Genomic DNA, 55,515 nt, shown 5'->3' on the forward strand with positions numbered 1-55,515 from the left:
CGACCAGTAGCACGCCGTTCGCGGGCCGCCGCAGCGATTCGAAGCGGCGCATCTTCAGCGCGAACGCGACCAGATACGCGACCACGACGAATGCGAACGTGCGGTGCGTCCAGTGGATCGCGACCAGCGCGTCCTGCGTGATCGCGTCGCCGTCCTTCGTCATCCCGAGCGCACGCCACAGGTGGAAGCCGTGCTGGAAGTCCATCGGCGGGATCCACTGGCCGTTGCAGGTCGGGAAATCGGTGCAGGCGAGCACCGCGTAGTTGGTGCTCACCCAGCCGCCGAGCGCGATCTGCACGACCAGCAGCACGAGCGCCGCGAGCGCGGCCGCGCGATAACGGCCGGCTTCCGGCTCGTACGACGGCAGCGGCGTCTGCCGCGCCGCGAGCCAGCCGAGCGTGCCGAGCAGCGTGAGGCCGAGCAGCAGGTGGATCGTGACGATCACCGGCTGCAGCTTCATCGTGACCGTCCACGCGCCGAATGCACCCTGCACGAGGATCAGCAGCAGCAGGCTCGTCGGCCACCACGGCGACACGTGCAGCGGGCGGCGGCGCAGCCTCGCGGACCACGCGATCACGACCTGCGCGATGATCAGCACGCCGATCGCCATCGCGAAATAGCGGTGGATCATCTCGATCCACGCCTTGGTCATGCTGACCGGGCCCGTCGGCATCGCCTGGTGCGCGGCCGTGATCGCGGCATGCGCGATGAACGGCGACGACGTGCCGTAGCAGCCCGGCCAGTCAGGGCAGCCGAGCCCCGAGTCGGTCAGCCGCGTGAAGCCGCCGAACATCACGAGGTCGAGCGTCAGGAAGGTGGTGATCCACACCAGCTTGCGAAACTTGTTGTCGTCGGCCTTCACCCACACGTACGACAGCGGCAGCAGCGCGATGCACAGGCCGATCAGGCCGAGTTGCAGTAGATACGACATCGGTTCCTTGCCTCTCGTGTTGCCTTAGCCGATGCTCGACCACTTCAGCAGCTTCGTCACGTCCGACTTGATCTTGCTGGGGTTCGGATCCTTCGGGAAGCGCATCATCAGGTTGCCGTTCGGGTCGACCATGTAGAGGTGGTCGCTGTCCTTCGTGCCGGCATCGGCCGGCAGCCATGCGGCCACCGCGGCCGGATCGGCGACGAGCCGGCGCGTGTCGGGATAGGCATCCAGCACCTTCTGCGGCATCGCGCCCGCATCGCTGCGCAGCCACACCATCGTGATCCGGTGCCGCTCGCCTGCCTGCGTGACGCGGATCTGGCGCATGAAATAGAGCTTCTGCGCGCATGCGTCGTCACACGCGCTGCGGTCGGTCATCACGAACAGCCACACGCCGCGCAACGACGACAGCGGCACGGTCTTGCCGGTTTCGTCGGTCACCTGCAGATCCGCGGGGATCGGACGCTGCGGCTCGATCAGCGTGCCGTAGTTCGTCGAGCCGCCCTTCGGCTTGATCACGTAATAGGTGAAGTACGACGCGATCATCGGCGCCGCGCACACGAGACCCAGCAGCACGAGCATCCAGCGGCCGCGCTTGCGGGCCGCCGGCGACATCGGCGCAGCGGCCGGACCCTGACGGGAAGATTGCATGGACAAATCAGACCTCTCGAAACGAACCCGCGGCGCAGCCGCCGCGTCCTGGCATGGCGCTCACGCACCGGCCGACTTCTTCGCCGCACGCCGCGCGGCGTACAGGCCGAAGCCGAGCGCGGCCGCCGCCATCGCCCACCACTGAAACATGTAACCGTAATTGCGCTCGACGCCGGTCGTCGCCGCCGGCCAGTCCCGCACGAGCTTGTCGCCGTCGTCGCTCGTCTGCTGGATCACGAACGGCTGCAGCGGCAGCCCCGTTTCCTTCGCATACGCGGCGACGTCCAGGTTCTGCCGGATTCTCTGGTGCGCCGCCGACCCGCCTTCGCCGAGCTCGAACGCTCGCGACGCGTCGGCACGTGCGATACCCACGATCTCGACATCGCCCGCGGGCGTCGCGAACGGTTCGATCGCCGTGCGATCGGCGATATTGCGCGGCAGCCAGCCGCGGTTCACGAGCACGACGCCGCCGCCCGTGAGTTTAAACGGCATCACGACGTAAAAACCCGGCTGGTCGTTATACGGCCGATTGTCGAGGAACACCGCCTGTTCAGGCAGGAATCGGCCCTTCGCCCGCACGCGGTGAAACTCGATCGACGCGAGCGGCATCGGCTGCGCGCCGACGTCGACGGGCGCCGCCTGCTCGTAGCGCTCGATGCTCGCCTGCAGCGCTTCCTTCTGGTGCGCGCGGTCGCGCTGCCAGAAACCGAGACGGATCGTGACCGCGACGACGGCGAGAATCAGCAGCGCAGGCAGCCAGCGAATCTTCATCATGCGGCCCGCCCGGCACGTGCCGGAACGCGAGGTGCGATAATTATCCTCTTCCTTTCGAATTGCCGTCGTCCGGTTCGTGTCATGCACATACTCGTTCCCATCGCCTTCGTCCTCATCATTGCCAGCATGGGCTCGGCGCTCTACTTCATGATGCACGACCGCGGCCACACGAAACGCATGGTCTGGTCGCTCGCCACCCGCGTCGGGCTGTCGGTCTCGCTGTTCCTGCTCATCCTGATCGCGAACGGGATGGGCTGGATCCATTCGACCGGGCTGCCGATCGGGCGTTGATCGATCTGCCGTCGCGGCCGCTGTGACATTTCGCCGCATGGCCGCGCCACCAAGCAAAAGCGCCGCCAGACTGAGTCGCGGCGGCGCCAGGGTGGTGTCGCTCGCAGCGTCGCTGCCGCGCCCACGACACCAATGAAAACGGCCCGCGCGTTGCTGCGCGGGCCGTTTGTTCCATTTACAGCCAGTAGACGACGACGTACAGGCCGAGCCAGACGACGTCGACGAAGTGCCAGTACCACGCGGCGCCTTCGAATGCGAAGTGGTGATCGGGCTTGAAGTGGCCGCGGATCATCCGCACCAGCACCACCGCGAGCATCGTGCCGCCGAGGAACACGTGGAAGCCGTGGAAGCCCGTCAGCAGGAAGAACGTCGAGCCGTACACGCCCGAGTTCAGCGTCAGGTTCAGTTCGTTGTACGCGTGGTAGTACTCGAAGCCCTGCAGGAACAGGAAGCAGATACCGAACACGAGCGTCGCGGCCAGCCATGCGATCGCCTTCTTGCGATGGTCGTCACGCAGCGCGTGGTGCGAGATCGTCAGCGTCACGCCCGACGACAGCAGGAACGCGGTGTTCAGCGTCGGGATCGGCCACGGGCCCATCGTCTTGAAGTGGCCGGCGAGTGCTGCCGGGCCTTCGTTCGGCCACACCGCCGAGAAATCCGGCCAGATCAGCTTGTAGTCGAGGCTGCCGAGCTGGTGCAGCGCGATTTCACGGGCATAGAACAGTGCGCCGAAGAACGCGCCGAAGAACATGACTTCCGAGAAGATGAACCAGCTCATGCTCCAGCGGTACGACTTGTCGACGTTCTTGCCGTAATGACCGCCTTCCGACTCGGCGATCGCATCGCCGAACCAGTGATACAGCGTGAAGAGCAACCAAAGCAGGCCGAGCAGCGCCGTAAACGGCGCCCATTCGTGACCGTTGATCCACAGCGCTGTCGATCCGAGCATGACCAGCAGGCCGATGGCCGCGCTGATCGGATGCTGCGACGGATGCGGCACGAAATAGTACGGGGTCTGGTTTTGACCGCTCATGCTTGATTCTCCACTTCAGTCCAATTTGTGTACCGGAAACCGCTCCGGCTTTATTTCTTGCGCGGCGTGACCGCCACCGCTCTTTCCCGCACGCGGCGCCGTGGCGCCGCGCACTGCATTCTTTCGTGGCCGCGCGCCTCAGCCCACCACGGCACGCACGATCAGGATCAGTACGCCGATGAACATGCCGGCCGCCAGCAACGCGACGATCAGCACGTGCAGCGGATTCAGCTGCGTCGCGTCGGCCTCCAGGTCGCGCCGCTTGCGCACCCCGAAGAACGACCACAGCACGGCCTTCAGCGCCTGACCGAACGACCCGCCCCGCTTGACCTCCGTCATCGCCCCGCCTCCGTCGTCATGCATCCGGCTTCGCCGCGCCCTGCGCCGCGGTCTTGCCCGGCGCCGGCGTGGCCGGCGTATTCAGCTCGAAGAACGTGTACGACAGCGTGATCGTCTTCACGTCCTTCGGCAGTTTCGGATCGATCACGAACACCACCGGCATCTTGCGCGACTCGTTCGCGGCCAGCGTCTGCTGCGTAAAGCAAAAGCACTCGATCTTCTTGAAGAACTCCGTCGCCTGCTTCGGCGCGTAGCTCGGAATCGCCTGTGCAACGACCGGCCTGCCCTGCCCGTTCGTCACGTCGTACACGATCGTCGTCAGCTCACCCGGATGCACGTCGAGGCTGTTGTGCTCCGGCTTGAAACCGAGCGGGCCCCGAGCATTCGCATCGAACTCGACCGACACCGTGCGGCTGGTGTCGACCTGCGAATTCTTCACCTCGCGCTCGCTCACATCGCGCTGCACCAGGTTGTTGATGCCGGTGATCTGGCAGATCGCCCGGTACATCGGGATCAGCGCGAAGCCGAAACCGAACATCAGCCCGGCCACGACGAAGAGCTTCACCAGCATCGAACGATTGAACGCGCGATCGACGGCGCCCTCTTCCGGCTTCGACATACGACAACTTCCTCGCTACTGCGTCTGTTGCTGCATCAGTGAGTGGACAGCCACCACTGCTTGATCACGACACCCACAAAAAAAACGGCGGCGATGACGAGCAGGATGAGGCCGAGCCGCTTGTTGCCCGCGCGGATCTGCTCGGGCGTTCGTCTTTGTTGTGGATTCCGGTTCATCTGAAACCTGCTGTAGAACGTTCCGCCTCGCCCGCCTGCGGCGGCGGGCATTGGCGGAACATCCGGTGAAACGAATTACTCGACGGTCGGCGGTTGCTCGAACGTATGGAAGGGGGCCGGGCTCGGCACCGTCCACTCGAGGCCCGTCGCGCCGTCCCACGGCTTGTCCGACGCCTTTTCCAGCTCGCCGCCGCCACGATAGGCCGGCAGCGCGACCGCGAACAGGAAGTACACCTGCGCGAGGCCGAAGCCGAATGCGCCGATCGTCGCGACCTGGTTGAAGTCCGTGAACTGCGCCGGGTAGTCCGCATAACGACGCGGCATGCCGGCGAGACCGACGAAGTGCATCGGGAAGAACGTCAGGTTGAAGAAGATCATCGACGCCCAGAAGTGGATCTTGCCGCGCGTCTCGTTGTACATCCAGCCCGTCCACTTCGGCGCCCAGTAGTACCAGCCCGAGAACAGCGCGAACAGCGAGCCGGCCACCAGCACGTAGTGGAAGTGCGCCACCACGAAGTAGGTGCCGTGATACTGGATGTCGAGCGGCGCCATCGCGAGCATCAGGCCCGTGAGGCCGCCGAACGTGAACACGAACAGGAAGCCGATCGCGAACAGCATCGGGGTTTCGAAGGTCATCGAGCCGCGCCACATCGTCGCGAGCCAGTTGAACACCTTCACGCCCGTCGGCACCGCGATCAGCATCGTCGCGTACATGAAGAACAGCTGGCCGGTGACCGGCATGCCCGTGGCGAACATGTGGTGCGCCCAGACCATGAACGACAGGATCGCGATCGAAGCCGTCGCGTACACCATCGAGCTATAGCCGAACAGCGTCTTGCGTGCGAACGCCGGGATCACCTGCGACACGATCCCGAACGCCGGCAGAATCATGATGTACACCTCGGGGTGGCCGAAGAACCAGAAGATGTGCTGGTACATCACCGGGTCGCCGCCGCCTGCTGCGTTGAAGAACGACGTGCCGAAGTGACGGTCGAACAGCACCATCGTGATCGCGCCTGCCAGAACCGGCATCACCGCGATCAGCAGGTACGCCGTGATCAGCCACGTCCATGCGAACATCGGCATCTTCATCAGCGTCATGCCCGGTGCGCGCATGTTCAGGATCGTCACGACGATGTTGATCCCGCCCATGATCGACGACGCACCCATGATGTGCACCGCGAAGATCGCGAAGTCCATGCCCGGGCCCATCTGCGTCGACAGCGGCGCGTAGAGCGTCCAGCCGGCGGCCGTCGCGCCGCCCGGCGCGAAGAACGAACCGACCAGCAGCACCGCCGCGACCGGCAGCAGCCAGAAGCTGAAGTTGTTCATCCGCGCGAACGCCATGTCGGACGCGCCGATCTGCAGCGGAATCATCCAGTTCGCGAAGCCGACGAACGCCGGCATGATCGCGCCGAACACCATGATCAGGCCGTGCATCGTCGTGAGTTCGTTGAAGAACTCCGGACGCATGATCTGCAGGCCCGGCTCGAACAGCTCGGCCCGGATGCCGAGGGCCATCACGCCGCCCGACAGGAACATGATGAACGAGAACAGCAGGTACAGCGTACCGATGTCCTTGTGGTTGGTGGCGAACAGCCAGCGCCGCCAGCCGTGCGGCATTTCGTGCGCGTGGTCGTCGTGCGCGTGGTCCGCGGCTACGTCGTGCCCGATGCTAGACATGAGAATCTCCTAATGCGAATACGTCGACTAACTCAGCGACACGTCAAGCCGCCGGGCCGATCTCGACACGCCGGGCTTCCTTCGCGTCCGCCCCGCCCGTGATCGTTTCCGGCTTTTTGAGAATAATGTGGTCTTCCGCCACGCCTGCTGCCTTCAGCGCGTCGCGCACGGCTTGCGCGCGATGCTTCGCCAGTTCGGCGTTCGCGTCGGCCGAGCCCGTCTTGTCGGTGAAGCCCGACAGCGCGAGCTTCGCGTCCGGATGTGCCTTCGCATAGTCGGCCGCGGCGGCGATCGCCGCTTTCGCGTCGGCCGGCAGCACGCTCTTGCCCGTCTCGAAGTAGATCGTCGACAGCGCGGCCGATGCCGCTGCCGCCGCCGGCTGTTCAGCGGCGCCCGACGCGGCTTGCGCCGGTGCCGAAGCCGCTTCTGCCGGTGCCGCTGCCGCGCCCGCCGCGTCTTCCGGCATCTTGCCGTTACGCGCGTCGGCCACTTGCTTCGGCTGCAGCAGGTCGTTCTTGTGGTTGCCCCACGAATTGCGCTCGTACGTGATGACCGAAGCGATGTCGAGATCCGACAGCGATGCCCACGACGGCATCGCGCCCTTGCCGTGCAGCACGCGCTCGACGTGGCCGGCGATCGGGCCGTTCACGATCGGGCTGCCGTCCATGGCCGGGAATGCGCCGAGGCCCTTGCCGCTCACCTGGTGGCAGGCCGCGCAGTTCGCCTTGTAGACTTCCTCGCCGTGCGCGACGAGTTCGGCCATCGTGTAGACCTTGTTCGGATCGACGGCGGCGCTGGCCAGCTTGGCCTTCTGCGCGGTGACCCACTTCGCGTAGTCTTCGTCCGACAGGACTTCGACGACGACCGGCATGTATGCGTGTTCCTTGCCGCACAGCTCGGTACAGAAACCGCGGAACGTACCGACCTTGTCGGCCTTGAACCACGTGTCGCGCACGAAGCCGGGGATCGCATCCTGCTTCACGCCGAACGCGGGCACGTACCACGAGTGGACGACGTCGTTCGCGGTCGTGATGATGCGGATCTTCTTGTTGACCGGCACGACGAGCGGGTTGTCGACTTCCTGCAGGTAGGTGTCGGTGATCGGCTTCTTGCCCATCACTTCGTCACGCGGGGTGCTGAGCGTCGACAGGAAGCCGATGCCCTCGCCCGGGCCCTTCACGTAGTCGTAGCCCCACTTCCACTGGTAGCCGGTGACCTTGATCGTGAGATCGGCGTTGGTCGTGTCCTTCATCGCGACGACGGCCTTCGTCGCCGGCAGCGCCATCAGCACGACGATGACGAACGGCACGATCGTCCAGATGATCTCGACGGTCGTGCTTTCATGGAAATTGGCGGCCTTGTGGCCCTTGGATTTGCGGTGCGCGAAGATCGAATAGAACATCACGCCGAACACGCCGACGAAGATCACCGTACACAGGATCAGCATCATCGTGTGGAGATCGTAGAGCTCCTCGGCGATTTTCGTGACCGGCGGCTGAAAGTTGATCTCGTTGACGCGGGGGCCGCCCGGGCTATCACCGACCGCCAGGGCGGCACCGGCAAAGAGCAATCCGCTGCATGCCAGCACGCCCGTGAGGGCTCGCTTGATTGTTTTCATAGCATCCTTACCCAAAATTTCCATTCAAACCCTCCCCCGTCGCAAGCCTCCGGCCCGTTTCCGGCCAGTGCCCGCGCCTCGTCAGCCGCAGCGCCTGAGCGATGCGCGCAGTTCGTCGGCGAACTGCGCACGCTTGTACTGCGCGAGATGCTGCCCGATTACGACGGTCTGCCCGCGCGATACCAGCCGAATCGGATCGCGTGGCGTCGCACCCGGCTCGACCCGCACCCAGCGCGGGTTGAATTCGATCTGCGTGAGCCGCTCCGCATCCATCCGCTCGATCACGAGCCGGTGCGGATACAGCCTGATGCGTTCGTAATCGACCGCATGGCGAGCATAGATCGCAAATGCGACACCCACCGCCAGCAACTCGATTCCGGTGAAGGGCATGACGAGCCAGGCCCCCCGCCACATCAGCAATGTCGCGATCACCAGCGAGAAGCCCGCGAGCGACGCGTAAAACAGCACGAACTGGCGCGGCGACGCCGAACAGTTGCGTTTCATCAGCCAGTCTTCGAGGACGGGTTCCGCATCCGCCGCATCAGTCGAAACACACGCTGCTTCCATCGCCGCCTCACGCGAATGGCATGCGATGCATGCCTGCATCGGACTCGTCGCCCCGTATTGCGGGGACCCCGGGACGACAAGCTGACGCATTATAGGCGGGTTCAATGGCATCCACAAGCAAGCGGCTATCGCCCCGCAAGCCAAGCGCGACAAGCTTTCCGGCCATTTCAGGCGCCAATTCGACCCCGCTTTGCGCCGCTAATTTCAGACATAACAAAACCCCTCTTTACCGCTCTACCGATTCTTCGGACGGCCCTTTCCGATGTCCTCGATGCGCACGATCCCGTGCCCCTCGGCGGTCGTGCGCGGCACGGCCTTCCACGCGTGGCCGTAGATCACTTCGAACGTCAGGGCGATCGTGCCGTCCGCGCGCCGGCGCGCCTCCAGCGCGTCGCCGAGCGCCGCGCGAAAGCGCCGCGTCGCGCGCTGCGGCGCCTCGCGCTCGAACGGATAGGCACCCCAGCGGCGCACGTCGGCCAGCAGGGAGTCGGGGGTCTTGTAGGTGACGGTCAGCACTTCCTGATCCATCACGGGAATCTCGAAGCCGCTCTCGACGAGCATGTCGCCGAGGTCGTGCATGTCGACGAATTCGATCACGCGGCGGGCGGCGCGATGCCGAGCGCCGCCTCGGCGTCCGCGCAGGCCGCGCGCAGTTCGCGCAGCGTGTCGGGGCCGAGCGTGCTGAACATCAGCAGGCCGTTCACGCGCAGCACGCGCTGCCATTCGGGCAGCACCGTGTCCGGACGCGAATGCCAGTGGAGCGCGAGATTCGACCAGATCAGGTCGAACGCGCCGCCCGGGAACGGCAGCGCGGAAAAATCGGCCTGGGCGACGCGGGGGCCGCGCTGGCCCAGCGCGCGGCCGAGCGAGGCCGGCAGCCAGCGGCGCCAGCTCGTCTGCTCGACCTCGCGCTGACCGGCTCGCGCAAGCATCGCGCCGGACAGGTCGACGCCGAATACGGGCGCCTCCGGAAAGCGCGCGCGCAGCGCCGGCAGGTCGTCCCCGGGGCCGCAGCCCGCGTCCAGCACGGCCGCTGGGCTTACCTTGATGTATTCGAGGCGCTCGTTCATCCGCTGCGCGATCTCGCGCGGCAGGAACGCGACCGCGTCGAACGTGGCGGCGCGGCGGTCGAAGATCCGCCGCAGGCGCCTTGCGTCATTGGCCGGACGGCCGGTTGAAGTCGAAGCTGGGGACATGTCGGGCACACTGGCGAAGAGCCCGAAGTATACTCGCTCGCCCCGCAGGCTTCATTGAGGCCATATTGAGGAGCCTGCCGATGATTCGCCGTCCGTTTCCGGAGTCGATCCGCGTCGTTATGTCGCAGGCTTTCGCGCAGATCGCGGCAATCGCGCTGCCGAATCGCTGCGCACTGTGCGGCAATTTGTCACATACGATGATTTGCGGCGCCTGCGACGCCGCGTACTGGAACGAAGCGCGGCTGCGCTGCGGCGTCTGCGCGGTGCCGCTCGCCCCGGGGCACGCGCGGCGCGCGGCCGCGTACCGTTGCGACGCATGCCGTGCGGCACCGCCGCCGTTCGATGCGACGCTCGCGCTGGCGGACTACCGCGCACCGCTCGACGGGCTCGCGCGCGGCCTGAAATTCCACGCGCGGCTCGCGCTCGGCGCGGAATTCGCCGGCCGGCTCGCCCGGCTGCTCGCCGACACGCACGGCGCGGACGGCGGCTTCGACGTGCTCGCGCCGGTACCCCTTGCGCATGCCCGGCTCGTCGCGCGCGGCTACAACCAGGCGTGGGCGATCGCGCGCCCGCTCGCGCGGCGGCTCGGCGTGCCGGCCGACGCGACGCTGCTCGCGCGCGTGGTGGAAACGGCGCCGCAGTCGCGGCTCGACCGGCACGCACGGCGCGACAACGTCGCGGCATTCGCGGTGGCGGGCGGCGTCGCCGGCCGCCACGTTGCGCTCGTCGACGACGTGATGACGTCCGGCGCGACGCTCGCGGCCGCCGCGCACGCACTGAAGGCGGCGGGTGCCGCACGCGTGACGAATCTGGTTGCGCTGCGCACCGCCAGGGATTAATTAGTGAGAAGCCGGCCGCCCGCCCGCGGCCGCGATCGTGACAAACCGGCCGGTCCGGCCGCCGCCCAGCAGCGGGGGCCGCGCCGGAAACCGCCATCCGAAACCGAAACATGTTCAACGTCGTCCTCGTCGCCCCCGAAATCCCGCCGAACACCGGCAACGTGATCCGCCTGTGCGCCAACACGGGCGCGCGCCTGCACTTGATCGAGCCGCTCGGCTTCCCGCTCGACGACGCACGGATGCGCCGTGCGGGCCTCGACTATCACGAGTATGCGCAGATGCGCGTCCACCGCGACTGGGACGCGTTCATCGCGGCGGAAACGCCCGATCCGGCGCGAATGTTCGCGTTCACGACGCGCGGCTCGGGCCGCTTCCACGATCATGCATTCCTGCCCGGCGACTGGTTCGTGTTCGGCTCGGAAACGCGCGGCCTGCCCGCCGAACTGCTCGGGCGCTTCCCGAACGAACAGCGCGTGCGCCTGCCGATGCGGCCGGACAACCGCAGCCTGAACCTGTCGAACACGGTTGCGGTGGTCGTGTTCGAGGCGTGGCGCCAGGCCGGTTTCGAAGGCGGCGCCTGAGCGTCGACCATCGACCATCGACCGTCGTTCGCGCGAACGTGCGTCAGCGACGCGCGAGCCGCGCGCGGTACAGGTCGTAGATGTCGGGGGAAAAGCACGCGAACACCACGCGTGCGAGATTCGGCGCCTGCGGCAGCATTTCGGCGACGGTGCCCACGGCGATGTCGACGGCTTCTTCGGCCGGATAGCGATAGATTCCGCAGCTGATCGCCGGGAACGCGATCGACGTCGCCGCGACCTCCTCGGCCAGCTCGATCGCGCGGCGGTAGCACGACGCGAGCAGGTCGGCCTCGCCGCGCCTGCCGCCGTGCCACACGGGCCCGACCGCATGGATCACGTAGCGCGCCGGCAGCCCGTGGCCGCGCGTGAGCTTGGCGTCACCCGTGTCGCAGCCGCCGAGCGTGCGGCACTCTGCGAGCAGGCCGGGGCCGGCCGCGCGGTGGATCGCGCCGTCGACGCCGCCCCCGCCGAGCAGCGAGCCGTTCGCGGCGTTGACGATCGCGTCGACATCGAGCGTCGTGATGTCGACGACCTGCGCATCGAGCGTGGTGGAACGGATCTGCAGCATGACGGCCTCCTCGAATGCCGGAGATGGTTCAAGCGTAATCCGCTTTGCGCGGCGATGCGACCGCCGCGCTACTCGGCGCGCGCGTCGCGCCGCAGCAGGCCGCTGACGGCGTCGCGCGGCGCGATGCCGTCGAACAGCACGCCGCACACGGCTTCGGTGATCGGCATCTCGATCGACTGCGCGCGCGCGATGGCCAGCACGGCCTGCGCACAGCGCACGCCTTCGGCCACGTGGCCGAGCGCGCCGAGGATATCGTTCAGCGTGCGGCCGGCCGCCAGTTGCAGGCCGACCGTGCGGTTGCGCGACAGGTCGCCCGTTGCGGTGAGGATCAGGTCGCCGAGGCCGGTCAGGCCCGTGAAGGTTTCCGCACGGCCACCGAGCGCGACGCCCAGCCGCGACATTTCGGCGAGGCCGCGCGTGATCAGCGCGGCACGCGCGTTCAGCCCGAGGCCGAGGCCGTCGGCGATACCGGTCGCGATCGCGAGCACGTTCTTCACCGCGCCGCCGACCTCGACACCGACCACATCGTCGCCCGTGTAGATCCGCATCGCGCCGTGATGGAACGCGGCGAGCGTGCGCTCGCGGCATTCGGCGGACGTGCTCGCCACCGTCAGCGCGACGGGCAGCGACTGCCCGACCTCGCGCGCGAAGCTCGGCCCCGACAGCACGCCGTTGCTGTGCTGCCCGGGCAGCTCGGCCGCGATCACCTGGTGCGGCAGCAGGTGCGTGTCGGCCTCGAAGCCCTTGCAGACCCAGACGATGTGCGCAGGCACGCAGCCTGCGTCGCGCATCGCGTGGCACAGCGTGCGCAGCCCGGCCACCGGCGCGGCGATCACGCACAGCGCGTCGTCCGCGGCGCCATGCGCGAGCGCGGCGCCGAGATCGGCGTCGTAGCGCAACGCGTCAGGCAGCGCGATGCCGTCCAGATAGCGGGAATTTTCGTGCCGGGCCTGCAGCCCGGCGATGAGCGCGGCATCGCGCGCCCACAGAAGCGTATCGTGCCGCGCGGCCAGATGGCCCGCGAGCGCGGTGCCCCAGGCACCGGCGCCGAGAACGGCTACTTTCATACCCAGCACCGGTCCTCCGAACAGAACGTCAGTTCAGCGTCGTGCCGTTCGGCGCGCCTGCTGCGGCACCGGCCTGCTGCTGAAGCTGCGCGAGACGCTGTTCGTACAGCGCCTGGAAGTTGATTTCCGCCAGGTGGATCGGCGGGAAGCCCGCGCGCGTGATCGCGTCGGCGATGTTCGAACGCAGGTACGGGAACAGGATCGTCGGGCACGCGATGCCGACGAGCGGATCGAGCTGTTCGTCCGGAATGTTGCGGATGTCGAAAATGCCGGCCTGCTTCGCTTCGATCAGGAACGCGACCTTGTCCTTCACCTTCGCGGTGACGGTGCCCGACACGACGACTTCGAATACGCTTTCCGCGAGGCGGTCGGCCTTGACGTCGACTTCGACTTCAACCGACGGCATGTCCTGCTCGAGGAAGATCGCCGGCGAATTCGGCTGCTCGAGCGACATATCCTTCAGGTAGACGCGCTGGATGTTGAAGAACGGTTGGTTTTCGACGTCGGACATGGTGTTTCCCTAAAAGTGGTGACGGGGCGGCCCGGCTTCTCGCCGGCCGCCACGGATGAATCCTGCGCGCCCAAGCCGCGGCGCGGCCGGCGGCCATTCTGCCCTAATCAGGCCGCTTGCAGAAGCGGAACGAGCCCGCCTTCGCGGTCGAGCTTCGACAGATCGTCGTAGCCGCCGACGTGCGTGTCGCCGATATAGATCTGCGGCACCGTGCGGCGCCCCGTGCGCGACATCATTTCGTCGCGGCGGGCCGGATCGCGGTCGATCAGCACCTTCTCGATCTGCTCGACACCGCGCAGCTTCAGCAGGCGCTCGGCCTGGATGCAATACGGACACACCTGCGTGCTGTACATCAAAACCTTGTTCACTTCGCCACTCCTTGTTTGACGACCGGCATCCCGGCCTGCTGCCAGGCGGCCACGCCGCCCTCGAGCACGTGCACCTCGGCGTAGCCCGCCGCCTCGACCTCGCGCGCCGCCTTCTGCGACTGCTGGCCGTTCTGGCAGACGAGCAGCACCGGCGTGCTCTTGTTCTTCGCGACCTGCGCAATTTTCGCGCCGATCTCGCCCGCCGCGACCTGACGGGCCGACGGCAGGTGGCCGGCCGCGAAATCGGACGCGGCGCGCACGTCGATCACGACCGCGTTGCGGCGGTTGATGAGTTGCGTCGCCTCTGCGGCCGACAGGCCGCCGCGACCGCGGCGCAGCGCGGGCCAGGCCAGCAGGCCGCCGGATACCACCAGGATCGCGACAAGGGCCAGGTTGGTGTAATCGGTAAAGAACGTCACGGAAATCCGCCGGAAAAAGAGAAATCGGATGAGGACAATCCCGCCATTATAAAATAACCGTCTTGCGCGATGGCGGGCCCCGGTCGGGTCCCGTGCGACGCGCCCCGCTTCCCTATCACTACCGACCGCAAGATCCATGTACAAACTCGTTCTCATCCGCCACGGCGAATCGACGTGGAACAAGGAAAACCGCTTCACCGGCTGGGTCGACGTCGACCTGACCGAACAGGGTCGCAACGAGGCCTACCAGGCCGGCGAATTGCTCAAGGAGGCCGGCTACACGTTCGACATCGCGTACACGTCGGTACTCAAGCGCGCAATCCGCACGCTGTGGCACGTGCAGGACCGGATGGACCTGATGTACCTGCCGGTCGTCCACTCGTGGCGCCTGAACGAGCGCCACTACGGTGCGCTGTCGGGCCTGAACAAGGCCGAAACGGCCGCGAAGTTCGGCGACGACCAGGTGCTCGTGTGGCGTCGCAGCTACGACACGCCGCCGCCCGCGCTCGAGCCGACCGACGAACGCGCGCCGTTCAACGACCCGCGCTACGCGAAGGTGCCGCGCGAACAGCTGCCGCTCACCGAGTGCCTGAAGGACACGGTCGCGCGCGTGCTGCCGCTGTGGAACGAGTCGATCGCCCCGGCGGTCCGCGCCGGCAAGCAGGTGCTGATCGCCGCGCACGGCAACTCGCTGCGCGCGCTGATCAAGTACCTCGACGGCATCTCGGACAGCGACATCGTCGGCCTGAACATCCCGAACGGCGTGCCGCTCGTGTATGAACTCGACGAGAACCTGAAGCCGATCAAGCACTATTACCTCGGCGACCAGGACGCGATCGCGCAGGCGCAGGCCGCCGTCGCGAAGCAGGGCAAGGCGGGCTGATCCCGCCCCGCCGCGCCGGCCCCGCGCCGGCGCGGCGGGCGCTTGCGCGAACCCCGAGCGTTTGCGCGAACCTCTTCGCCCGGGCACGGTCGAACCGGTTTCGGTCCTTTCCACTGCCCCGCCGGACGAACAGTTATACTTGTCCGCTACATCCCCGCTACCGCCACGCGCTTCCCGACCGCACCAGATCTCTATGCGAATGAAATTGAAGAACATCGGCCTGATTGCCGCGGGCCTCGCCACGGGCGTGTTCGCCACGCTGCAGGTTTCCGCATCGGCCGAGCAGACCGCCACGGCGCCGCTTCCCCTCGACCAGCTCCGCCTGTTCGCGGAAGTCTTTGGACAGATCAAGCGCGAGTATGTCGAACCGGTCGACGACAAGAAGCTGCTGACGGCCGCGATCAAGGGCATGGTGTCGAGCCTCGACCCGCACTCGTCGTTCCTCGACAAGACCGACTATGACGAGCTGCAGGAGCAGACGAAGGGCCGCTTCGCGGGTCTCGGCATCGAGATCTCGCAGGAAGACGGCCTCGTCAAGGTGATCTCGCCGATCGAAGATACGCCCGCGTTCCGCGCCGGCATCCGTCCGGGCGACCTGATCACGCGCATCAACGACAAGCCGGTGCGCGGCATGACGCTCGACAAGGCCGTGAAGCAGATGCGCGGCGAGCCGGGCACCAAGGTCACGCTGACGATCTTCCGCAAGAGCGACGACCGCACGTTCCCGGTCACCGTCACGCGCGCGATCATCAAGGTCCAGAGCGTGAAGATGAAGATCCTCGATCCGGGCTATGCCTATGTCCGCATCACGAGCTTCCAGGAACGCACGACGCCCGATCTCGCGCAGAAGCTGCAGGACATCGCACGCCAGCAGCCGAACCTGAAGGGCCTCGTCCTCGACCTGCGCAACAACGGCGGCGGCCTGCTCCAGAGCGCGGTCGGCGTGGCCGGCGCGTTCCTGCCGCCCGACTCCGTCGTCGTGTCGACCAACGGCCAGATCCCCGATTCGAAGCAGGTCTACCGCGATACGTACGACAACTATCGCCTGCCGTCCTTCGACGGCGATCCGCTGAAGAACCTGCCGCCGGTCTTCAAGACGGTACCGATGATCGTGCTGACGAACGCCTATTCGGCGTCCGCGTCGGAAATCGTCGCCGGTGCGCTGCAGGATTCGAAGCGCGCGCAGATCATGGGCAAGACGACGTTCGGCAAGGGTTCGGTGCAGACGGTCCGCCCGATGACGGCCGACACCGCGCTGCGCCTGACCACCGCGTATTACTACACGCCGAGCGGCCGTTCGATCCAGAACAAGGGCATCACGCCGGACGTGCCGGTCGATCAGTACGCGGACGGCGATCCGGACGACGTGCTCGTGACGCGCGAGGTCGACTACACGAACCACCTCGCGAACACGCAGGATCCGAACGAGAAGAAGGAACAGGAAGAGCGCGAGCAGCGCCGGATGGATCAACTGCGCGTCCTCGAAGAGCAGAACGACAAGAAGACGCCGGAGCAGCGCCAGAAGGATCGCGATCGCAAGCCGATCGAGTTCGGCAGCGCCGACGACTTCATGATGCAGCAGGCGCTCAACAAGCTCGAAGGCAAGCCGGTGCAGGAATCGAAGTCGCTGCTCGCCGAAAGCACGAAGGGCGCGGCCGGCAAGGCCGCGACGGCCCCGAAGGCATCGGGCGCCAGCGCGAAGCCGGCCTCCGCACCGAAGCCCGCGTCGGCGCCGAAGTAAGCGCCGGCCGGCATCCGACGGGCCATCGCGGGAAGACCGCGATGGCCCGTTTTTCATGCGCGCCTAAAATAACGACACGTCCGCCGCTTCGCCCACGACTCCCCATGAACGACGATCAACTCCTTCGCTACTCCCGCCACATCCTCGTCGACGAAATCGGCATCGAGGCGCAGCAGCGCTTTCTCGATGCGCATGCGATCGTCGTCGGCGCGGGCGGCCTCGGCTCGCCCGCCGCAATGTACCTCGCGGCATCGGGCGTCGGCACGATCACGCTCGTCGACGCCGATACGGTCGATCTCACGAACCTGCAGCGGCAGATCCTGCACGTGACGGCGTCGGTCGGCCGCAGCAAGGTCGAATCGGGACGCGACGCGCTCGCGCAACTGAACCCCGAGGTGAAGGTGCACGCGGTCGTCGCGCGTGCCGACGACGCATGGCTCGACGCGCACGTGCCGAACGCGACCGTCGTGCTCGACTGCACCGACAACTTCGCGACGCGGCACGCGATCAACCGCGCGTGCGTCGCGCATGGCGTGCCGCTCGTGTCGGGCGCCGCGCTGCGCTTCGACGGCCAGATCAGCACGTTCGATTTCCGCGACCCGGCCGCGCCCTGCTATGCGTGCGTGTTTCCGGAAGACCAGCCGTTCGAGGAAGTCGCGTGCGCGACGATGGGCGTGTTCGCGCCGACGGTCGGGATCATCGGTGCGATGCAGGCCGCCGAGGCGCTGCGCGTGATCGGCGGCATCGGCAAGACGCTCAACGGGCGGCTGATGATGCTCGATTCGCTGCGGATGGAATGGACGACGATGAAGATCGCGCGCCAGGCCGACTGCCCCGTGTGCGGGGGCCGGCACTGACGCGCGGCCCACGCCCCGCGTGCGGGAACGTGGGCGTGCGACCGGCTAGGCCGCATCCGCGCGCGGCTCGGCGACCGACAGGCGCTGCAGCGCGGCCTGCACTTCCTCCGGCTCGAACGCGGCGAGCACGTCGGCCGTCGGCTTCTCGAGCGCCTTCAGGTGCGCGCGCAGGATCTCCTGCTTCACGACGAGCAGCTGGCTCGGGTGCATCGAGAACTCGGTGAGCCCCATCCCCAGCAACAGGCGCGTGAGCGCCGGATCGCCCGCCATCTCCCCGCACACCGACACGGATACGCCCGCGCGCTTCGCTTCGCGCAACGTATAGGCGATCAGGTGCAGCACGGCCGGATGCAGCGGGTCGTACAGGTGCGCGACCGCATTGTCGGCACGGTCGATCGCGAGCGTGTACTGGATCAGGTCGTTCGTGCCGATCGACAGGAAATCGAACCGCTTCAGGAACAGCGGCAGCGCGATCGCCGCGGCCGGGATCTCGATCATCGCGCCGATGCGCACGTTCGGATCGTACGCGAGCCCCGCGTCGTCGAGCTGGCGCTTCGCCTCGCGGATCAGGTCGAGCGTCTGGTCGATCTCCTGCGCGTGCGCGAGCATCGGGATGAGGATCTTCACCTGGCCGAACGCGGACGCACGCAAAATCGCACGCAGCTGCGTGAGGAACATCTGCGGCTCGGACAGGCTCCAGCGGATCGCGCGCAGGCCGAGCGCGGGGTTCGGCGCCGTCTCGTAGCCCTCGTCGAGCGCCTCGAGCGGCTTGTCCGCGCCGACGTCGATCGTGCGGATCGTCACCGGCATGCCCTTCATCCACTCGACGGCCCGCTTGTATGCGGCGAACTGCTCCTCCTCTTCCGGCATCTCCTTCTGATGCATGAACAGGAACTCGGAACGGAACAACCCGACGCCGACCGCGCCGGCCTCGACCGCCGCCTTCGCGTCGTCGGGCAGCTCGATGTTCGCGTACAGCTCGATCTTGGTGCCGCACAACGTTTGCGTCGGCGAGAACTTCAGACGCTGCAGCTTGCGTTGCTCGAGCAGCTTCTCGGACTGCCGGTACGAATACTCCTCGAGGACGATCGGTGCCGGATCGACGATCACGATGCCCTGGTCGCCGTCGACGATGATCAGGTCGTCCTGGCGGATCAGCGCGCTCGCATGCTGCACGCCGACCGCGGCCGGAATGCCGAGGCTGCGCGCGACGATCGCCGTGTGCGACGTGCGCCCGCCGAGGTCGGTGACGAACGCCTGGAACGACTGCGACTTGAACTGCATCATGTCGGCCGGCGCGATGTCGTGCGCGACGACGATCATCTCGTTCGTGCCGTTCGCGGCCGCGCGGTCGAGCGCCTGCGACGCGGACGGTGCACCGGCGAGCGCCTTCAGCACACGCTCGACCACCTGCTCGATGTCGGCCTTGCGCTCGCGCAGGTATTCGTCCTCGATGTCGTCGAAGTGACGCGTGAGCAGCTCGAGCTGCTCGGTCAGCGCCCATTCGACGTTGTAGCGGCGCGTGCGGATCAGGTCGATGGTTTCCTGCACGAGCATCTCGTCGCTCAGGATCATCGCGTGGACGTCGATGAATGCACCGACCTCGCTCGGGGTGTCGTCGGTCAGGTCGGCGCGCAGCGCCTCGAGTTCGTGATGCACGACATCGAGCGCCGTGCGGAAGCGCTCGACCTCGGCGTCGATCTGGTTGGCGTCGATCAGGTAATGGGCGACGTCGAGCGCCGCCGGCGCGATCAGGTACGCTCGCCCGATCGCGATACCTCGTGAGACGGGAATGCCATGCAGCGTGAAGGACACGCGCACCTCCTCTGTACAAGTAAAGCCGCGGCACACTGCTGCGATGCGCTTATGACCCCGGTTAGCGATTATAAATTCCACACGTGGCCGCTGACTGCATGCACCGCAGCATTGCGCGGATCGCATCAATCGTGCCTGCGAAAAAAATGCCGCGGAATCCGCGGCATTCTGACTGGAAACGGCAACGATCCCGTGCGTGGCGCGTGCGGATCACTGGCCTTCGCCGAACTTGTCCGCGATCAGTTTCAGCAGTGCGTCCATCGCTTCCCGCTCGTCGGGCCCTTCGGTCTCGATCGTCACGGTGCTGCCGATGCCCGCCGCCAGCATCATCACGCCCATGATGCTCTTCGCGTTGATCTTGCGCCCGTTGCGCGTCATCCAGACTTCCGACTGGAAGTTGCCGGCCAGTTGCGTAAGCTTGGCCGATGCGCGCGCATGGAGCCCCAATTTGTTGACGATGGTGGTTTCTTGTTGAAGCATGATTCTCGGTCAGGTCGGTCGGGGCCGCCGGCGGCCAGCGCCGGCGAACGGGTCTAAAACGGGGAACGCAATCCGGTCACGTCGGCCGGGTGCGCGGGCACGGCTCCGGCGGAATCGGCGCGCACTGGCCGCAGCCGGTTTCGCTCGGCGGCGGCGGCGTGCCCGCCGCGACTTCGTGGACACCCTTCGCGCCGCCGGACAACGCCTTGTCGACCAGCTTGTCGAGCGGCACGGTGCGGTAGCAGACGGCCCGCACGAGCATCGGCAGGTTGGCGCCCGCCAGCACCCGCACGTCCGCGACCTTCGCGAGCTGGCCCGCGATGTTCGCGGGCGTCGCGCCGTACATGTCGGTCAGCACGACCACGCCGTTCTCTTCCATGAGCCGCGCGAGCTCCGCATGCGCGAACGCCATCACCTGGGTCGGATCGCTGTCCGCCATCACGTCGATACAGCCGATGCGGGCGGGCACGCCGCCATAGATGTGCGCGATGCAGTCCCGCAGCGCGGTGGCGAGCGGGGCGTGCGCGATGATCAGGATCCCGGCCATGTCAGCACCCGCCTGTCCGCCCCGAGCCGGGCAACGAGCAACGCGATCGAGAGGGTCGTTTCATGTTCAAGCCTTGCAACAGTGTCGGCCCGACCGCCGGGCCTTCGGTGCGCGATCGCGGCACCGGGCAAGCGGGCATTGTAGCAGGCCGGTCGGCCTGTCCGGCCGAGCTGCTCCGGCGACGGGGGACCTGCGCGGCCGCCGCCGGGGTTGCGCGGGAGACGGCCTACGCGACCGCACGCTCCAGCGCGTCGATGAACATCGCGGCGACGTCGAAGCCCGTCTGCTCCATGATCTCGCGGAAGCACGTCGGGCTCGTGACGTTCACCTCGGTCAGCCAGTCGCCGATCGCATCGAGGCCGACCAGCAACAGCCCGCGCGCCGCGAGCACGGGCCCGAGCGTTTCGGCGATCTCGCGATCGCGCGCGGTCAGCGGCTGCGCGACCCCGAGCCCGCCCGCCGCGAGATTGCCGCGCACCTCGCTGCCCTGCGGAATCCGCGCGAGCGAATACGGCACCGGCTCGCCGCCGATCAGCAGGATGCGCTTGTCGCCGGCCTTGATCTCGGGGATGAATTTCTGCGCCATCACCGAGCGCGTGCCGTCGTGGCTCAGCATCTCGATGATCGAACCGAGGTTCATGCCGTCCGGCTTCACGCGAAACACGCCCATCCCGCCCATTCCGTCGAGCGGCTTCAGGATCACGTCGCCGTGCTCGGCGTGGAACGCGCGCAGCCGTTTCGCGTCGCGCGTGACGAGCGTCGGCGCGACGAATTGCGGAAACTCGCCGATCGCGAGCTTCTCCGAATGGTCGCGGATCGACTGCGCCTTGTTGAACACGCGCGCGCCGGCGCGCTCGGCCAGCTCGAGCAGCCACGTCGACGTCACGTATTCCATGTCGAACGGCGGATCCTTGCGCATCAGCACCGCGCCGAACGACGTCAGCAGGCGCGACGCGTGCGCGGCCGCCTCGTGCCACGGATGACGGTGCAGGTCGCCCGGGTCGCCGACGAACGTGATGCGCCGCACGTCGGCCTCGACGGCCGACCCCGTCCACGCGAGGTGGTTCGGCTCGCACGCGTACACCGCATGCCCGCGCCGCGCCGCCTCGGCCATCATCGCGTAGGTCGAATCCTTGTAGATCTTGAAGCGCTCGAGCGGGTCGGCGATAAAGAGAATGTCCATGAGGTCCTGTACTTGGCGAAGGTCCGTTACACCTGGATGGCTTCGGGATCGGTCTTTTCCAGTTCGATCGACGACGCGATCAGCGACAGCCGCGCGACGACGCCGTACATGTAGAAACGGTTCGGCGGCGCGGCACCCGGCTTCGCGCCGGCATCCGGCAGCGCCGTGTGCTCGAAGCCGAGCGGCACGTAGTGCATGCCGGGCGCGTTCAGGTTCTGGTCGCGTTCGCGGCCGGCGTGCGTGCGGTAGAAGCCGCCGACCACATAGCGGTCGATCATGTACACGACGGGCTCGGCTACTTCGTCGCCGACGCGCTCGAACGTATACACGCCTTCCTGCACGATCACGTCGCGCACCGCGAGGCCGGCCTTCGACTCGGCCATCTGCGCGCGCTCGGCCTTCGACATCCGGCCGATCTCGGCCGCGTCGTGCACGGTCATCACGCCGCGCCCCGCCGTGCCCGCGTCGGCCTTCACGACGACGTACGGCTTCTCGCTGATCCCGTATTCGCGGTACTTGCGCGCGATCTTCTTCAGCACGCCGTCGATCGCGTCGGCAAGCGCCTGCTCGCCTTCATGCGCCTGCCAGTCGACGCCTTCCACGTGCGCGAAATACGGATTCACCATCCACGGATCGACGCCGACCATCTTCGCGAACTTCTTCGCGACGTCGTCGTAGCACGAGAAGTGCGTCGACTTGCGGCGCACGGCCCAGCCCGCGTGCAGCGGCGGCAGCAGGTACTGCTCGTGCAGGTTTTCCAGCACGGCCGGAATGCCGGCCGACAGGTCGTTGTTCAGCAGGATCGAACACGGATCGAAGTTCTTCAGGCCGAGACGGCGCTGCGAACGCTCGAGCGGCTCGAGCACGATCTTCTGGCCGTCGGCCAGCGTGATCGGCGTCATGTCGGTGATGCTCGGGTCGAGCGAGCCGAAGCGCACGTTCAGGCCGGCCTGACGCATGATCGTCGCGAGGCGCGCGACGTTTTCGAGGTAGAACGCGTTGCGGGTCGGCAGCTCGGGAATCACGAGCAGGTTCTTCGCGTCCGGGCAGATCTTCTCGATCGCGGCCATCGCAGCCTGCACGGCAAGCGGCAGCACTTCGGACGGCAGGTTGTTGAACGCGCCGGGAAACAGGTTCGCGTCGACGGGCGCCAGCTTGAAGCCGGCATTGCGCAGGTCCACCGAACAATAGAACGGCGGGGTGTGTTCCTGCCATTCGAGCCTGAACCAGCGTTCGATCGCAGGTGTCGCGTCGAGGATCTTCTGCTCGAGCTCGAGCAGCGGACCGTTCAACGCCGTAACGAGGTGGGGAACCATGAATCACTCGCGAGCGGGAGAATGAAGATTGTAGAGCAATTGCCTTGCCCATTTGGGGATTGTTCCCGGCTTCACAAGGATATGCAGGAAGTTTTCGGCTATTGACCCGATAGAGTGAAGGGTTATCCGCTACGGCAGTGCGTGACAGGAGAAAAAAAGCCCGCCGGGTAGGCGGGCCGAAGTCGCTGCGCTCATTCGGAGCGGGCGCCGTCGTCGCGGCGGCCCGCCGTTGATTCGTGTGACTTATTCCACGTGCTCGCCGTGCAGGATCACGTCGAGACCTTCGCGCTCTTCCTCTTCGGTCACGCGCAGGCCGATCGTCAGGTCGATCAGCTTCAGCAGCACGAAGCTCAGCACGCCGCTGTAGACCAGCGTGATCAGCACGCCCTTCGCCTGCAGCAGCAGGCTGCCGTCGGCGCCGCCGATGTCCTTGACCGCGAACACCCCCGTCAGCAGCGCGCCGAGAATCCCGCCGATGCCATGCACGCCGAACGCGTCGAGCGAATCGTCGTAGCCGAGCTTCGACTTGAGCCAGGTCGCCGACCAGAAGCAGACGACGCCGGCGGCGATGCCGATCACCAGTGCGCCCGCCACGCCGACGAAACCGGCGGCCGGCGTGATCGCCACGAGACCCGCGACCGCGCCCGACACGATGCCGAGCACCGACGGCTTGCCCTTCGCGATCCACTCGGCGAACATCCAGCCGAGCGCCGCGCAGGCGGTCGCCACTTGCGTGGTCAGCATCGCGAAGCCGGCACGGCCGTCAGCGGCGACCGCGGAGCCCGCGTTGAAGCCGAACCAGCCGACCCACAGCATCGAGCCGCCGATCATCGTCAGCACGAGGTTGTGCGGCGCCATCGATTCGCGGCCGTAGCCGACGCGCTTGCCGAGCACGAGGCACGACACGAGGCCCGCGATACCGGCGTTGATGTGCACCACCGTGCCGCCCGCGAAGTCGAGCACGCCGTCGGCCGACAGCCAGCCGGTCGGCTCCCACACCATGTGCGCGACCGGCACGTAGACGATCAGCGACCAGAGCGTCATGAACACGAGCATCGCCGAGAACTTCATGCGATCGGCGAACGCGCCGCAGATCAGCGCCGGCGTGATGATCGCGAACGTCATCTGGTAGACGAAGTAGACCGATTCCGGAATCGTCGTCGCGAGATGGCTGACGGTCAGCGTCGTCGCCTTGTCGCCCTTGATGTAGTTCATGCCGTGCAGGAACGCGCGCGACAGGCCGCCGATGAAGCCGTTGCCCGGCGTGAACGCGAGGCTGTAGCCGACCACCGTCCACAGCACCGTGATCACCGCGGTGATCGCGAAGCTCTGCATCACGGTCGCGAGCACGTTCTTCTTGCGGACCATGCCCGCGTAGAACAGCGCGAGGCCGGGGATCGTCATGAACAGCACGAGCGCGGTCGACGTCAGCATCCATGCGGTGTCGCCCGCGCTGATCTTCGACGAATCGACCGAGAACGGTGCGGTCGGCGCAGCCGGCGCGGCCGGTGCGGACGCGGCGGCGGCGGCCGATGCGTCGGCGGCGCCCGAAGCCGGCGCGGTCGCTGCCGCCGAAGCGGCGGCCTCCGACGCAGCCGGCGCCGAAGCGGCCGGGGCGGCCGGGGCGGCGGCGGCGGCCGAAGCGTCGGCCGGAGCCGACGCAGCCGGCGCGGAAGCGGCCGACGCCGCGTCGTCGGCGAGCGCGGAGCCGACGCCTGCCGCGATCAGCGAGCCGGCCATCAGCAGGGACATCAGAAGTTTGCGCATCTTGGGTTTCCTCTTGTCGCTTGTCTTGTCTGTTCTGTTACAGCGCGTCTGCGCCCGTCTCCCCGGTGCGAATCCGGATCACCTGTTCGATCGCCGTGACGAAGATCTTCCCGTCGCCGATCTTGCCGGTGCGCGCGGCCCGCTCGATCGCCTCGACCGCCTGGTCGACGAGATCGTCGGACACCGCTGCCTCGATCTTCATCTTCGGCAGGAAATCGACCACGTATTCGGCGCCGCGATACAGCTCGGTGTGCCCCTTCTGGCGGCCGAACCCTTTTACCTCGGTCACCGTGATGCCCGAGACGCCAAGCGCCGACAGCGCCTCGCGCGTCTCATCGAGCTTGAACGGCTTGATGATTGCGGTAATGAGTTTCATGAAGTCCTCTCGCTGAGTTGTCCCGTCGAATTGGTTGGAATGTTGTAACGGACTCTTCTCAGCAACTCGCATGCCATGTGCGTCCGGGTGACGCATTGCGCCGCGCGGCGACGGCCGTTTCCTGCGCGAAAAGACGTCGAAGCCCGGCCGAATGGCCAACGCGGGCCGGTTTGCTGGCGCGGCGAAAGGAACGTTGCTAGAGTGCACGCACGTCCCGGGATGCAGGGACTTTCACCCATGCCGGCGCCATGCCCGGAATTCGCGCCCCCGGCGCACCATTTCCGGTCACGCGTGCATCATGGGCACGTACGCAACTGAAGATGCACATTTTTTGTGCAAGGAAGGGGAATCACATGAAGCAACCCAGCGACGTTTTCAACGATCTGCAGTCGCGCGTCAGCGATCTGCTGAAAAACTCGCCGGCCAAGGACGTCGAGCGCAACGTGAAGGCCATGCTGTCGCAAGGCTTTTCGAAACTCGACCTCGTCACGCGCGAGGAATTCGACACGCAGGCGCAAGTGCTGGCCCGCACCCGTGTGCGCCTCGAGGAACTCGAAAAGCGCGTCGCCGAACTCGAGCAGAAGCTCGCCGCTTCTCAGGCGTAATTTCTCAGGCGTAATTTCGCAGGCCCGATTTCGCGGGCCTGATCAAGGGGCATGGCGAACAGGCCGCGTGCCGCGGCCCGCTCGCCAGCGTCGCCCTGACATGTAGTACTCACGTCGTTCTTTGTTCCGCGCCTCGCCGGCACGCGCGCACCGATTCCTCCCTTTCCCGCGGCAGGCGGCCCGACCCGCTGCCCGACCGCTCAACAGGAGCCTCGCCATGTCGCTCGCCGTGGTGCGCAGTCGCGCGCCCGCCTCCGGCCGTGCGCCGGACGTCACCGTCGAAGTCCATCTCGCCAACGGGCTGCCGTCGTTCTCGATCGTCGGCCTGCCCGATCTCGAGGTCCGCGAAAGCCGCGAGCGCGTGCGTGCCGCGCTGCAGAACTGCGGCTTCGAATTCCCCGTGCGCCGCATCACCGTCAACCTCGCGCCGGCCGACCTGCCGAAGGAGTCGGGGCGGTTCGACCTGCCGATCGCGCTCGGCATCCTCGCCGCGAACGGCCAGATCCCCGCCGACGCGCTGGCCGGCCGCGAATTCGCGGGTGAACTGTCGCTGACGGGCGCGCTGCGGCCGATGCGCGGTGCGTTCGCGATGGCGTGCGGCGTAGCGCGGGACCGGCATGTCGAAGGCGGCGCGTTGGCCGAGCCGTCCCGCGACCCGGAGCTGTACCTGCCGCTCGCCAGCGCCGCCGAGGCGGCGCTCGTGCCGGGCGTCACCGTGTTCGGTGCGCCGGACCTGCCCGCGCTGTGCGCCCACCTCGCCGGGGCGCCCGACGGACGGCTCGCGCCTGTCTGCGCGCCGCAACTCGACGCCCGGCCGGCGTCGGCCGCCCCCGATCTCGCCGACGTGGTCGGCCAGCGCGGTGCCCGCCGCGCGCTGGAAGTCGCGGCCGCGGGCGGCCATCACATGCTGATGGTCGGGCCGCCGGGTGCCGGCAAGTCGATGCTGGCCGCACGGCTGCCGGGCCTCCTGCCGCCGCTGACCGACGACGAGGCGCTGACGTCGGCGGCGCTCCTCTCCGCGAGCCGCCTCGGCTTCTCGCCCGCGCAATGGCGGCAGCGGCCGTTTCGCACGCCGCATCATTCGTCGAGCGCCGCCGCGCTGGTGGGCGGCCGCAACCCGCCGCAACCGGGCGAAATCACGCTCGCCCATCTCGGCGTGCTGTTTCTCGACGAACTCCCGGAATTCGACCGGCACGTACTCGAAATGCTGCGCGAGCCGCTGGAAGCCGGCCGCATCACGATCTCGCGCGCGGCGCAGCAGGCCGACTTCCCGGCCGCATGCCAGCTGATCGCCGCGATGAATCCCTGCCCGTGCGGCTGGCACGGCGATCCGTCCGGCCGCTGCCGCTGCACGCCGGACGTCGCCGCGCGCTACCTGCGCAAGCTGTCGGGGCCGCTCGTCGATCGCATCGACATCCAGATCGACCTGCCCGCGCTGTCGCCGGCCGAACTCGCGTCGCGCGCGACGGCGCCCGGCGAGCCGAGTGCCGCGGTGGCCGCACGGGTCGCACACGCGCGTGCGCTGCAGCTCGACCGGCAAGGCAAGACGAACCACATGCTGAGCGGCCGCGAGACCGACGATCTCTGCCGGCCGACCGACGAAGGCGAGCGGCTGCTGCGCGAGGCCGGCGAGCGTTTCGGCTGGTCGGCGCGCGCGTATTACCGTGTGCTGAAGGTCGCGCGGACGATCGCCGACCTGGCCGGCGACCCGCTGCCGACGGCCGCGCAGATCGCCGAGGCGATCCGCTACCGGCGCGCGCTGACGGCGCTGTGAGTGCCCTCGGAGGACAAAATCTGGCTGTCAAGACTTGACTTATGCACAATTCCACAAATCCGGCCCCGGATTGCGTCGTGACGGGCAATACTTGATACGCGGTTCGCATGCCATTGTTTTGATTGACTTTTCTTGAACGGCAAGCCGCTGCTCAAGCAGGCCGGAAGGCCGCCCGGCGCGGGCGGGCGGCAGATTCGGGCAACTTTTCAACAAAGTTATCCACATGCGCTGTGGATAGTCGAAAAAACCTCGCAAAATCCGGCGACTAGCGCCGAAAGTTGCGAACGAACTTTCAGTCGGCGAAGACGCTCCGAGGCGCCCTCGCCCGCCGTGTTCAGTCGAGCTTGAACGACCCGAAAAACTGGTCGAGCTGCTCCTGGGCAAGCGGCCCGTCGGCGATCACGACGGCCTGGTACGCATGCCGGCCGCGCGCGGCCAGCCGTGCGACGATCGTCTTGCGCGCGCGATCGCCGCCGGCGGCCGCGCCCGCGATGCGCAGCTCGAGCCCGTTCACCGCGCCGCCGGACGCAAGCGGCACCGGCACCGCAGCCGTCTGCGGCGCGCCGTCGAGGTTGCGCGACAGCCCGGTGCGCAGGAACTCGAGCGCCGCGCGGCGCGTGTCGTCGCTGTCGTCCGGCAGCGTCAGCGTGCCGACCGCGAACACCGCACCGTCCACGTGCGCGGCCTGCATCCGCATCGGCATCGACGCGCCGCCGATCGCCACCGGCTGCTGCTCGACGGTCGGCTTCGCCGGCAGGTCGACCGTGTAGCCGGCGTCGTTGTGCAGCGTGCGCCAGTCGTACGACGGCGAGCACGCGGCCAGCGCGACGCTCATGCACGCGAGCGCGGCGAAGTGCCGCAGCGGACGGAAACGACGAAAAAGGGGGCGCAACGAATCGGTGACTTCCTTCGGCATGACGCGGATCGAAGCAGGCAAAGCGTGCATTATCCGTCGAACGGCCATCCGCGAATGCGCGGCGGCCTCCGGTGCGCGCGCCGCATTCGCGCTAAAATGAGCGCCGAATTTCGACCGCGATGTCCTGCGCCGTCGACCGACTCCGAGAGCCCCGCAGATGAACTCCACGCCTCCCACCCAGGGCCGCCGCGCCAGCCCGATGCGCTATGTCGCGGCCGTCGTCGTCGTGGCGGCGATCGCCGTTGCCGGCTTCTTCGCGTTCAACGGCAAGTCCACCGTGCCGGACGCCACGTTCACGCTGCTGTCGGGCCAGAAGGTCTCGACCGCAGGCGACCTGAAAGGCAAGGTCTATCTCGTGAACTTCTGGGCGACGAGCTGCGCGACCTGCATGCAGGAAATGCCGCAGATGGTCGATACCTATAATCGCTTCAAGGGTCAGGGGCTGGAATTCGTCGCGGTCGCGATGAACTACGATCCGCCGATGTACGTCGCGAACTATGCGCAGACGCGCCAGCTGCCGTTCAAGGTCGCGCTCGACGACGGCAGCGTCGCAAAGCAGTTCGGCAACGTGCAGCTCACGCCGACGACCTTCGTCGTCGACAAGGACGGCAAGATCCTGAAGCGCTATGTCGGCGCACCGCAGTTCGCGGAGCTCGACGCGCTGCTCAAGAAGGCACTCGACAGCAACGCGGCCTGAGCGCCCGCCCGATACCGGCCGACAGGCGCGCAATGCGCGCGTCGCCGCAAGCAGGGCCCCAACACGGACCGCATGACCGGACAGCACCGGGTTCCGCGGTCCGTTTTCGTTTCAGCGGTCCTTTCAGCGGTCTGTTTCGCCTTTCGCCGACAGCCCGTAGCGTTTCATCTTCTCGTACAGCGTCGCCTTGCCGACATGCAGCCGGTCGGCCGTCGCGGCGACCGCACCGCCCGTCTGGTTCAGCGCCTCGGCGATCACCGCGCGCTCGAATTGCTCGATGCGCTCCTTCAGCGTCTGCTCGTTGTCGACGTCGCTGCCGTTCGCGCCGGTCTCCTGCGACATGTCGGCCACGCCGAGCACGAAGCGGTCGGCCGCGTTGCGCAGCTCGCGCACGTTGCCGGGCCAGTCGCGCTGCATCAGGCTCGCGCGCTGCCGGTCGGTCAGCACCGGCGCGGGCCGCGCGTAACGCACGGCCGCATCGAGCATGAAGTGCTCGAACAGCGGCACGATGTCCTCGCGGCGCTCGGCAAGCGGCGGCAGCGCGATCGTCACGACGTTGAGCCGGTACAGCAGGTCGCGCCGGAACGTGCCGGCCGCGACGAGCTCGCTCATGTCGCCCTTCGCGGCCGCGACGACGCGGCAGTTCACGCGGATCGGCTGGTTCGAGCCGAGCCGCTCCAGCACGCCGTCCTGCAGCACGCGCAGCAGCTTCACCTGCAGCGCGAGCGGCATGCTTTCGATTTCATCGAGGAACAAGGTGCCGCCGGATGCGTACTCGAGCTTGCCGACCCGGCGCTTCGCGGCGCCGGTGAACGCGCCGGGCTCGTAGCCGAACATCTCCGATTCGAACATCGGCTCGGGCAGCGCGCCGCAGTTCACCGCGATGAACGGCTTGTCGCGGCGCGGCGACAGCTCGTGCAGGCTGCGCGCGATCAGTTCCTTGCCGGCACCCGTGTCGCCGTTGATCAGCACCGACGCGTCGGTCGGCGCGACGTTCGCGATCAGCTTGCGCACCTGCTCGATCGCGGGGCTGCGACCGATGATGCGCGGCGCGACGACGTTCTGCCCGGCGAGCTCGCGCCGCAGCGCGTGGTTCTCGAGCACGAGCTCGCGCCGCTCGAGCGCACGGCGCACCGTCTCGATCAGGCGCTCGGCCGCGAACGGTTTTTCGATGAAGTCGTACGCGCCGTCGCGCATCGCCTGCACGGCCATCGAGATGTCGCCGTGCCCGGTGACGAGGATCACGGGCACGTCGGGCACGCGCTCGCGGCACTGCGCGAGCACGTCGAGCCCGCTCGCGCCCGGCAGCCGGATGTCGCTGACGATCGCGCCGGCGGTATCCGCGACGATCGCCTTCTCGGCTGCCTCGGCCGACTCGAAGCCGGCGACGTCGAACCCCGCCAGCTGAAGGCTCTGCACGCTTGCCCGGCGAACGAGCGCATCGTCTTCGATATAGATCACTTGCAGGCGGTTGGCCATCGTACTCACTTGCTCCTGATGGGCGGGCGCGGGTCGCTTCACGCCGATTGCCGGTCGATTCGGCGCGCGGGAGGCGGCTAGCGCGAGCCCGCCGGCTCGGACACGGAGTCCGGATGATGCGTGCGGGCGCGCCGCAGCGTCAAGACGAACAGCGCACCGCCCGACGGCGCGTTGCGTGCGGTCAGCGCACCGCCCGCGTCGCTCGCGATCGACGACGAGATCGCGAGCCCGAGCCCGAGCCCGCGCCCCATTTCCTTGGTCGTGAAAAACGGCTCGAACAGGCGCGGCAGCAGGTCGGGCGCGATGCCGCTGCCGTTGTCGCGCACCTCGACCGCGAGCGTCGCCGCCGACACCGCGATCGTCACCTCGATCCGTGGAGCGGCCGTCCGAGGGGCGCCCCCCGCCGCGACCGCGTCGAGCGCGTTGCCGAGCAGGTTGATCAGCACCTGTTCGAGGCGCAGGTCCTCGCAGCGCGCGACGAGCTCCGGATGGTCGTTCGCGAGATCGAGCGGCGCGTCCCGCACGGGCGACACCGCGTCATCCCGCAGCGTCAGCACCAGCTCGACGCCGCGCAGGCGCTCGTCGAGCAACGACAGCACGCTGCGCAGCGCGCGCACGACGAGCGCCTGCTCGTTGCGCGGCTTCGCGCGGCCGACGAACAGCTTCAGCTGGTTCGTGATCTTGCCCATCCGCTCCGTGAGCGCGGCGATCGCCTCGAGGTTCTCGCGCGCGGCCGCCTGCTCGCCGCGATCGAGCAGCACACGCGTGTTGTCCGAAAAACTGCGCAGCGCCGCGAGCGGCTGGTTCAGTTCGTGCGTGATGCCTGCCGCCATCTGGCCAAGCGCGGCGAGCTTGCTCGCCTGGATCAGTTCGTCGTGCGCGGCGCGCAGTTCCTGTTCCGCGCGGATCCGGTCGCCGACCTCCTTCTGCAGTTGCTCGTTCGCTTCCGACAGGTCGGCCGTGCGCTCCTCGACGCGCCGGTTCAACTCCGCGTACGCCTGCTGTAATAGCGCGCGGCCTCGAATCATTTCGCGCACGCGCGCACGGCGCATCCGCCAGTAGAACGCGAGCAGCGCGACCGACACGAAGCCGAAGCCCGTGACGATCGTCGCGTTGCGCGCGTCGGCGTCGACGGGCGCGATCGGCGCCAGCGTGACGAGCAGCCAGTCTGGCTCGCCGATCCGGCGCTTGGTCGCGAGGTAGCGCGGCGCGCGCAGGCCCGCGCCGAGACGCACGATCTCCGCATCGGGGCCCAGCACCTGCTCGATGCGCAGCGGCAACGGCGTGACAGGCTGCTGCGCGTACTGGCGCGTCTCGTAGATCGACGCGGCAACGGGCCCCGTCAGCGGCCGCAGCGTGTGGTACTTCCACGCGGGCACCGACGACAGGAACACGACGCCGTGGTCGTCCGCGACGACGAGCGGCTCGGACGCATCGGCGCCCTGGAACCATTCGAGATTGAGCTTCACGACGACGACGCCCGCGATCCTGCCGTCGCGCCACACGGGCTGCGAGATGTAGTAGCCGGGATCGCGCGAGATCGTGCCGATCCCGAAGAAGCGGCCGACCTGACCGTTCATCGCATCGAGGAAATACGGGCGGAAGCGGTATTCGATCCCGACGAAGCTGTCGGGTGCGCGCCAGTTGCTGGCGGCGACACACAGCCCGTCCGCGCCGATCACGTAGGTGACGGTCGCGTGCGCGTGTTCGTTGAGGTCTTCGAGATAGCGGTTGACGCGTGCGGTGTAGTCGGCGCGCTTCGGCTCGGCGAGCAGGTCCTGCACGTACGGATGGCTGCCGAGCAGATAAGGCAGCGATTCATAGCGGTCGAGCGTGCTCTTGAGCGCGTTGGTGGTGCGGTCGACGCGCACCGCGGCGTTGCGCTGCAACTCTGCGACGCCGCGCCGCCAGGTGATCGTCCACGTCAGCGTGCACGCCGCGGCGAGCGCGGCGGCAAGCACGACGAGAATGAGCAGGCGGCGCGTCACGGTCGAGGCTTCCTGGCGATGCGGATCGCCTATTGTGTCATAGGCCTCCACCTGCCCGCCCTGGCCGCCGCGGGCCGCACCGCCCGCGGGCGATGCTGCCGCCTGCTCCTTCATGACGTCAGACGCCGGCCGTCTCGGTCGGCGTGTGACTTCGCCGCCGCCCTTCAGCGCCTGGCGCAGCTTGTTGCGGTCGAGTTCCTTTTCCCACGCCGACACGACGACCGTCGCGACGCCGTTGCCGACGATGTTGGTCAGCGCGCGGCATTCGCTCATGAAGCGGTCGATGCCGAGGATCAGCACCATGCCCGACAGCGGGATCGTCGGCACGACGGCGAGCGTCGCGGCGAGCGTGATGAAGCCCGCGCCCGTGACGCCGCTCGCGCCCTTCGACGTCAGCATCGCGACGGCCAGCAGCGTGAGCTGCTGCATCCACGTCAGTTCGATGTTGGTCGCCTGCGCGATGAACAGCACGGCCATCGTCATGTAGATGTTGGTGCCGTCGAGGTTGAACGAATAGCCGGTCGGCACGACGAGGCCGACGACCGAACGCGAGCAGCCGGCCTTCTCGAGCTTTTCCATCAGCTGCGGCAGCGCGGCTTCCGACGAGCTCGTGCCGAGCACGATCAGCAGCTCTTCCTTGATGTACGACACGAAGCGGATGATCGAGAAGCCCGTGACGCGGGCGATCGTGCCGAGCACGACGAGCACGAACACGACCGACGTCAGGTAGAACGTGCCGATCAGCTTGAGCAACGGCACCAGCGAGCCGACGCCGTACTTGCCGATCGTGAACGCCATCGCGCCGAACGCGCCGATCGGTGCCAGCTTCGTGACGATGTGCACGATGCCGAACAGCACGCGCGTGAGCCCGTCGATGAAGTCGGTGACGACCTTGCCGCGCTCGCCGAGGTGCGCGAGCACGCTGCCGAACAGCAGTGCGATCAGCAGGATCTGCAGGATCTCGCCCTGCGCGAACGCATCGACCATCGTGTTCGGGATGATGTGCATCAGGAAGTCGACCGTCGACTGCCCGTGCGCCTTCGCCGCGTATGACGCGACGGCCTTGCCGTCGAGCGTCGCCGGATCGATGTTGAAGCCGACGCCCGGACGCAGGATGTGCGTGGCCGCGAGGCCGAGCACCAGCGCGAAGGTCGACACGATCTCGAAGTACAGGAGTGCCTTGCCGCCGACGCGGCCCACCTTCTTCATGTCCTCCATGCCGGCGATGCCGGTGACGACCGTACAGAAGATGATCGGGCCGATGACCATCTTGATCAGCTTGATGAAGCCGTCGCCGAGCGGCTTCATGTCGGTGGCGAGCGCCGGGTAGTAGTGGCCGAGGATCACGCCGACGATGATGGCGAAGATCACCTGCACATAGAGCACTTTGTAGAAGGGTTTCTTCTTCACGATGGTTCCTGCTGAAGTAGATGAGCCGGTGGAAACGGCGTCACGCGCGCGGACGAATGTCAGGGGAGACAAATCGCCCGCGCGGCTGCCGTGCCGCAACAAGCGATGCCTCAGGACATCCGGAGGGGGAGGAAGGCAGTGGTCATCGGTTGTCTCCTGTCGATTGGAGTTAGCGCTTCAGCGCTTACTCCAGTCCCATGCATAGCTGCTTGCTGTAGTAGTTCGGCCGGGGGATGGCCGTGCGTTTTATATCGCAAGGTCGATGCCAGGTTCCCGTAACCTCTCAAGCCATTGTTTTCATTGTATTTCTCACCATGCGGCAGGCAAGGAAATCCGGGTTTCCGGATTTCCGGAAAATATCCGTCCGGGGATTCGGACGGATGGGTGATTTCTTCAGATGAATCAATGCCGCACCGCCTCGCCCGCCAGCACCCCCGTCTGCGCATAAAACTCCTGCTGCGCGAACGCACCACGCTCGCGCCTTGCACGCTCGCCGCGATCCGCGAGCGAGCCGACGACGATCCCGACGAACGCGAGCGGCACCGACACGAGCGCCGGGTTGTCGAGGAACACCGGCGCGTGCGCATGGTGCAGCACATCGACCCACACCGACTTCGACAGCACCGTGAGCGTGACCGCCGACACGAGGCCGAGGCCGCCGCCGAGCACTGCGCCGCGCGTCGTCATCCCGCGCCAGAAAATCGACATCGCGAGCACCGGGAAATTCGCGCTCGCGGCCACCGCCGCGACGAGGCCGACCATGAACGCGACATTCACGTGCTCGAACAGGATCGACAACCCGATCGCGACCGCCGACAGCACGATCGTCGCCGCGCGCGAGATGCGCATCTCGAAGCGCTCGTCGGGCTTGCCGCGCGCCCACATCTGCGCGTACAGGTCATGCGAGATCGTCGTCGCGCCGGCAAGCGTGAGGCCCGCGACCACCGCGAGGATCGTCGCGAACGTGACCGCCGCGATGAAGCCGTAGAACCAGTTCCCGCCGACCGCCTGCGCGAGCTTCACCGCGACCATGTTCGAGCCGCCGAGCAGGTCGTGCGTCAGGTTGAACGAACCGTCGGTGCCCAGCTTGAAGAACTCCGGATGCTGCGCGAGCAGCACGATCGCCGAGAAGCCGATCACGAAGGTCAGCAGGTAGAAGTAGCCGATGAAGCCGGTCGCGTAAAGCACCGACTTGCGCGCCTCCTTCGCGTTCGGCACCGTGAAGAAGCGCATCAGGATGTGCGGGAAGCCGGCCGTGCCGAACATCAGCGCGATGCCGAGCGACAGCGCGTTGGCCGGATCGCGGATCAGCTTGCCGGGCCCCATGATCGACAGCGCGCCCGGATGCACGGCCACCGCGCGGCGGAACATCTCGTCGACGCTGAAGCCGAATTCGGCGAGCGCGAGCAGGACGAGCAGCGTCGCGCCGCACAGCAGCAGCACGGCCTTGATCACCTGCACCCAGGTGGTCGCGGTCATCCCGCCGAAGAACACGTAGACGACCATCAGCACGCCGACGATCAGCTCGGCCGTACCGTACGACAGCCCGAACAGCAGCTGGATCAGCTTGCCCGCGCCGACCATCTGCACGACGAGGTACAGCACGACGATGGTCAGCGAATTGGCGGACGTCAGCAGCCGGATCGGCCGCTGTGCGAAACGGTACGCAACGACGTCGACGAACGTGAACTTGCCGAGATTGCGCAGCGGTTCGGCGATCAGGAACATCACGAACGGCCAGCCGACGAGAAAGCCGATCGAGTAGATGAGCCCGTCGAAGCCGAACATGAACACCATCCCCGACAGCCCGAGGAACGACGCGGCCGACATGTAGTCGCCCGCGATCGCGAGCCCGTTCTGCAGCCCGGTGATGCCGCCGCCGGCCGTGTAGAAGTCGCGCGTCGAGCGCGTGCGGCGCGCGGCCCAGCGCGTGAGCGCGAGCGTCGCGAACACGAACGCGAAGAACATCCCGATCGCGACCGGGTTCAGTTCGACCTTGTCGGGCATCGGGCCCGCGACCGATACCGCATGCGCGGCAGCGGGAACGAAAGCGGCAAGCGCGCCAAGCGCGAACGAGGAACGACGCATCATGGCCTCCGTCACGAACGCTGGAGAATCGCTGCGACCGCGCGGTCGAACGCACGGTTCGCGCGCAGCACGTAACACGCGGTCAGCCCGATCGCGACCAGGATGATCGCGACGCCCGCGGCGATCCCGACCGTCGTCGTCGCGCCGCGGTACAGCGGCGCCGCGAGCACGTGCGGCGCGAGCGCGACGAGCAGGATGAAGCCGTAGTACGTGGCGATCATCAGTGCCGTCAGCGTGAAGCTGAAACGGCGCCGCGCACGCACGAGCTGCTGGTAGTCGCGGCGCGCCGTGACCGATTCGATGAAGGAAAGCTCCATGGTGTCTCCTGCTCGCTCGTCTGGCGAGGTTGTCGTGTAGTCGATCGGCGCGCGTTCCAGCCCGCCCGCGCCGCGGCGGCACAAATCGATTCAGACCACGCGCTGCGCGCGCAGCTTCGCGACCTCGTCTGCGGACATCCCGAGCCAGCCGCCGAGTACCGCGTCCGTGTCCGCGCCGAGCACCGGCGGCGCGCCGCGCACCGGCAGCCGCGCGCCGTCGAACCGGTACGGCGGCGCCAGTACGTCGACGCCGCCCGCGACCGGGTGCGGCTGCCGCGTCACGAGCCCCGCGCGCGTCGCGCGTTCCGACTTCAGCGCTTCGTGCAGCCCGAGCACTTCGCCGCATGGAATGCCCGCGTCGGCCAGCGCCGCGAGCAACGTCGCGCGCGAGCGGCGCGCGAGTTCGCGACGAATCTCGGGCAGCAGGTCGGCGCGGTTCTCCGAGCGGCCGAGGTTGGTCTTGTAGCGTTCGTCCGCCGCGAGATCGGGCCGCTCGATCGCGTCGCAAAAACGCGCGAACTGCGTGTTGTTGCCGACCGTGATCACGAGCGGGCCGTCGGCCGCGTCGAATACGCCGTACGGCACGATCGACGGATGCGCGTTGCCGTAGCGCGGCGGGTCCTCGCCCATCAGCAGCGCGTCGAGCCCGTAGTACGCGGTGATCATCAGCCCGCAGTCGAACAGCGCCATCTCGATGCGCCGCCCGCGCCCCGTCGCATGACGTTCGTACAGCGCCGCGAGGATCGCCTGCGCCGAATACATGCCGGTGAACATGTCGACCGCCGCGACGCCGAACTTCAGCGGCGGCTGGCCGGCTTCGCCGTTCAGCGCCATCAGCCCGGCCTCGCCCTGCACGACCAGGTCGTAGCCCGGCCGCGCGGCCTCGGCGCCCGAGCGGTCGTAGCCGGAGATCGCGCAGTGCACGAGGCGCGGGTTCAGTTCGGCCAGCGCGTCGTAGCCGAGCCCGAGCTTTTCCGCGCCGCCGAACTTGAAGTTGTGAAGCACCACGTCGGCCTGCGCGGCCAGCTCGCGCGCGAGCCGCCGCCCTTCGCCGGTCTGCAGGTCGAGACAGATCGAGCGCTTGCTGCGGTTCACGCTGTTGAAGTAGGTCGTTTCGGTGTCGCCGATCCTCAAGCCCCAGTCGCGCGTGTCGTCGCCGCGCGCCGGATGCTCGACCTTGATCACTTCCGCGCCGAAATCGGCGAGCACCATCGCGCACCACGGGCCCGCGAGCACGCGGGAGAAGTCGAGCACCTTCACGCCGGCCAGCGGCAACGCGCGTGGCGTGGCGTGGTCCATCGTCGTCTCCTCCATCGTCGGCTTATTGTTTAAACAGCGGTTTCAACAGCGGTTTCGACAGCGCGATGTAGCGCGCGAGATGGTGATCCTCGTCACCGAGCTGGTGATCGATCATCACGAGGCGCTTCGCGTAGTGCGACAGCGGCAGCTCCCACGTCATCCCGATCCCGCCGTGCAGCTGGATGCTCTCCTCGGCGACGAGCGTGCCGATACGGCCGATGCTGTATTTCGCCGCGGCCAGCGCGCGTTCGCGCACCACGCGCGGCGCATCGAGCTGCGCGGCCGCGTTGATCACGGCCGAGCGCGCCTGCTCGACTTCGAGCAGCAGGTCGGCCATCCGGTGCTGCAGCGCCTGGAAGCTGCCGATCGGCAAACCGAACTGCTTGCGCGTGCGCAGGTACTCGAGCGTGTGCTCCTTCGCGACGTCCATCGCGCCGAGCGCTTCCGCCGACAGCGCGAGCAGCCCGTAGCCGAGCACGCGTTCGAGCAGCTCGGCGCCCGCTCCGGAATCCGCTTGCGGATCGCCGAGCGCCGCATCGGCCGCCAGCGCGACACGCTCGAAGCGCACTTCGGCCGCGCGGCCGCCGTCGATCTTCCGGTAGTCGCGCAGCGACACGCCCGGCGCGTCGGCCGGCACGACGAACAGGCCGATGCCGTCTTCATCGTCGTCGTTGCCGGCCGTGCGCGCGCTGACGACGAAGAACGCCGCCTGCGCGGCCTGGTCGACGACGCCCTTCGCGCCCGTGAGCACCCAGCCGTCGCCCGAGCGCTCGGCGCGCGTGCGCACGGTCGTCAGTTCGTAATGCGAGCCCGGTTCGTCGTGCGCGAACGCGGCGCTCGCGCTGCCGTCGATCAGCGCGGCGAGCCTGTCGCGATGCGCGTCGGCACCGGCCAGCGCCAGCGCGCGGCCCGCGAGCAGCGCGCCGAGGAACGGCTCGACGACGAGCCCGCGCCCGAGGCATTCGAACACCACGGCGATGTCGAAGCCCGCGCCGCCGAACCCGCCGTCGGCTTCCGCGAACAGCGCGCCGACCGTGCCGAGTTCGGCGAAGCGTTCCCACATCGTCCGGTCGAAGCCTGCCGCCGACTGCGCGATGCGATCGCGCACCGGGAACGCGTACTGTTCGGCAATGAAGCGGTTCAACGTGTCCGCCAGCATCCGGCGGTCTTCGGTATGTCGAAAGTCCATGAGCGTTCCTTACAAGCCGAGCATCATCTTCGCGATGATGTTCTTCTGGATCTCGTTCGAGCCGCCGAAGATCGACAGCTTCCGGTTGTTGAAATACTGCTGCGCGGCGCTCGCGGCTTCGTCGGGGCCGACCGGCTCGCCGTCGTAGTCGGCATCGAGCGCCTCGTCGACGAACGGCTGCGCATACGGCCCCATCGCACGCCGCATCAGCGCCGTGATCTCCTGGCGGATCTGCGTGCCGCGGATCTTCAGCATCGAGCTTTCCGCGCCCGGTGCGCCGCCGCCCGCGACCGCGGCCAGCACGCGCAGGTTCGTCGTGCGCATGTTCTCGAGTTCGATCTCGACACGCGCGATGCGCGCCGCGAAGAACGGATCGTCCGCGAGCGGCCGGCCGTTCTTCGTGACCTTCGCGGCCACCGCGCGCAGCCGGTCGAGCGCGGCCGTCGAGAAGCCGATTCCGGCGATGTTGGTGCGCTCGTACGTGAGCAGGTACTTCGCGTAGGTCCAGCCGCGGTTCTCTTCGCCGACGAGGTTCTCCGCCGGCACGCGCACGTCGGTGAAGAACACCTCGTTCACTTCGTGCTCGCCGTCGAGCGTGATGATCGGGCGCACCTCGACGCCCGGCGTGTTCATGTCGATCAGCAGGAAACTGATGCCTTCCTGCTTGCGCACGTCGGTCGCGGTGCGCACGAGGCAGAAGATCATGTTCGCGTAGTGGCCGAGCGTGGTCCACGTCTTCTGGCCGTTCACGACGTAGTGCTCGCCCTGCGCGTCGCGCCCGCGCACCGCGCTCGTCTTCACCGCCGCGAGATCGGAACCGGCGCCCGGCTCCGAGTAGCCCTGGCACCACCAGTCGGTGCCGTCGAGGATGCGCGGCAGCCAGTGGCGCTGCTGCGCGTCGTTGCCGTACTTGATCAGCACGGGGCCGAGCATGTTCACGCCGAACGGCACGATGCGCGGCGCACCCGCGAGCGCGCACTCGTTGTCGAACAGGAACTTCTGCGCGACGCTCCAGCCGGGGCCGCCGTATTCGCGCGGCCAGTGGCTCGCGAGCCAGCCGCGCGCGTTGAGGATCGCGTGCCATTCGCGCATGTCGTCGCGCGTGACATGCAGGCCGCCCTTCACCTTGCGCGCGATGCGCGCGGGCAGTTCGGCTTGCAGGAAGCGCTGCACTTCCGTGCGGAAGGCTTCCTCTTCGGGAGTGAAATTGAGGTCCATCTTCGGTCCGTGGCGAATGCGGTTGGCGTTCAGTCGAGGCGGTTCAGGCTCGCGAAATCCGCGCCGCGCGCGACGAGATCGACGAGCAGCGGCGACGGCTTCCAGAACAGCGGATCCTCCTTCGCGAACGCGCGGATATCGGCGAGCACGTTCGCGAGGCCGAGCGTGTCCGCGTAATGCATCGGGCCGCCGCGATAGCGCGGGAAACCGTAGCCGTACAGGAACACCGCGTCGACGTCGAGCGGGCGCAGCGCGATCTTCTCGTGCACGACGTTCGCGCCTTCGTTGATCATCGCGGCGAGGTAGCGGCGCAGGATCTCGTCGTCGGTGAACGTGCGCGGCGCGACGCCCTTCTTCGCCCGTTCTTCCGCGACGATCGCCTCGACTTCCGGATCCGGCGTGCCGACGCGCGCGCCCTCCGGATACAGGTAGTAACCGCGCGCCGTCTTCTGGCCGAACCAGCCGCGTTCGCACAGCCGGTCGGAAATCTCCACGTAGCGCGCACGCGGGTCGCGCGTCGCCGCGCGGCGCTTGCGGGTCGCCCAGCCGATGTCGCCGCCCGCGAGGTCGACGACCTGGAACGGCCCCATCGGGAAGCCGAATTCGCGCACCGCGCGGTCGATCTGGTACGGCGACGCACCGTCTTCCATCAGGTAGTCGGCCGCCGTGCGGTAGACGGCGAGGATCCGGTTGCCGATGAAGCCGTCGCACACGCCGGCGCGCACCGGCGTCTTCTTCAGCTGCTTCGCGAGCGCGAACGCGGTCGCGACCACTTCGGCGCTCACGCGCGCCGGCACGACGATCTCGAGCAGCTTCATCACGTTGGCCGGCGAGAAGAAATGCAGGCCGATCACGTCGGCCGGCCGGTCGATGCTCGCGGCGATCTCGTCGATGTCGAGATACGACGTGTTGGTCGCGAGCACCGCGCCCGGCTTGCACACGCGCGCGAGTTCGGCGAATACGGCCTTTTTCACGGCCATGTCCTCGAACACGGCCTCGATCACGACGTCGACCTGCGCGAGCGCGTCGTACGACGTGCTGCCCTTGAAGCGCGCGAGCCGCGCGGCGTGCGCGGCCGGCGTCATCCGCCCTTTCGCGACGAGGCCGTCGTACACCTTCTCGACGTGCGCGCGGCCGCGCGCGAGCGATGCTTCGTCGCGTTCGATCATCGTCACCGGCAACCCGGCATCGAGCGCCGCGACCGCGATGCCCGCGCCCATCGTGCCGCCGCCGACCACACCGATCCGCTCGACCGGCCGCGTGCGCGCGCGACGTGCCTCGGGCACCTTCGCCGCTTCACGCTCCGCGAAGAACGCATGCACGAGGCCCGCGCGCTGCGGGCTGTCGATGCACTGCAGGAACAGGCTGCGTTCGAGCCTCATCCCCGCGTCGAACGACTGCGTGAGCGCGGCTTCGACCGCGTCGACGATCTTCGCGGGCGAGAAAAGGCCGCGCGACTTCTTCGGCAACTCGGCGCGCGCCGCGTCGATCGCGGCCTGCGCGGCCGCGCGATCAGCCAGCCCCTGCGCATCGCGCGTGCGGCGCACCGGTGCGCCGAGCGACACGAGTTCCTGCGCGTAGGCGAGACCTTCGGCGAGCGTGTCGTCGCTGTGCGCGACCCGATCGACGAGGCCGAGCGCGAGCGCTTCGTCCGCGCTCGCGTGGCGGCCCGTCAGCATCAGGTCGAGCGCGGCCTTCGCGCCGATCAGGCGCGGCGCGCGCTGCGTGCCGCCCGCGCCCGGCAGCAGGCCGAGCGTGACCTCGGGCAGCCCGAGCTTCGCGCCGGGCACCGCGAGCCGGTAATGCGCGGCGAGCGCGACCTCGAGGCCGCCGCCGAGCGTCGCGCCGTGCAGCGCGACCACGACCGGCTTCGCGCCCGATTCGATCCGCTCGCACACGTCGGGCAGCGACGGCAGCACGGGCGGCTTGCCGAATTCGCGGATATCGGCGCCCGCGATGAAGTTGCGGCCGGCACCGACGATCAGCACCGCACGGATCGCGTCGTCGGCCTGCGCGGCGTCGAGCGCGTCGGCGAGGCCGCGCCGCACGTCGGCGGACAGCGCGTTGACGGGCGCGTGGTCGATCGTGACGACGAGCACCTTGTCGCGCCGCTCGCGCGTGACGGTGCCGGTATCGGGAGAGGTGGATGCGTTCATCGTGTCTCGGGCCCCATGCAAAACGGTAGAAGTCTCCGGCGTGCCGCCGGGTATGACATGATTCTCGATTGATCGAGATTCATTGACAATTCCCTCCGGCTTTTACAAGCTGTCAAGTCCGACTTGACATTGAATGCTTGCGAATCATTAAAAGGGATCGATGAGGAGACTTTCGGCATGGATCTGAACGCGCTGACGCTGCTCGTCGAGATCCTCGACGCCGGCAATCTCAGCAAGGCCGCGCAGCGGCTCAAGATGAGCCGCGCGAACGTCAGCTACCGGCTGAACCAGCTCGAGCGCTCGATCGGCCAGCAGCTCGTGCGGCGCACGACGCGGCGCATCGAGCCGACCGAAATCGGGCTGAAGCTGTACGAGCACGGCCGGCGCATCCGCAACGAACTGCTCGCCGCGCAGGAATCGGTGACGACGCTCGGCCAGGACCTGCAGGGCCGCGTGCGGCTGTCGGTGCCGAGCGGCTACGGGCAGATGGTGATGTCCGACTGGCTGCTCGCATTCAAGCGGCTGCATCCGGGGATCGTGCTCGACGTCGTGTTCGAGAACCGCGTGGAAGACCTGATGCGCGACGAAATCGACATCGCGGTGCGCGTGATGCCAGAGCCGCCGCAGAACCTCGTCGCGCGCGACATGGGCGCGGTGCGCTACGTCGCATGCGCATCGGCCGCGTTCGCGGCCGAGCACGGGATGCCGGCGAGCCTCGACGCGCTGGCCGGTGCGCCCGTGATCACCGCGACGGTGATGGGCCGGCAGCTCAGGATCGCCGCGTATCTCGGCGACGAGCGCCACGAGGTGCTGCTCGAGCCCACGCTGATTTCGGAGAACTTCCTGTTCCTGCGGCAGGCGATCCTCGGCGGGATCGGCGTCGGCATCGTGCCCGACTACGTGGTGCAGGACGACGTCCGGCGCGGCACGGTCGTCACGTCGCTCGACGCGTACCGGCTCAGCATCTTCGGCACGCACATGTACATGCTCTACATGCCGAACCGGCACCACACGCGCGCGACGTCGACGTTCATAGAGTTCATCCTCGAACAAGCCGGAAAGACCGGCCGGGGCGGGCCCGGCGCGATGCGTCAGGGTTTCCTGTCGGGTGACAACCCGCCGGCCGCGCGGCGACAATAGCGCGCCGGCGCCTGTCGCTCCCTGTCGTTCCCTGTTGCGCCGTTTCAGCATTCACTGCTGCCGAGGGTTCAATGTTCGACCGGATTCGTCCGCATTCGCGCTCCTGGACGCTGCTCGCCGCCGTCGCGCTCGTCGCGTTCAACGCCGGCTGCACGTCCCCCGCGCCGCCCGCCACCGCCGCCGGCGACAGCACAACCGCACCCGTTGCCGCGTCCGGCGCCGTCACGAGCGCCGCGCACGCGCCCGAGCTGTCGTCCGGCTGGACCGACAAGCCGGGCTGGACCTCGCAGCACTTCATGATCGCGGCCGCGAACCCGCTCGCGACGCAGGCCGGCTACGACATGCTGAAGGCGGGCGGCACCGCGATCGACGCGGCGATCGCCACGCAGATGGTGCTTGCGCTCGTCGAGCCGCAATCGTCGGGGATCGGCGGCGGCGCGTTCCTGCTGTACTTCGACGGCAAGGCGACGCAGGCCTACGACGGCCGCGAGACCGCGCCGGCCGCCGCGACCGACCGGCTGTTCTACGGGCCGACCGGCCAGCCGATGAACTTCTACGAAGGCGTCGTCGGCGGGCGCTCGGTCGGCACGCCGGGCGTGCTGCGCATGCTCGACGCCGCGCATCGCGCGCACGGCAGGCTGCCGTGGCGCCGGCTGTTCCAGCCGGCGATCCGGCTCGCGGAGCGTGGCTTCACGATCAGCCCGCGGCTCGCGACGCTGATCGCCAACGACAGGTACCTGAAGAACGATCCGGCCGCGCGCGCCTACTTCTACAACCAGGACGGTACGCCGAAGGCGGCCGGCACGGTGCTGAAGAACCCCGCGCTCGCGACCGTGCTGCGGCAAGTCGCCGATCGCGGCGCGAATGCGTTCTACACCGGTGCGATCGCGCGCGACATCGTCACGAAGGTGCGCAGGCACCCGACCAACCCGGGCCTGCTGTCGCTCCAGGATCTCGCGCGCTACAAGGCGAAGGTGCGCGCGCCGCTGTGCGCGGATTACCGGCGCTCGGTGGTCTGTGGGATGCCGCCGCCGTCGTCGGGCGGCCTCGCGATCGCGCAGATGCTCGGCATCCTCGAAGCGATGCCCGACTGGCAGCAGATCGGCGCGCAGAAGCCGGTGCGCAACGACGTCGGCTACGAGCCGACGCCGTTCGCCGCGCACCTGTTCAGCGAAGCCGGGCGGCTCGCGTATGCGGACCGCGCGCGCTATGTCGCCGATCCCGATTTCGTGCCGCTGCCGGGCGGCAGCTGGGCGAGCCTCACCGACAAGACCTATCTCGCGCAGCGCGCGCACCTGATCGGCGACAGCAGCATGGGCGTCGCGCAGGCCGGCACGCCGCAGGGCGCGACGCTCGCGATGGCCGACGACCGCAGCCCCGAGTTGCCGTCGACGTCCGACATCGCGATCGTCGACCGCTACGGCCAGGCGCTGTCGATGACGACGAGCATCGAGGATGCGTTCGGTTCGCGGCTGATGGTGCGCGGCTTCATGCTGAACAACCAGCTCACCGATTTCTCGTTCGTGTCGAACGACAACGGCCGGCCGGTCGCGAACCGCGTGCAGCCCGGCAAGCGGCCGCGCTCGGCGATGTCGCCGGAGCTCGTGTTCGACAGGAAGACGAAGCAGGTGACGATGGTCGTCGGCTCGGCCGGCGGCCCCGCGATCATCAACCACGTCGCGAAGACGCTGGTCGGCGTGCTCGACTGGGGGATGACGATGCAGCAGGCGATCGCGCTGCCGAACTTCGGGTCGATGAACGGGCCGACGCAGCTCGAACGCGGCCGCGTGTCGGACGCGCTCGCCGACGGGCTGAAGGGCCGCGGGCACGACGTGCGGGTGGTCGAGATGAACTCGGGGCTGCAGGGGATCCAGCGGCTGAACGTGCAGGGGCAGACGGTGTGGTTCGGCGGGGCGGATCCGCGGCGGGAAGGGATGGCGATGGGCGAATGAGCGCGGCAGTCAGAGGCGGCGCGAGTGCGCGTCGCCCGTGCTGCCTGCGTGACGTCAGCCCCGCCCCTTCCACGGCACGATCCGCCGCTCGACCCACCGCATCGCGAGATCGAACAGCCACGCGATCGCGCCGATGATCAGGATGCCCATCACGACGATGTCGGTGCGCAGGAAGCTCGATGCGTTGAGCACCATCTGCCCGAGCCCGGCCGTCGCGGCGACCATCTCGGCCGCGACGAGCGTCGTCCAGCCGAAGCCGATCGCGATCCGCAGCCCCGTGAGGATCTCCGGCAGCGCGGCCGGCAGCACCACGTGGCGCACGATCTGCGCGAAGCTGCCGCCGAGCGAATACGCGGCGTTGATCTGCTCGACCGTCGCCGCGCGCACGCCGGCGCGCGCCGCCATCGCGATCGGCGCGAAGCACGCGAGGAAGATCACGACGAGCTTCGCCGTTTCGTCGATGCCGAACCAGATCACGACGAGCGGCAGGTACGCGAGCGGCGGCAGCGGCCGGTAGAACTCCAGCAGCGGATCGAGCACGCCGCGCGCGACGCGGCTCACGCCCATCAGGATGCCGGCCGGCACGCCGATCGCGGTCGCGAGCAGGAACGCGCCGAACACGCGCGCGGCACTCCACAGCAGGTGCTCGGACAACGGCAGGCCGCCCTGGATGCGGCCGTGCCACGCATCGACGAATGCCGTCCACACGGCTTCCGGTGCGGGCAGGAACAGCGGCGGCAGCCACTGACGATGGGTGGCGACCCACCACAGCAGCGCCAGCGCCGCGACCGTCGCCGCGCTCAGCCCGGCCGTCTTCCCCTGCCCCGGCAACCGGTAACGGCGCGACGAAGGCGCACGACGCGCCGCCGCGCGAGCCCGCGTGCGCTCGCCCTGCTCGAAACCCGCGGCCGTGCGATCGGCCGCCCAAGAATCCTGCGTGCTCATGCTGTCCTGCCTGTGCAAAGTGCTGATCCGACCGCGTCCGACCGACGCGCCCTGTCGCGCGAGCTCGTGCATCACGCCGCCGCCTCGGCGGCCTCGTCGCGATGCAGGTACGCGATCAGCCGTTCGCGCCATGCGATGAAATCCGGTGACGACTTCACCGCGCGCGCATCGCGCGATTCGACGTAGCGGCGCGCGAACGGCAGTTCGAAGGTTTCCGCGATCCGGCCGGGGCCGGGCGTCATCACGACGAGACGCGTCGCGAGAAACAGCGCCTCCTCGACATCGTGCGTAATGAAGAACACCGTCTTGCCGGTGCGTGCCCACACGTCGAGCACGAGCGCCTGCATCGTGCCGCGCGTCATCGCGTCGAGCGCGCCCATCGGCTCGTCCATCAGCAGCACGCGCGGGTCGCTCGCGAGCGCGCGTGCGATGCCGACGCGCTGCTGCATCCCGCCCGACAGCTCGTACACGCGCGCATGCGCGTGCTTGTCGAGCCCGACGAGCGCGAGCATCTCCCGCGCCCGCGCTTCGCGTTCGGCCTTCGACACGCGTGCGAAGCGCAGCCCGAGCGCGACGTTGTCGAGCACGTCGAGCCACGGCAGCAGCGCGTATTTCTGGAACACGACACCGCGATCGGCGCCGGGGCCCGTGACCGGGACGCCGTCGACGCGCACGTCACCCGTCGTCGGCGCGACGAAGCCGGCCATGCAGTTCAGCAGCGTCGTCTTCCCGCAGCCGGACGCGCCGAGCGCGACGACGAATTCGCCGGCGTCGATGCGCAGGTCGACCTGCGCGAGCGCCTGCGTCGTCGGACGCCCGCGCTCGCCCGGATAGGCGACCGATACCTGACGGACTTCCAGCGTGCTCATGTTCGGGACTCCGCGACGGGTGGGCTGAGTGGCCGCGCTCAGCGCGCGGCCTTCTGCACGAACTGCGGATCGACGCCGGCCGAGTAGTCGGCGAGCACCGTCTGGATCGTGCCCTGCGATTTGAGGAACGTGGCCGTGGCCGCGAGCGATTTCGCGGCGCCCGACTGCGCACCGCCGCCGAGCCACGTCGGCGACGCCTGCTCGGCCGGCGTCGGGAACGCGTAGAGCGCGAGGCTGGCCGGCACGTCCTGCGCGTTCGCGCCCGACACCTTCGCGACCGCCGCGACCTGCGGCGAGCCGACCTTCCACGCGGCAGCGTGCGCGCGATAGTCGGCATCGGCGGCCGCGAGCACCTTCACGAAGCGCGTGACGAACTCGGGGTTCTCGCGCGCGAACTTGCGGCTCACGACGAAGCCGTCGAAGGTCGCCTTGCCGCTTTCCTTCGCAACCCGGCCCGACGTCGTGAGCACGGTGCCCGACTGCTTGACCTTCGCGAGCACCGGATCCCAGATGTAGGTCGCGTCGATGTCGCCGCGCGCCCACGCCGCCGCGACTTCGGGCGGGCGGAGGTTGACGATCTTCACGTCGTTCGGATTGACGCCCGCGGCCTGCAGCGCGACGAGCGTATGGAAATGCGACGTCGACACGAACGGCACGCCGATCTTCTTACCCTTCAGCGCGGCGACGCTCGTGACGCCCGAACCGTTGCGCGCGACGAGCGCCTCGGCGTCGTTGATGTTGTCGAGCACCCAGAACAGCGAGATGTCGAGCCCCTGCGACAGCCCGGCCGCGATCGGGCTCGAGCCGGCTTCGCCGAGCTGCACGGAACCCGACGCGAGCGCGCGGATCACGTCGGCGCCGCTGTCGAGCTTGCGGAACGTGACCTTGTAACCGGTCGCCTTTTCGACTTCACCGCTCGCCTGCGCATAGCGCCACGGCACGACCATGTCCTGGTACGCGATCACGACTTCGCGCGATTCGGCGTGCGCCGCGCCCAGCGCGGCAAAGGCGGCGAGCGCGGTCAGCGCGGTCAGCGCGACGACGGCGCGGCGGATGAAGCTGAAACGGGACATGCGGCTCTCCTTGGGAATGCAGGTGTTGCATGCGGAGAGCCGACTATAGGAGCTTTGCGCGCGGGGGGAGCGAACTTATCCTGCGAAGCTATCGATGCTGTTTCAGCTTTGCTTTTCACGCTTTATTGAATGCGATCGACGATCGAGCAGCGATCGGTGCGCGGGATGCGCGATCGCAGTTCGCCGGTGTTCGGCCCGACAATTTTCATACCGGTCCCATATCGAACCGCGGATGTAAGCGCTAGTGTCTCGGATCGAGCACCGAGTCGCGGTGCATTCGCACCATGAAAACCAGTCGGAAACCGGATGGCGAGCCTATGGAACCTCGATACAGTCTTTGCCAGATGCGAGCGGTATGGATCGACGCCTATCTCAACGGCGACGTCGATCAATTGGCCTTCGTCGAGTCGCCCCACTTTTTCGTGAAGCGGGGAACCCGGATACTCACTAAATCCCAGCAATTAGCGCATCTGCAACGGCACTCGCCGGAACGAACCGGACGCCATTTCAGTTGGCAAGCGCACGGCGAAATGACGGAATTCGCCGAAAGCCGGCAATGGGCATCGATCCGCGGATCCGGTTCGATGCGGTGTGACGGGACAATCGTGAGCGCTATTAATTTTGTGGAGCTATGGCTCGTGCAAGACGAGCGATGGCAGATCGCGGCACTTTGCTACGACGAACGCGAAAACGACGGCGGAGTCGTGGCAAGCCGACCGGATCGGTAATCGCGATCCGATCGAAGCAACGAAAAGAGAGCGCAAAAAAACCCGCAGAGCGGGTTCTTTTGCGGGATCAGGCGTCGGGAACGCTCAGACCACCCCTGCCCCATGCGCCTGCAGGTCGGCGTGATAGCTCGAGCGCACCATCGCGCCGACGGCCGCGTGCGTGAAGCCCATCTTGTACGCCTCTTCCTCGTACATCTTGAACGTATCGGGATGCACGTACGCACGCACCGGCAGGTGGTGTTCCGACGGCTGCAGGTACTGGCCGATCGTCAGCATGTCGACGTCGTGCGCGCGCAGGTCGCGCATCACCTGCAGGATTTCCTCTTCGGTCTCGCCGAGGCCGACCATCAGGCCCGACTTCGTCGCGACGCCCGGATGCAGCGCCTTGAAGTCCTTCAGGAGCTTCAGCGAGTGCGCGTAGTCCGAACCCGGGCGCGCTTCCTTGTACAGGCGCGGCACCGTTTCGAGGTTGTGGTTCATCACGTCCGGCGGCGCAGCGTTCAGGATCGAGATCGCGCGGTCGAGACGGCCGCGGAAATCCGGCGTCAGGATCTCGATGCGCGTGTCCGGCGACTGCGCGCGCGTTTCGCGGATGCACTCGACGAAGTGGGCAGCGCCGCCGTCGCGCAGGTCGTCGCGGTCGACGCTCGTGATCACCACGTACTTGAGCTTCAGCGCGGCGATCGTGCGCGCGAGGTTCTTCGGTTCATCCGCGTCGAGCGGATCGGGACGGCCGTGGCCGACGTCGCAGAACGGGCAGCGGCGCGTGCACTTGTCGCCCATGATCATGAACGTCGCGGTGCCCTTGCCGAAGCATTCGCCGATGTTCGGGCAGCTCGCTTCCTCGCACACCGTATGCAGGTTGTGCTCGCGCAGGATCGTCTTGATCTCGTTGAAGCGCGAGCTGCCGGTAGCCGCCTTCACGCGGATCCACTCGGGCTTCTTCAGCTTTTCGATCGGAATGACCTTGATCGGGATGCGCGCCGTCTTCGCCTGCGCCTTCTGCTTGGCGGTCGGATCGTAGGCAGGGGTCGCGGCCGGATCGGCCGGTGCGGGGGAAGCGGTAACGTCAGTCATTCGAATGTTGTTCCAGTGCCTGCGGCTTGTCGGCGGCCGCGGATGCGCCGTCGAGGTTGGCGATCAGACGGCCCACCAGCGTGTGGGCGACGTCGTTCCAGTCGGCGGCAACCTCGAGGCTCGCCATGTCGACAGTTTCCAGTCCGGCATAGCCGCACGGGTTGATCGCAAGAAACGGGCGCAGATCCATCTTCACGTTCAGGCTCAGCCCGTGATAGCTGCAGCCGTTGCGGATCTTCAGGCCGAGGGCCGCGATTTTCGCGCCCTCGTGCACGCCGGACGCCACGTAGATCCCGGGCGCGCCCGCCTTGCGGACCGAAGCGAGATTATACGCCGCGAGGGTTTCGATCACGGCCTCCTCGATCTTCGTCACGAGCGTGCGCACCATCAGCTTGCGCCGGCGCAGGTCCAGCAGCAGGTAGGCGACGATCTGGCCGGGGCCGTGATAAGTGATTTGCCCGCCGCGGTCGACCTTCACGAGCGGCACGCCGCTGTCGGCCACCAGCAGGTGGGCCGGGTCGCCGGCCTGGCCGAGCGTGTAGACGGGCGGATGCTCGACCAGCCAGATCTCGTCGCCGGTGTCGGCCGTGCGCGTGTCGGTGAACGCGCGCATCGCGTCGAAGCTCGTCTCGTAGGTCTCGACGCCCCGCCACCGCACGGTGACCGGTGGGGCCGGTTGGGCTGCGGGCGAATCAGGTGCGGCGACAGGCGTGGACACGATGGAAACCGGCGAAACGGACATGGGCGGTAGTTTACCGAAAACCCAAGGGTCTCGCCGGCTATCGAAAGGGACGGATCGACGGCATCCGTCTGGTCAGAACGGCGTCAGACGGTGCGCCACCCGCTCTGCAACAGCGCCGCGACGCGCTCGCGCAGCCGGGCGAGCCCCGTCAGCGCGACCTCCTTCGGCGGCCGCGACACCGAGAACGCCACGCGCGCGCCCTCCCGGCCTTCCGCGCTGAGCCACAGCCGCTCGCCGCGGCGCAGCTTCAGCGTCTCGCCGTCGACCAGGAAGTAATCGTCGACGTCGTTGCTGCGCGTCGCCCACACCGGCCCGCACTGCACCACCAGCCGCGTGCTGCGTTGCACCTTCAACGGCACGGTTTCGCCCACCGGGATTTCGAACGTGATGCTTGAAGAAATTTCTTGCATGATCGACTCCGCCATAAGTGCTTCGATGGCTACAATCGTAGTCACTTCAAGGCGTCCGACAAAGCGACCAATTTTCACGTCGATGTGAGGAAAATTAGCAAATGGACCTCCGCCAGCTGCCTGCGCTGAACGCGATTCGCGCGTTCGAAGCCGCCGCCCGTCACGAGAATTTCTCGCGCGCCGCCGACGAGCTGTACGTCACGCACGGCGCGGTCAGCCACCAGGTGCGCGCGCTCGAGGAGGAGCTCGGCGTGCAGCTGTTCACGCGCAACGGCAAGCGGCTGTGCCTGACCGACGCCGGCATGCGCTACGCGCAGCAGATCCGCACCGCGCTGATGGTCATCGCCGACGCGACGCGCGACGTGCGCGCGAGCGACCGCGACCGGCGGCTCGTGGTGTCGATGCTGTCGTCGTTTGCCGCGCGCTTCATCACGCCGCGCATCGGCTCGTTCATCGAACGGCACCCGGAAATCGACGTCGAGCTGCAGTCGACCAACTCGCTCACCGATTTCGCGCGCGACGACGTCGATCTCGCGATCCGTTTCGGTCACGGCAGCTATCCGGGGCTGCATGTCGAGCCGCTGTTCGACGAAGTGTTCTTTCCGGCGTGCGCGCCGACGCTGAACGGCGGCCAGCTGCCGCAAACGCCCGCCGATCTCGTGCACTACAACCTGCTGCGCTCGGACGACGAGCTGTGGCGGCCGTGGTTCGACGCGGCCGGACTCAAGACTTTGACCGAGCCGAAGCGGGGGATTCTGTACCAGGATTCGTCGAACCTGCTGCTGGCCGCGATCGACGGCCAGGGCATCGCGCTCGTGCGCCGCTCGCTGGCGGTGCACGACCTGCTCGACGGGCGCATCGTGCGCCTGTTCGACATCGACGGGCCGAGCCCGTGGCACTATTTTTTCGTGTGTCCGCCGCCGCTGCTGAACACGCCGCGCGTGCAGGCGTTCAGGACCTGGCTGTTCGAGGAAGTCGCCGAATACAAGCGGCTGTGCGACGAGCTGGACGCGCGGCGCGCGGCGGGGAAGCCCCCCGCCGAGTGCGCGCAGGAAGGAGGATGGAAGGCGCTTAAAGTACGACCTTGACCATTGGATGGCCGGTCAGTGCGCGGTAGATGTTGTCGAGCTGTTCCTGGCTCGTCGCCCGCACGGTGATCGTGAGGCCCGTGTAATTGCCGCCGCTCGACGCACGCTCCTCGATCTTCTCGACGTCGATCTCGTTGTCGTGAACAGCCACGACCTTGAAGATCGTGTCCTTGAACTCGGGGTGCGCCTTGCCCATGATCTTGATCGGGAAATCGCACGGAAACTCCAGCAGCGACTCCTTCCGGGTATCGATCGCGCCGGTCACCTCGATGGTTTTGGTCGGTTCGCTCATCATTTTCTCCGGGTTAGGTCAAACTGTTCAAACTCGCGTGCCTTCGCACGCTGGTACGCGTCGTACAACGCCGCGAATACGGGGCCCGGCTTGCCGCCATGGACGGGCAGATCGTCGAGCGACGTGACGGGCAGGATTTCCTTCGTGGCCGACGTGATCATGATCTCGTCGGCCGCGCGCATTTCCACTTCGCTGATCTCGCGCGCGACGAACGGGATCTTGCATTCGTCGGCCAACTCCTCGATCAGCGCGTAGCGGATCCCCTCGAGGATCTTGTTGCTGCGCGGCGGCGCGAGCAGCTCGCCGTTCTTCACGATCCACACGTTCGACGACGAACCTTCCGTCAGGTTGCCGTCGCGCAGCTGCAGCGTCTCGAACGCATCGCGTTCGGCCGCATGCTGTGCCATCAGCACGTTGCCGAGCAGCGAGATCGACTTGATGTCGCAATGCAGCCAGCGGCGGTCCTCGGCCGTCACGCAGCGCACGCCCTGCGCGCGTTCGTCGGCGGACGGCAGGCGCAGCGGGCTCGTCATCGCGAACACCGTCGGCACCGCGTTCGCCGGGAACGCGTGGCCGCGTTTCGCGACGCCGCGCGTCACCTGCAGGTAGACGAGCGCGTTGCCGTCGCCGAGCCCTTCGGCATTCGCCGCGACGACGCGCTCGATCAGCGCGCGCCAGCCCGCGTCGTCGTGCGGGCTCGCGATGCCGATCTTCTTCAGGCTGCGCTCGAGCCGCGCCAGATGCTGCTCGATCCGGAACGGCACGTGCGCGCCGCCGTGCGCATAAACGGGGACAACTTCATACACGCCGTCGCCGAAGATGAACCCGCGGTCGAGCACCGGTACGCGGGCTTCCGACAGCGGCACCATTTCCTCCTGCGACGACACGCTGAGGTAGACGATCGGTTCGAATTCGGCTTGGCTCATGGCAATGACAGATGGGGATGAAGTCGTGAAAACAAAGGCCCGTCGTGCTTACTTCTTCTTGCTGAACATCAGCAGGATCGAGTCCCAGATACGCCCGAAGATACCCGCTTCCGGCACGGCCTGCAGTGCGACGACCGGGAATTCGGACAGCGTCTTGCCGTCGGCGACGATCTTCACGGTGCCGACCTGCTGGCCTTCCGCGAGCGGCGCGATCAGCGGCGCGTTGACGTCGACTTCCGTCTTGACCTTGTCGCCGAGGCCGCGCGGCACGGTCGCCCACTGGTCGCCCTTCACGCCCACCTGCACGGTATTTTCCTTGCCCTTGTAGATGCGCGGCGTCGACATCGCCTGGCCGCCCTTGAACAGGCGCACCGAATCGAACGCGCTGTAGCCGTAGTTCAGCATCTTCATGCTGTCCTGCGTGCGCTCGCTTTCCTTCTGCTCGCCCATCATCACCGACACCAGGCGGCGCTGGCCGTCCACACCCGGGATCGCGCGCTTCGCCGACGCGATCAGGCAGTAGCCGGCCGCCTGCGTATGGCCCGTCTTCAGGCCGTCGACCGTCGGGTCGAGCCACAGCAGACGGTTGCGGTTGCCCTGGCGGATGTTGTTGTACTTGAATTCCTTCTCCGAGAAGATGCTGTAGTACTGCGGAAAATCGCGGATCAGGTGGGCGGACAGCTTCGCGAGGTCGCCGGCCGTCGTGTAGTGGTTCGGGTCGGGCATGCCGTTCACGTCGGCGAAGTGCGTGCCCTTCATGCCGAGGCGCGCCGCCTCGTCGTTCATCATCGTGACGAACTGCCCTTCGCTGCCGCCGACCAGTTCGGCCAGCGCGATCGCGGCGTCGTTGCCCGACTGGATGATCATCCCGTACACGAGGTCGTGCACCGACACCGGCTTGTTCGCCTCGATGAACATGCGCGACTCGTCGCGGCCGACGCGGCGCACGGCCTCGCTCGGCGTGACGATCTGCTCCATCGAGATCTTCTTCTTGTCGAGCGCCTCGAACACGAGGTACGCCGTCATCAGCTTCGTCAGCGATGCGGGCTCGACGCGTTCATCGGCATTGCCCGACGCGAGCACCGTGTTGCTGGTCGCATCGACGAGCACCCACGACCGCGCATTCACGCCCGGCGGCGGCACCGCGCCCGGCATGTAGGTCGCGGGCGCGCCGGTGAACTGCTCGGCGGCCGGCGCCGCATGCGCGGCCTTGGCCTTGGCGGCCGGCTTCGCCTCGGCGACGACGATCGTCGACGCGAGCGCGACAGGCAGCATCACGCCGAGCGCGACGTTGCGCGCGGCGGTGCCGAAGGCGATGGAGGAAGCGAGGGACTTGAGGCCTTGGGAAGACAGACGCATGATCGATTCAGGCTGATGGCAGAAAGTGCGGTGCGAAACGCGCAGGGTTGAACGGCAAGGCGGCGGGCGTTTCGGGCACTCGCCCGAGATCGTCGGGCGACGCGAAACGCGCCGGTTGGACTCGTGCGGACGCGTTCGGTTCGCGGCCGTCGCGAGCGGGCGGACAGGCGGCGAAACGAGCGCCGCATGGGCCCAGCCGGGCCGCGGGCGACGCGGAATCCGGCCATTATACGTGGCCGCGATGGGCATTTTCGTGAATACGGCGCCGCGCAGGCACAGATCGGCGACGCGAGGTTGGCGCGACGCGAATGTGCAGGACCACTATCGAAGGAAGACGAAAGATGCGCGCAGGCGGCATGCAAGCGCGCCGAAAAAAAGGGGCGAAACGCGCCGCGCCGCCCGGCGGCGGAGCGCGCTCTGGCGCCGCTCTAGCGCCACGCGTCGATCACGACGCGCTTGAGCACGTGCAGCTTGCGATGCAGGAAATGCTCGGCGCCGGGGATCACGACGACCGGCAGTTCCTGCGGCCGTGCCCAGTCGTACACCGACGCGATCGGCACCGTGTCGTCGGTTTCACCGTGG

Annotated in this window: 54 protein-coding genes and 2 pseudogenes (2 of these 56 only partly in view); 13 read left to right on the forward strand and 43 right to left on the reverse strand. The window is 67.6% G+C overall.

Translation table 11 applies throughout. From position 1 onward, the window contains the following. The 3 genes in view from WT26_RS18695 to WT26_RS18705 are tightly spaced (at most 60 nt apart) and all read right to left on the reverse strand, a layout consistent with a single transcriptional unit that may run on beyond the window. On the reverse strand, positions 1 to 931 hold the 5' portion of the coding sequence (locus WT26_RS18695; RefSeq protein WP_059531375.1) for a COX15/CtaA family protein. The gene continues 182 nt to the left of window position 1, outside the view; only the first 931 of its 1,113 coding nucleotides appear in the window; the start codon lies at positions 929 to 931; the stop codon falls past the left edge of the window. A 24-nt stretch (positions 932 to 955) separates the two neighbouring features. Next, positions 956 to 1,582: an SCO family protein gene (locus WT26_RS18700; RefSeq protein ID WP_059531378.1), complete on the reverse strand. Its 627-nt coding sequence runs from the start codon at positions 1,580 to 1,582 to the stop codon at positions 956 to 958. 60 nt (positions 1,583 to 1,642) lie between these two features. Continuing rightward, on the reverse strand, positions 1,643 to 2,353 hold the full coding sequence (locus tag WT26_RS18705) for an SURF1 family protein (protein ID WP_059531463.1): 711 nt from the start codon (positions 2,351 to 2,353) through the stop codon (positions 1,643 to 1,645). An 84-nt stretch (positions 2,354 to 2,437) separates the two neighbouring features. Here WT26_RS18705 and WT26_RS18710 point away from each other — a divergent pair, with 84 nt between their 5' ends. Continuing rightward, on the forward strand, positions 2,438 to 2,647 hold the full coding sequence (locus WT26_RS18710; protein ID WP_043187227.1) for a twin transmembrane helix small protein: 210 nt from the start codon (positions 2,438 to 2,440) through the stop codon (positions 2,645 to 2,647). A gap of 175 nt (positions 2,648 to 2,822) precedes the next feature. Here the strand turns inward: WT26_RS18710 and WT26_RS18715 are convergent, their stop codons facing one another. From WT26_RS18715 to WT26_RS18750, 8 genes and pseudogenes are all read right to left on the reverse strand, one after another. Beyond that, on the reverse strand, positions 2,823 to 3,680 hold the full coding sequence (locus tag WT26_RS18715; protein WP_059531382.1) for a cytochrome c oxidase subunit 3: 858 nt from the start codon (positions 3,678 to 3,680) through the stop codon (positions 2,823 to 2,825). 138 nt (positions 3,681 to 3,818) lie between these two features. Further along, the gene (locus tag WT26_RS18720) at positions 3,819 to 4,019 is read right to left on the reverse strand and encodes a DUF2970 domain-containing protein (RefSeq protein WP_059531385.1); all 201 of its coding nucleotides are present in this window, start codon (positions 4,017 to 4,019) and stop codon (positions 3,819 to 3,821) included. Positions 4,020 to 4,035: 16 nt separating this feature from the next. Then, on the reverse strand, positions 4,036 to 4,638 hold the full coding sequence (locus WT26_RS18725; RefSeq protein WP_059663344.1) for a cytochrome c oxidase assembly protein: 603 nt from the start codon (positions 4,636 to 4,638) through the stop codon (positions 4,036 to 4,038). A 35-nt stretch (positions 4,639 to 4,673) separates the two neighbouring features. After that, positions 4,674 to 4,814, reverse strand: a complete 141-nt coding sequence (locus WT26_RS38070; protein ID WP_027789063.1) for a cytochrome oxidase small assembly protein — start codon at positions 4,812 to 4,814, stop codon at positions 4,674 to 4,676. Positions 4,815 to 4,889: 75 nt separating this feature from the next. Continuing rightward, on the reverse strand, positions 4,890 to 6,497 hold the full coding sequence (ctaD, locus tag WT26_RS18735) for a cytochrome c oxidase subunit I (protein WP_069273497.1): 1,608 nt from the start codon (positions 6,495 to 6,497) through the stop codon (positions 4,890 to 4,892). Between the two features lie 43 nt (positions 6,498 to 6,540). After that, entirely contained in the window at positions 6,541 to 8,139 is a 1,599-nt protein-coding gene (gene coxB / locus WT26_RS18740; RefSeq protein ID WP_059531387.1) for a cytochrome c oxidase subunit II, read from the reverse strand. 57 nt (positions 8,140 to 8,196) lie between these two features. After that, positions 8,197 to 8,721, reverse strand: coding sequence for a DUF2244 domain-containing protein (locus tag WT26_RS18745; protein ID WP_155774667.1), 525 nt, complete (start codon positions 8,719 to 8,721; stop codon positions 8,197 to 8,199). Between the two features lie 195 nt (positions 8,722 to 8,916). Further along, a pseudogene (locus WT26_RS18750) lies at positions 8,917 to 9,878 on the reverse strand (methyltransferase domain-containing protein). An 80-nt stretch (positions 9,879 to 9,958) separates the two neighbouring features. On the opposite strand from WT26_RS18750, the gene WT26_RS18755 reads away from it, so the two are divergent. Together WT26_RS18755 and trmL are read left to right on the forward strand one after the other, a co-directional pair. Further along, positions 9,959 to 10,717, forward strand: a complete 759-nt coding sequence (locus tag WT26_RS18755) for a phosphoribosyltransferase family protein (protein ID WP_069273499.1) — start codon at positions 9,959 to 9,961, stop codon at positions 10,715 to 10,717. 110 nt (positions 10,718 to 10,827) lie between these two features. Next, positions 10,828 to 11,298: a tRNA (uridine(34)/cytosine(34)/5-carboxymethylaminomethyluridine(34)-2'-O)-methyltransferase TrmL gene (trmL, locus tag WT26_RS18760; protein WP_059663350.1), complete on the forward strand. Its 471-nt coding sequence runs from the start codon at positions 10,828 to 10,830 to the stop codon at positions 11,296 to 11,298. Between the two features lie 43 nt (positions 11,299 to 11,341). Here trmL and WT26_RS18765 read toward each other — a convergent pair whose 3' ends face one another. From WT26_RS18765 to WT26_RS18785, 5 genes are all read right to left on the reverse strand, one after another. Next, positions 11,342 to 11,866 carry an O-acetyl-ADP-ribose deacetylase gene (locus WT26_RS18765; RefSeq protein WP_069273500.1) on the reverse strand — a complete coding sequence of 175 codons (525 nt, stop codon included), beginning with the start codon at positions 11,864 to 11,866 and terminating at the stop codon, positions 11,342 to 11,344. Between the two features lie 68 nt (positions 11,867 to 11,934). Continuing rightward, complete coding sequence (locus WT26_RS18770) at positions 11,935 to 12,933, reverse strand: NAD(P)H-dependent glycerol-3-phosphate dehydrogenase (protein WP_059663356.1); 999 nt, start codon at positions 12,931 to 12,933, stop codon at positions 11,935 to 11,937. 28 nt (positions 12,934 to 12,961) lie between these two features. Further along, complete coding sequence (gene secB / locus WT26_RS18775) at positions 12,962 to 13,444, reverse strand: protein-export chaperone SecB (protein ID WP_011353285.1); 483 nt, start codon at positions 13,442 to 13,444, stop codon at positions 12,962 to 12,964. A 107-nt stretch (positions 13,445 to 13,551) separates the two neighbouring features. Further along, entirely contained in the window at positions 13,552 to 13,812 is a 261-nt protein-coding gene (gene grxC, locus WT26_RS18780; protein ID WP_021164237.1) for a glutaredoxin 3, read from the reverse strand. Continuing rightward, positions 13,809 to 14,231, reverse strand: coding sequence for a rhodanese-like domain-containing protein (locus WT26_RS18785; protein ID WP_059531404.1), 423 nt, complete (start codon positions 14,229 to 14,231; stop codon positions 13,809 to 13,811). The genes grxC and WT26_RS18785 overlap by 4 nt, the downstream gene beginning before the upstream one ends. A gap of 136 nt (positions 14,232 to 14,367) precedes the next feature. Between WT26_RS18785 and gpmA the strand changes: the two genes are divergently transcribed. The 3 genes from gpmA (at position 14,368) to WT26_RS18800 (ending at position 17,712) form a co-directional block, all read left to right on the forward strand. Further along, on the forward strand, positions 14,368 to 15,114 hold the full coding sequence (gene gpmA, locus WT26_RS18790; protein ID WP_021164239.1) for a 2,3-diphosphoglycerate-dependent phosphoglycerate mutase: 747 nt from the start codon (positions 14,368 to 14,370) through the stop codon (positions 15,112 to 15,114). A gap of 193 nt (positions 15,115 to 15,307) precedes the next feature. Then, on the forward strand, positions 15,308 to 16,855 hold the full coding sequence (locus WT26_RS18795) for a S41 family peptidase (RefSeq protein WP_059531409.1): 1,548 nt from the start codon (positions 15,308 to 15,310) through the stop codon (positions 16,853 to 16,855). Positions 16,856 to 16,959: 104 nt separating this feature from the next. Next, on the forward strand, positions 16,960 to 17,712 hold the full coding sequence (locus WT26_RS18800; RefSeq protein WP_069273501.1) for a HesA/MoeB/ThiF family protein: 753 nt from the start codon (positions 16,960 to 16,962) through the stop codon (positions 17,710 to 17,712). A gap of 45 nt (positions 17,713 to 17,757) precedes the next feature. Here WT26_RS18800 and ptsP read toward each other — a convergent pair whose 3' ends face one another. The 7 genes from ptsP to WT26_RS18835 form a co-directional block, all read right to left on the reverse strand. Beyond that, positions 17,758 to 19,527, reverse strand: coding sequence for a phosphoenolpyruvate--protein phosphotransferase (gene ptsP / locus WT26_RS18805; RefSeq protein ID WP_069273803.1), 1,770 nt, complete (start codon positions 19,525 to 19,527; stop codon positions 17,758 to 17,760). Between the two features lie 210 nt (positions 19,528 to 19,737). Next, positions 19,738 to 20,007, reverse strand: a complete 270-nt coding sequence (locus tag WT26_RS18810; protein ID WP_006477716.1) for an HPr family phosphocarrier protein — start codon at positions 20,005 to 20,007, stop codon at positions 19,738 to 19,740. Between the two features lie 76 nt (positions 20,008 to 20,083). Further along, positions 20,084 to 20,554, reverse strand: a complete 471-nt coding sequence (locus tag WT26_RS18815; RefSeq protein ID WP_069273502.1) for a PTS sugar transporter subunit IIA — start codon at positions 20,552 to 20,554, stop codon at positions 20,084 to 20,086. A gap of 226 nt (positions 20,555 to 20,780) precedes the next feature. After that, entirely contained in the window at positions 20,781 to 21,737 is a 957-nt protein-coding gene (gene gshB / locus WT26_RS18820) for a glutathione synthase (protein WP_069273503.1), read from the reverse strand. 26 nt (positions 21,738 to 21,763) lie between these two features. Then, on the reverse strand, positions 21,764 to 23,053 hold the full coding sequence (gene gshA, locus WT26_RS18825; protein ID WP_011353295.1) for a glutamate--cysteine ligase: 1,290 nt from the start codon (positions 23,051 to 23,053) through the stop codon (positions 21,764 to 21,766). A 243-nt stretch (positions 23,054 to 23,296) separates the two neighbouring features. Further along, a complete protein-coding gene (locus tag WT26_RS18830; protein WP_069273504.1) occupies positions 23,297 to 24,820 on the reverse strand; it encodes an ammonium transporter in 1,524 nt (507 codons plus the stop codon). Positions 24,821 to 24,857: 37 nt separating this feature from the next. Next, complete coding sequence (locus tag WT26_RS18835) at positions 24,858 to 25,196, reverse strand: P-II family nitrogen regulator (protein ID WP_027789049.1); 339 nt, start codon at positions 25,194 to 25,196, stop codon at positions 24,858 to 24,860. Between the two features lie 353 nt (positions 25,197 to 25,549). On the opposite strand from WT26_RS18835, the gene WT26_RS18840 reads away from it, so the two are divergent. Together WT26_RS18840 and WT26_RS18845 are read left to right on the forward strand one after the other, a co-directional pair. Beyond that, on the forward strand, positions 25,550 to 25,801 hold the full coding sequence (locus WT26_RS18840) for an accessory factor UbiK family protein (protein ID WP_006398174.1): 252 nt from the start codon (positions 25,550 to 25,552) through the stop codon (positions 25,799 to 25,801). A gap of 217 nt (positions 25,802 to 26,018) precedes the next feature. Next, the gene (locus tag WT26_RS18845; protein ID WP_069273505.1) at positions 26,019 to 27,575 is read left to right on the forward strand and encodes a YifB family Mg chelatase-like AAA ATPase; all 1,557 of its coding nucleotides are present in this window, start codon (positions 26,019 to 26,021) and stop codon (positions 27,573 to 27,575) included. Positions 27,576 to 27,909: 334 nt separating this feature from the next. Here WT26_RS18845 and WT26_RS18850 read toward each other — a convergent pair whose 3' ends face one another. Continuing rightward, entirely contained in the window at positions 27,910 to 28,491 is a 582-nt protein-coding gene (locus WT26_RS18850; protein WP_069273506.1) for a hypothetical protein, read from the reverse strand. A 157-nt stretch (positions 28,492 to 28,648) separates the two neighbouring features. Between WT26_RS18850 and WT26_RS18855 the strand changes: the two genes are divergently transcribed. Next, positions 28,649 to 29,188: a TlpA disulfide reductase family protein gene (locus WT26_RS18855; RefSeq protein WP_069273507.1), complete on the forward strand. Its 540-nt coding sequence runs from the start codon at positions 28,649 to 28,651 to the stop codon at positions 29,186 to 29,188. Between the two features lie 123 nt (positions 29,189 to 29,311). Here WT26_RS18855 and WT26_RS18860 read toward each other — a convergent pair whose 3' ends face one another. From WT26_RS18860 to WT26_RS18895, 9 genes and pseudogenes are all read right to left on the reverse strand, one after another. After that, positions 29,312 to 30,667 carry a sigma-54-dependent transcriptional regulator gene (locus WT26_RS18860; RefSeq protein ID WP_069273508.1) on the reverse strand — a complete coding sequence of 452 codons (1,356 nt, stop codon included), beginning with the start codon at positions 30,665 to 30,667 and terminating at the stop codon, positions 29,312 to 29,314. A gap of 77 nt (positions 30,668 to 30,744) precedes the next feature. Next, positions 30,745 to 32,769 carry a sensor histidine kinase gene (locus WT26_RS18865; RefSeq protein WP_069273804.1) on the reverse strand — a complete coding sequence of 675 codons (2,025 nt, stop codon included), beginning with the start codon at positions 32,767 to 32,769 and terminating at the stop codon, positions 30,745 to 30,747. 4 nt (positions 32,770 to 32,773) lie between these two features. Then, a pseudogene (locus WT26_RS35920) lies at positions 32,774 to 34,065 on the reverse strand (dicarboxylate/amino acid:cation symporter). 402 nt (positions 34,066 to 34,467) lie between these two features. Then, positions 34,468 to 36,153, reverse strand: a complete 1,686-nt coding sequence (locus WT26_RS18870) for a cation acetate symporter (RefSeq protein WP_069273805.1) — start codon at positions 36,151 to 36,153, stop codon at positions 34,468 to 34,470. An 11-nt stretch (positions 36,154 to 36,164) separates the two neighbouring features. Then, positions 36,165 to 36,470: a DUF485 domain-containing protein gene (locus WT26_RS18875; RefSeq protein WP_069273509.1), complete on the reverse strand. Its 306-nt coding sequence runs from the start codon at positions 36,468 to 36,470 to the stop codon at positions 36,165 to 36,167. Between the two features lie 90 nt (positions 36,471 to 36,560). Beyond that, positions 36,561 to 37,769 carry a CaiB/BaiF CoA transferase family protein gene (locus WT26_RS18880; RefSeq protein WP_069273806.1) on the reverse strand — a complete coding sequence of 403 codons (1,209 nt, stop codon included), beginning with the start codon at positions 37,767 to 37,769 and terminating at the stop codon, positions 36,561 to 36,563. 22 nt (positions 37,770 to 37,791) lie between these two features. Beyond that, the gene (locus WT26_RS18885; protein WP_069273510.1) at positions 37,792 to 38,958 is read right to left on the reverse strand and encodes an acyl-CoA dehydrogenase family protein; all 1,167 of its coding nucleotides are present in this window, start codon (positions 38,956 to 38,958) and stop codon (positions 37,792 to 37,794) included. Positions 38,959 to 38,967: 9 nt separating this feature from the next. After that, complete coding sequence (locus tag WT26_RS18890) at positions 38,968 to 40,176, reverse strand: acyl-CoA dehydrogenase family protein (protein WP_069273511.1); 1,209 nt, start codon at positions 40,174 to 40,176, stop codon at positions 38,968 to 38,970. A gap of 29 nt (positions 40,177 to 40,205) precedes the next feature. Then, positions 40,206 to 42,332 carry a 3-hydroxyacyl-CoA dehydrogenase NAD-binding domain-containing protein gene (locus WT26_RS18895; RefSeq protein WP_069273512.1) on the reverse strand — a complete coding sequence of 709 codons (2,127 nt, stop codon included), beginning with the start codon at positions 42,330 to 42,332 and terminating at the stop codon, positions 40,206 to 40,208. Positions 42,333 to 42,509: 177 nt separating this feature from the next. On the opposite strand from WT26_RS18895, the gene WT26_RS18900 reads away from it, so the two are divergent. Both WT26_RS18900 and ggt read left to right on the forward strand, forming a co-directional pair. After that, positions 42,510 to 43,472, forward strand: a complete 963-nt coding sequence (locus WT26_RS18900; protein WP_069273513.1) for a LysR family transcriptional regulator — start codon at positions 42,510 to 42,512, stop codon at positions 43,470 to 43,472. A gap of 71 nt (positions 43,473 to 43,543) precedes the next feature. Continuing rightward, entirely contained in the window at positions 43,544 to 45,424 is a 1,881-nt protein-coding gene (gene ggt / locus WT26_RS18905; protein WP_069273514.1) for a gamma-glutamyltransferase, read from the forward strand. A gap of 54 nt (positions 45,425 to 45,478) precedes the next feature. Here the strand turns inward: ggt and WT26_RS18910 are convergent, their stop codons facing one another. From WT26_RS18910 to tauA, 3 genes are read right to left on the reverse strand one after another with little or no spacing between them, the layout of a single operon-like run. Continuing rightward, a complete protein-coding gene (locus WT26_RS18910; protein ID WP_059663383.1) occupies positions 45,479 to 46,441 on the reverse strand; it encodes an ABC transporter permease subunit in 963 nt (320 codons plus the stop codon). Beyond that, entirely contained in the window at positions 46,441 to 47,238 is a 798-nt protein-coding gene (locus WT26_RS18915) for a taurine ABC transporter ATP-binding protein (protein WP_059663386.1), read from the reverse strand. The genes WT26_RS18910 and WT26_RS18915 overlap by 1 nt, the downstream gene beginning before the upstream one ends. Positions 47,239 to 47,276: 38 nt before the next feature. After that, positions 47,277 to 48,311, reverse strand: coding sequence for a taurine ABC transporter substrate-binding protein (tauA, locus tag WT26_RS18920; RefSeq protein ID WP_069273515.1), 1,035 nt, complete (start codon positions 48,309 to 48,311; stop codon positions 47,277 to 47,279). 317 nt (positions 48,312 to 48,628) lie between these two features. Between tauA and WT26_RS18925 the strand changes: the two genes are divergently transcribed. Continuing rightward, positions 48,629 to 49,039, forward strand: coding sequence for a hypothetical protein (locus WT26_RS18925; protein WP_069270736.1), 411 nt, complete (start codon positions 48,629 to 48,631; stop codon positions 49,037 to 49,039). Between the two features lie 84 nt (positions 49,040 to 49,123). Here the strand turns inward: WT26_RS18925 and lipA are convergent, their stop codons facing one another. From lipA to WT26_RS18940, 3 genes are all read right to left on the reverse strand, one after another. Further along, the gene (gene lipA, locus WT26_RS18930) at positions 49,124 to 50,116 is read right to left on the reverse strand and encodes a lipoyl synthase (RefSeq protein ID WP_069273516.1); all 993 of its coding nucleotides are present in this window, start codon (positions 50,114 to 50,116) and stop codon (positions 49,124 to 49,126) included. Continuing rightward, positions 50,109 to 50,858, reverse strand: coding sequence for a lipoyl(octanoyl) transferase LipB (gene lipB / locus WT26_RS18935; RefSeq protein ID WP_069273517.1), 750 nt, complete (start codon positions 50,856 to 50,858; stop codon positions 50,109 to 50,111). The genes lipA and lipB overlap by 8 nt, the downstream gene beginning before the upstream one ends. An 83-nt stretch (positions 50,859 to 50,941) precedes the next feature. Further along, positions 50,942 to 51,268 carry a DUF2917 domain-containing protein gene (locus tag WT26_RS18940; protein WP_069273807.1) on the reverse strand — a complete coding sequence of 109 codons (327 nt, stop codon included), beginning with the start codon at positions 51,266 to 51,268 and terminating at the stop codon, positions 50,942 to 50,944. Positions 51,269 to 51,369: 101 nt separating this feature from the next. On the opposite strand from WT26_RS18940, the gene WT26_RS18945 reads away from it, so the two are divergent. After that, complete coding sequence (locus WT26_RS18945) at positions 51,370 to 52,356, forward strand: transcriptional regulator GcvA (protein WP_069273518.1); 987 nt, start codon at positions 51,370 to 51,372, stop codon at positions 52,354 to 52,356. On the opposite strand, the gene WT26_RS18950 is transcribed toward WT26_RS18945, so the two are convergent. From WT26_RS18950 to WT26_RS18965, 4 genes are all read right to left on the reverse strand, one after another. After that, on the reverse strand, positions 52,340 to 52,648 hold the full coding sequence (locus tag WT26_RS18950; RefSeq protein ID WP_011353335.1) for a YbeD family protein: 309 nt from the start codon (positions 52,646 to 52,648) through the stop codon (positions 52,340 to 52,342). The two genes, WT26_RS18945 and WT26_RS18950, sit on opposite strands and share 17 nt — an antisense overlap. Then, complete coding sequence (locus WT26_RS18955) at positions 52,648 to 53,574, reverse strand: D-amino acid aminotransferase (protein ID WP_059528515.1); 927 nt, start codon at positions 53,572 to 53,574, stop codon at positions 52,648 to 52,650. Before WT26_RS18955 ends, WT26_RS18950 begins: the two co-directional genes overlap by 1 nt. A 48-nt stretch (positions 53,575 to 53,622) precedes the next feature. After that, the gene (locus WT26_RS18960; protein WP_059528518.1) at positions 53,623 to 54,933 is read right to left on the reverse strand and encodes a D-alanyl-D-alanine carboxypeptidase family protein; all 1,311 of its coding nucleotides are present in this window, start codon (positions 54,931 to 54,933) and stop codon (positions 53,623 to 53,625) included. 428 nt (positions 54,934 to 55,361) lie between these two features. Continuing rightward, positions 55,362 to 55,515 carry the 3' portion of an alpha/beta hydrolase gene (locus WT26_RS18965; protein WP_069273519.1) on the reverse strand. It continues 491 nt past the right edge of the window, so the window shows 154 of its 645 coding nt (coding positions 492-645); its start codon lies beyond the right edge, outside the window; its stop codon occupies positions 55,362 to 55,364.

This window comes from Burkholderia cepacia (assembly GCF_001718835.1).
GTDB classification, from domain to species: Bacteria; Pseudomonadota; Gammaproteobacteria; order Burkholderiales; family Burkholderiaceae; genus Burkholderia; species Burkholderia cepacia_F.

Excerpts from the sequence above, each read along its gene's own strand:
- WT26_RS18700 (WP_059531378.1), bottom strand. The coding sequence starts at position 1,582 with ATGCAATCTTCCCGTCAGGGTCCGGCCGCTGCGCCGATGTCGCCGGCG.
- WT26_RS18705 (WP_059531463.1), bottom strand. The coding sequence starts at position 2,353 with ATGAAGATTCGCTGGCTGCCTGCGCTGCTGATTCTCGCCGTCGTCGCG.
- WT26_RS18710 (WP_043187227.1), top strand. The coding sequence starts at position 2,438 with ATGCACATACTCGTTCCCATCGCCTTCGTCCTCATCATTGCCAGCATG.
- WT26_RS18715 (WP_059531382.1), bottom strand. The coding sequence starts at position 3,680 with ATGAGCGGTCAAAACCAGACCCCGTACTATTTCGTGCCGCATCCGTCG.
- WT26_RS18720 (WP_059531385.1), bottom strand. The coding sequence starts at position 4,019 with ATGACGGAGGTCAAGCGGGGCGGGTCGTTCGGTCAGGCGCTGAAGGCC.
- WT26_RS18725 (WP_059663344.1), bottom strand. The coding sequence starts at position 4,638 with ATGTCGAAGCCGGAAGAGGGCGCCGTCGATCGCGCGTTCAATCGTTCG.
- WT26_RS38070 (WP_027789063.1), bottom strand. The coding sequence starts at position 4,814 with ATGAACCGGAATCCACAACAAAGACGAACGCCCGAGCAGATCCGCGCG.
- ctaD (WP_069273497.1), bottom strand. The coding sequence starts at position 6,497 with ATGTCTAGCATCGGGCACGACGTAGCCGCGGACCACGCGCACGACGAC.
- coxB (WP_059531387.1), bottom strand. The coding sequence starts at position 8,139 with ATGGAAATTTTGGGTAAGGATGCTATGAAAACAATCAAGCGAGCCCTC.
- WT26_RS18745 (WP_155774667.1), bottom strand. The coding sequence starts at position 8,721 with ATGCAGGCATGCATCGCATGCCATTCGCGTGAGGCGGCGATGGAAGCA.
- WT26_RS18755 (WP_069273499.1), top strand. The coding sequence starts at position 9,959 with ATGATTCGCCGTCCGTTTCCGGAGTCGATCCGCGTCGTTATGTCGCAG.
- trmL (WP_059663350.1), top strand. The coding sequence starts at position 10,828 with ATGTTCAACGTCGTCCTCGTCGCCCCCGAAATCCCGCCGAACACCGGC.
- WT26_RS18765 (WP_069273500.1), bottom strand. The coding sequence starts at position 11,866 with ATGCTGCAGATCCGTTCCACCACGCTCGATGCGCAGGTCGTCGACATC.
- WT26_RS18770 (WP_059663356.1), bottom strand. The coding sequence starts at position 12,933 with ATGAAAGTAGCCGTTCTCGGCGCCGGTGCCTGGGGCACCGCGCTCGCG.
- secB (WP_011353285.1), bottom strand. The coding sequence starts at position 13,444 with ATGTCCGACGTCGAAAACCAACCGTTCTTCAACATCCAGCGCGTCTAC.
- gpmA (WP_021164239.1), top strand. The coding sequence starts at position 14,368 with ATGTACAAACTCGTTCTCATCCGCCACGGCGAATCGACGTGGAACAAG.
- WT26_RS18795 (WP_059531409.1), top strand. The coding sequence starts at position 15,308 with ATGCGAATGAAATTGAAGAACATCGGCCTGATTGCCGCGGGCCTCGCC.
- WT26_RS18800 (WP_069273501.1), top strand. The coding sequence starts at position 16,960 with ATGAACGACGATCAACTCCTTCGCTACTCCCGCCACATCCTCGTCGAC.
- WT26_RS18810 (WP_006477716.1), bottom strand. The coding sequence starts at position 20,007 with ATGCTTCAACAAGAAACCACCATCGTCAACAAATTGGGGCTCCATGCG.
- WT26_RS18815 (WP_069273502.1), bottom strand. The coding sequence starts at position 20,554 with ATGGCCGGGATCCTGATCATCGCGCACGCCCCGCTCGCCACCGCGCTG.
- gshB (WP_069273503.1), bottom strand. The coding sequence starts at position 21,737 with ATGGACATTCTCTTTATCGCCGACCCGCTCGAGCGCTTCAAGATCTAC.
- gshA (WP_011353295.1), bottom strand. The coding sequence starts at position 23,053 with ATGGTTCCCCACCTCGTTACGGCGTTGAACGGTCCGCTGCTCGAGCTC.
- WT26_RS18830 (WP_069273504.1), bottom strand. The coding sequence starts at position 24,820 with ATGCGCAAACTTCTGATGTCCCTGCTGATGGCCGGCTCGCTGATCGCG.
- WT26_RS18835 (WP_027789049.1), bottom strand. The coding sequence starts at position 25,196 with ATGAAACTCATTACCGCAATCATCAAGCCGTTCAAGCTCGATGAGACG.
- WT26_RS18840 (WP_006398174.1), top strand. The coding sequence starts at position 25,550 with ATGAAGCAACCCAGCGACGTTTTCAACGATCTGCAGTCGCGCGTCAGC.
- WT26_RS18845 (WP_069273505.1), top strand. The coding sequence starts at position 26,019 with ATGTCGCTCGCCGTGGTGCGCAGTCGCGCGCCCGCCTCCGGCCGTGCG.
- WT26_RS18850 (WP_069273506.1), bottom strand. The coding sequence starts at position 28,491 with ATGCCGAAGGAAGTCACCGATTCGTTGCGCCCCCTTTTTCGTCGTTTC.
- WT26_RS18855 (WP_069273507.1), top strand. The coding sequence starts at position 28,649 with ATGAACTCCACGCCTCCCACCCAGGGCCGCCGCGCCAGCCCGATGCGC.
- WT26_RS18860 (WP_069273508.1), bottom strand. The coding sequence starts at position 30,667 with ATGGCCAACCGCCTGCAAGTGATCTATATCGAAGACGATGCGCTCGTT.
- WT26_RS18865 (WP_069273804.1), bottom strand. The coding sequence starts at position 32,769 with ATGAAGGAGCAGGCGGCAGCATCGCCCGCGGGCGGTGCGGCCCGCGGC.
- WT26_RS18870 (WP_069273805.1), bottom strand. The coding sequence starts at position 36,153 with ATGCGTCGTTCCTCGTTCGCGCTTGGCGCGCTTGCCGCTTTCGTTCCC.
- WT26_RS18875 (WP_069273509.1), bottom strand. The coding sequence starts at position 36,470 with ATGGAGCTTTCCTTCATCGAATCGGTCACGGCGCGCCGCGACTACCAG.
- WT26_RS18880 (WP_069273806.1), bottom strand. The coding sequence starts at position 37,769 with ATGGACCACGCCACGCCACGCGCGTTGCCGCTGGCCGGCGTGAAGGTG.
- WT26_RS18885 (WP_069273510.1), bottom strand. The coding sequence starts at position 38,958 with ATGGACTTTCGACATACCGAAGACCGCCGGATGCTGGCGGACACGTTG.
- WT26_RS18890 (WP_069273511.1), bottom strand. The coding sequence starts at position 40,176 with ATGGACCTCAATTTCACTCCCGAAGAGGAAGCCTTCCGCACGGAAGTG.
- WT26_RS18895 (WP_069273512.1), bottom strand. The coding sequence starts at position 42,332 with ATGAACGCATCCACCTCTCCCGATACCGGCACCGTCACGCGCGAGCGG.
- WT26_RS18900 (WP_069273513.1), top strand. The coding sequence starts at position 42,510 with ATGGATCTGAACGCGCTGACGCTGCTCGTCGAGATCCTCGACGCCGGC.
- ggt (WP_069273514.1), top strand. The coding sequence starts at position 43,544 with ATGTTCGACCGGATTCGTCCGCATTCGCGCTCCTGGACGCTGCTCGCC.
- WT26_RS18910 (WP_059663383.1), bottom strand. The coding sequence starts at position 46,441 with ATGCACGAGCTCGCGCGACAGGGCGCGTCGGTCGGACGCGGTCGGATC.
- WT26_RS18915 (WP_059663386.1), bottom strand. The coding sequence starts at position 47,238 with ATGAGCACGCTGGAAGTCCGTCAGGTATCGGTCGCCTATCCGGGCGAG.
- tauA (WP_069273515.1), bottom strand. The coding sequence starts at position 48,311 with ATGTCCCGTTTCAGCTTCATCCGCCGCGCCGTCGTCGCGCTGACCGCG.
- WT26_RS18925 (WP_069270736.1), top strand. The coding sequence starts at position 48,629 with ATGGAACCTCGATACAGTCTTTGCCAGATGCGAGCGGTATGGATCGAC.
- lipA (WP_069273516.1), bottom strand. The coding sequence starts at position 50,116 with ATGACTGACGTTACCGCTTCCCCCGCACCGGCCGATCCGGCCGCGACC.
- lipB (WP_069273517.1), bottom strand. The coding sequence starts at position 50,858 with ATGTCCGTTTCGCCGGTTTCCATCGTGTCCACGCCTGTCGCCGCACCT.
- WT26_RS18940 (WP_069273807.1), bottom strand. The coding sequence starts at position 51,268 with ATGCAAGAAATTTCTTCAAGCATCACGTTCGAAATCCCGGTGGGCGAA.
- WT26_RS18945 (WP_069273518.1), top strand. The coding sequence starts at position 51,370 with ATGGACCTCCGCCAGCTGCCTGCGCTGAACGCGATTCGCGCGTTCGAA.
- WT26_RS18950 (WP_011353335.1), bottom strand. The coding sequence starts at position 52,648 with ATGAGCGAACCGACCAAAACCATCGAGGTGACCGGCGCGATCGATACC.
- WT26_RS18955 (WP_059528515.1), bottom strand. The coding sequence starts at position 53,574 with ATGAGCCAAGCCGAATTCGAACCGATCGTCTACCTCAGCGTGTCGTCG.
- WT26_RS18960 (WP_059528518.1), bottom strand. The coding sequence starts at position 54,933 with ATGCGTCTGTCTTCCCAAGGCCTCAAGTCCCTCGCTTCCTCCATCGCC.